General features: G+C 36.7%; 58 protein-coding genes, 1 other RNA gene and 1 riboswitch (2 of these 60 running past the window's edge). Of the genes, 44 read left to right on the top strand and 15 right to left on the bottom strand.

The features are described 5' to 3' along the window. The 4 genes from JKP73_RS00890 to JKP73_RS00875 form a co-directional block, all read left to right on the top strand. On the top strand, positions 1-596 hold the 3' portion of the coding sequence (locus JKP73_RS00890) for a fumarylacetoacetate hydrolase family protein (protein WP_021289039.1). Its footprint begins 331 nt before the window's first position; 596 of the gene's 927 nt are visible here — the last part of the coding sequence; its start codon lies beyond the left edge, outside the window; it ends in the stop codon at positions 594-596. Positions 597-826: 230 nt separating this feature from the next. Beyond that, positions 827-1,177, top strand: coding sequence for a DUF485 domain-containing protein (locus JKP73_RS00885; protein ID WP_021289038.1), 351 nt, complete (start codon positions 827-829; stop codon positions 1,175-1,177). Continuing rightward, a complete protein-coding gene (locus tag JKP73_RS00880; RefSeq protein WP_021289037.1) occupies positions 1,174-2,703 on the top strand; it encodes a solute symporter family protein in 1,530 nt (509 codons plus the stop codon). The genes JKP73_RS00885 and JKP73_RS00880 overlap by 4 nt, the downstream gene beginning before the upstream one ends. A 333-nt stretch (positions 2,704-3,036) precedes the next feature. After that, complete coding sequence (locus JKP73_RS00875) at positions 3,037-3,330, top strand: DUF2087 domain-containing protein (RefSeq protein ID WP_021289036.1); 294 nt, start codon at positions 3,037-3,039, stop codon at positions 3,328-3,330. A 253-nt stretch (positions 3,331-3,583) separates the two neighbouring features. Here the strand turns inward: JKP73_RS00875 and JKP73_RS00870 are convergent, their stop codons facing one another. After that, positions 3,584-3,973, bottom strand: coding sequence for a ribonuclease HI family protein (locus JKP73_RS00870; protein ID WP_021289035.1), 390 nt, complete (start codon positions 3,971-3,973; stop codon positions 3,584-3,586). Positions 3,974-4,123: 150 nt separating this feature from the next. Between JKP73_RS00870 and rpoN the strand changes: the two genes are divergently transcribed. The 9 genes from rpoN (at position 4,124) to JKP73_RS00825 (ending at position 14,214) form a co-directional block, all read left to right on the top strand. After that, positions 4,124-5,410 (top strand): RNA polymerase factor sigma-54, encoded by a 1,287-nt coding sequence (rpoN, locus tag JKP73_RS00865; RefSeq protein ID WP_021289034.1) that lies wholly within the window; start codon positions 4,124-4,126, stop codon positions 5,408-5,410. A 1-nt stretch (position 5,411) separates the two neighbouring features. After that, positions 5,412-5,660 carry a glutaredoxin family protein gene (locus JKP73_RS00860; protein WP_021289033.1) on the top strand — a complete coding sequence of 83 codons (249 nt, stop codon included), beginning with the start codon at positions 5,412-5,414 and terminating at the stop codon, positions 5,658-5,660. A 196-nt stretch (positions 5,661-5,856) separates the two neighbouring features. Beyond that, positions 5,857-6,879, top strand: a complete 1,023-nt coding sequence (locus tag JKP73_RS00855) for a sugar-binding transcriptional regulator (protein WP_021289032.1) — start codon at positions 5,857-5,859, stop codon at positions 6,877-6,879. 47 nt (positions 6,880-6,926) lie between these two features. Further along, complete coding sequence (gap, locus tag JKP73_RS00850) at positions 6,927-7,934, top strand: type I glyceraldehyde-3-phosphate dehydrogenase (RefSeq protein WP_021289031.1); 1,008 nt, start codon at positions 6,927-6,929, stop codon at positions 7,932-7,934. A 156-nt stretch (positions 7,935-8,090) separates the two neighbouring features. Then, entirely contained in the window at positions 8,091-9,272 is a 1,182-nt protein-coding gene (locus JKP73_RS00845) for a phosphoglycerate kinase (RefSeq protein ID WP_021289030.1), read from the top strand. 21 nt (positions 9,273-9,293) lie between these two features. Further along, entirely contained in the window at positions 9,294-10,052 is a 759-nt protein-coding gene (tpiA, locus tag JKP73_RS00840; protein ID WP_038243043.1) for a triose-phosphate isomerase, read from the top strand. After that, positions 10,049-11,584: a 2,3-bisphosphoglycerate-independent phosphoglycerate mutase gene (gpmI, locus tag JKP73_RS00835; RefSeq protein WP_021289028.1), complete on the top strand. Its 1,536-nt coding sequence runs from the start codon at positions 10,049-10,051 to the stop codon at positions 11,582-11,584. The genes tpiA and gpmI overlap by 4 nt, the downstream gene beginning before the upstream one ends. 26 nt (positions 11,585-11,610) lie before the next feature. Further along, positions 11,611-12,897, top strand: coding sequence for a phosphopyruvate hydratase (gene eno, locus JKP73_RS00830; RefSeq protein ID WP_021289027.1), 1,287 nt, complete (start codon positions 11,611-11,613; stop codon positions 12,895-12,897). 321 nt (positions 12,898-13,218) lie between these two features. Then, positions 13,219-14,214 (top strand): nucleoside hydrolase, encoded by a 996-nt coding sequence (locus JKP73_RS00825; protein WP_021289026.1) that lies wholly within the window; start codon positions 13,219-13,221, stop codon positions 14,212-14,214. A 36-nt stretch (positions 14,215-14,250) separates the two neighbouring features. Here JKP73_RS00825 and ptsP read toward each other — a convergent pair whose 3' ends face one another. Both ptsP and JKP73_RS00815 read right to left on the bottom strand, forming a co-directional pair. Further along, positions 14,251-15,963, bottom strand: a complete 1,713-nt coding sequence (gene ptsP / locus JKP73_RS00820) for a phosphoenolpyruvate--protein phosphotransferase (RefSeq protein WP_200410803.1) — start codon at positions 15,961-15,963, stop codon at positions 14,251-14,253. Positions 15,964-16,118: 155 nt separating this feature from the next. Next, positions 16,119-17,045, bottom strand: a complete 927-nt coding sequence (locus JKP73_RS00815; protein WP_234447032.1) for an alpha/beta fold hydrolase — start codon at positions 17,043-17,045, stop codon at positions 16,119-16,121. 247 nt (positions 17,046-17,292) lie between these two features. Here JKP73_RS00815 and secG point away from each other — a divergent pair, with 247 nt between their 5' ends. From secG to ssrA, 6 genes are all read left to right on the top strand, one after another. After that, on the top strand, positions 17,293-17,526 hold the full coding sequence (secG, locus tag JKP73_RS00810) for a preprotein translocase subunit SecG (RefSeq protein WP_021289023.1): 234 nt from the start codon (positions 17,293-17,295) through the stop codon (positions 17,524-17,526). 150 nt (positions 17,527-17,676) lie between these two features. Continuing rightward, entirely contained in the window at positions 17,677-18,423 is a 747-nt protein-coding gene (locus tag JKP73_RS00805) for an alpha/beta hydrolase (protein WP_021289022.1), read from the top strand. A 49-nt stretch (positions 18,424-18,472) separates the two neighbouring features. Next, positions 18,473-20,641, top strand: a complete 2,169-nt coding sequence (gene rnr / locus JKP73_RS00800; RefSeq protein WP_021289021.1) for a ribonuclease R — start codon at positions 18,473-18,475, stop codon at positions 20,639-20,641. 57 nt (positions 20,642-20,698) lie between these two features. Beyond that, positions 20,699-21,508: a zinc transporter ZupT gene (gene zupT / locus JKP73_RS00795; RefSeq protein ID WP_021289020.1), complete on the top strand. Its 810-nt coding sequence runs from the start codon at positions 20,699-20,701 to the stop codon at positions 21,506-21,508. A gap of 74 nt (positions 21,509-21,582) precedes the next feature. Further along, positions 21,583-22,047 (top strand): SsrA-binding protein SmpB, encoded by a 465-nt coding sequence (gene smpB / locus JKP73_RS00790; RefSeq protein ID WP_021289019.1) that lies wholly within the window; start codon positions 21,583-21,585, stop codon positions 22,045-22,047. 135 nt (positions 22,048-22,182) lie between these two features. Further along, positions 22,183-22,522: a transfer-messenger RNA gene (gene ssrA, locus JKP73_RS00785) on the top strand. Between the two features lie 685 nt (positions 22,523-23,207). Here the strand turns inward: ssrA and cyoE are convergent. The 3 genes from cyoE to JKP73_RS00775 form a co-directional block, all read right to left on the bottom strand. Next, the gene (cyoE, locus tag JKP73_RS00780) at positions 23,208-24,125 is read right to left on the bottom strand and encodes a heme o synthase (RefSeq protein WP_038243048.1); all 918 of its coding nucleotides are present in this window, start codon (positions 24,123-24,125) and stop codon (positions 23,208-23,210) included. 125 nt (positions 24,126-24,250) lie between these two features. Beyond that, positions 24,251-24,661 (bottom strand): CBO0543 family protein, encoded by a 411-nt coding sequence (locus tag JKP73_RS23595; protein WP_031334959.1) that lies wholly within the window; start codon positions 24,659-24,661, stop codon positions 24,251-24,253. Continuing rightward, positions 24,642-25,784, bottom strand: coding sequence for a DUF2515 family protein (locus JKP73_RS00775; protein ID WP_021289015.1), 1,143 nt, complete (start codon positions 25,782-25,784; stop codon positions 24,642-24,644). Before JKP73_RS00775 ends, JKP73_RS23595 begins: the two co-directional genes overlap by 20 nt. A gap of 82 nt (positions 25,785-25,866) precedes the next feature. Between JKP73_RS00775 and shc the strand changes: the two genes are divergently transcribed. From shc to JKP73_RS00760, 3 genes are all read left to right on the top strand, one after another. Beyond that, positions 25,867-27,753: a squalene--hopene cyclase gene (gene shc / locus JKP73_RS00770; protein WP_021289014.1), complete on the top strand. Its 1,887-nt coding sequence runs from the start codon at positions 25,867-25,869 to the stop codon at positions 27,751-27,753. A gap of 78 nt (positions 27,754-27,831) precedes the next feature. Then, complete coding sequence (locus tag JKP73_RS00765; RefSeq protein WP_038243051.1) at positions 27,832-28,068, top strand: YppG family protein; 237 nt, start codon at positions 27,832-27,834, stop codon at positions 28,066-28,068. A gap of 113 nt (positions 28,069-28,181) precedes the next feature. Continuing rightward, positions 28,182-28,619, top strand: a complete 438-nt coding sequence (locus JKP73_RS00760; protein WP_021289012.1) for a CBS domain-containing protein — start codon at positions 28,182-28,184, stop codon at positions 28,617-28,619. Positions 28,620-28,731: 112 nt separating this feature from the next. Here the strand turns inward: JKP73_RS00760 and trhA are convergent, their stop codons facing one another. Beyond that, positions 28,732-29,379 (bottom strand): PAQR family membrane homeostasis protein TrhA, encoded by a 648-nt coding sequence (trhA, locus tag JKP73_RS00755; protein ID WP_021289011.1) that lies wholly within the window; start codon positions 29,377-29,379, stop codon positions 28,732-28,734. Positions 29,380-29,526: 147 nt separating this feature from the next. On the opposite strand from trhA, the gene JKP73_RS00750 reads away from it, so the two are divergent. The 8 genes from JKP73_RS00750 (at position 29,527) to JKP73_RS00715 (ending at position 36,398) form a co-directional block, all read left to right on the top strand. Then, on the top strand, positions 29,527-30,102 hold the full coding sequence (locus tag JKP73_RS00750) for a DUF1836 domain-containing protein (protein WP_021289010.1): 576 nt from the start codon (positions 29,527-29,529) through the stop codon (positions 30,100-30,102). A gap of 27 nt (positions 30,103-30,129) precedes the next feature. After that, complete coding sequence (locus JKP73_RS00745; RefSeq protein ID WP_021289009.1) at positions 30,130-31,188, top strand: M42 family metallopeptidase; 1,059 nt, start codon at positions 30,130-30,132, stop codon at positions 31,186-31,188. A 21-nt stretch (positions 31,189-31,209) separates the two neighbouring features. Next, complete coding sequence (locus JKP73_RS00740) at positions 31,210-32,184, top strand: LLM class flavin-dependent oxidoreductase (RefSeq protein WP_200410802.1); 975 nt, start codon at positions 31,210-31,212, stop codon at positions 32,182-32,184. Positions 32,185-32,910: 726 nt separating this feature from the next. Further along, positions 32,911-33,267: a lmo0954 family membrane protein gene (locus tag JKP73_RS00735; protein ID WP_021289007.1), complete on the top strand. Its 357-nt coding sequence runs from the start codon at positions 32,911-32,913 to the stop codon at positions 33,265-33,267. 18 nt (positions 33,268-33,285) lie between these two features. After that, positions 33,286-33,918, top strand: a complete 633-nt coding sequence (locus JKP73_RS00730; RefSeq protein WP_021289006.1) for a PspA/IM30 family protein — start codon at positions 33,286-33,288, stop codon at positions 33,916-33,918. A gap of 89 nt (positions 33,919-34,007) precedes the next feature. Continuing rightward, complete coding sequence (liaF, locus tag JKP73_RS00725; RefSeq protein WP_021289005.1) at positions 34,008-34,739, top strand: cell wall-active antibiotics response protein LiaF; 732 nt, start codon at positions 34,008-34,010, stop codon at positions 34,737-34,739. Next, the gene (locus JKP73_RS00720; protein WP_021289004.1) at positions 34,736-35,776 is read left to right on the top strand and encodes a sensor histidine kinase; all 1,041 of its coding nucleotides are present in this window, start codon (positions 34,736-34,738) and stop codon (positions 35,774-35,776) included. The genes liaF and JKP73_RS00720 overlap by 4 nt, the downstream gene beginning before the upstream one ends. Continuing rightward, a complete protein-coding gene (locus JKP73_RS00715) occupies positions 35,769-36,398 on the top strand; it encodes a response regulator (RefSeq protein WP_021289003.1) in 630 nt (209 codons plus the stop codon). Before JKP73_RS00720 ends, JKP73_RS00715 begins: the two co-directional genes overlap by 8 nt. 36 nt (positions 36,399-36,434) lie before the next feature. Here the strand turns inward: JKP73_RS00715 and JKP73_RS00710 are convergent, their stop codons facing one another. Next, positions 36,435-37,490 (bottom strand): FUSC family protein, encoded by a 1,056-nt coding sequence (locus JKP73_RS00710; RefSeq protein ID WP_038243057.1) that lies wholly within the window; start codon positions 37,488-37,490, stop codon positions 36,435-36,437. A 174-nt stretch (positions 37,491-37,664) separates the two neighbouring features. Between JKP73_RS00710 and JKP73_RS00705 the strand changes: the two genes are divergently transcribed. The 5 genes from JKP73_RS00705 (at position 37,665) to JKP73_RS00685 (ending at position 42,585) form a co-directional block, all read left to right on the top strand. Then, positions 37,665-37,769 carry a hypothetical protein gene (locus JKP73_RS00705; RefSeq protein ID WP_021289001.1) on the top strand — a complete coding sequence of 35 codons (105 nt, stop codon included), beginning with the start codon at positions 37,665-37,667 and terminating at the stop codon, positions 37,767-37,769. 62 nt (positions 37,770-37,831) lie between these two features. Next, positions 37,832-39,109, top strand: a complete 1,278-nt coding sequence (gene aceA / locus JKP73_RS00700; protein ID WP_021289000.1) for an isocitrate lyase — start codon at positions 37,832-37,834, stop codon at positions 39,107-39,109. 320 nt (positions 39,110-39,429) lie between these two features. After that, entirely contained in the window at positions 39,430-40,653 is a 1,224-nt protein-coding gene (locus JKP73_RS00695; protein WP_200410801.1) for a C40 family peptidase, read from the top strand. Between the two features lie 201 nt (positions 40,654-40,854). Then, a complete protein-coding gene (locus JKP73_RS00690; protein WP_021288998.1) occupies positions 40,855-41,391 on the top strand; it encodes a TetR/AcrR family transcriptional regulator in 537 nt (178 codons plus the stop codon). Positions 41,392-41,469: 78 nt separating this feature from the next. Then, on the top strand, positions 41,470-42,585 hold the full coding sequence (locus JKP73_RS00685; protein WP_038243060.1) for an MFS transporter: 1,116 nt from the start codon (positions 41,470-41,472) through the stop codon (positions 42,583-42,585). Positions 42,586-42,665: 80 nt separating this feature from the next. On the opposite strand, the gene JKP73_RS00680 is transcribed toward JKP73_RS00685, so the two are convergent. Continuing rightward, positions 42,666-43,907, bottom strand: coding sequence for a Bcr/CflA family efflux MFS transporter (locus JKP73_RS00680; RefSeq protein ID WP_021288996.1), 1,242 nt, complete (start codon positions 43,905-43,907; stop codon positions 42,666-42,668). A gap of 302 nt (positions 43,908-44,209) precedes the next feature. On the opposite strand from JKP73_RS00680, the gene JKP73_RS00675 reads away from it, so the two are divergent. The 6 genes from JKP73_RS00675 (at position 44,210) to JKP73_RS00650 (ending at position 49,802) form a co-directional block, all read left to right on the top strand. Then, the gene (locus JKP73_RS00675; RefSeq protein ID WP_308436471.1) at positions 44,210-44,797 is read left to right on the top strand and encodes a nitroreductase family protein; all 588 of its coding nucleotides are present in this window, start codon (positions 44,210-44,212) and stop codon (positions 44,795-44,797) included. Between the two features lie 153 nt (positions 44,798-44,950). Further along, on the top strand, positions 44,951-46,465 hold the full coding sequence (locus JKP73_RS00670; RefSeq protein WP_021288994.1) for a BCCT family transporter: 1,515 nt from the start codon (positions 44,951-44,953) through the stop codon (positions 46,463-46,465). 231 nt (positions 46,466-46,696) lie between these two features. After that, positions 46,697-47,983 (top strand): hemolysin family protein, encoded by a 1,287-nt coding sequence (locus JKP73_RS00665; RefSeq protein ID WP_021288993.1) that lies wholly within the window; start codon positions 46,697-46,699, stop codon positions 47,981-47,983. A gap of 115 nt (positions 47,984-48,098) precedes the next feature. Further along, positions 48,099-48,200, top strand: a riboswitch (guanidine-I (ykkC/yxkD leader). A 90-nt stretch (positions 48,201-48,290) separates the two neighbouring features. Next, positions 48,291-48,626 (top strand): DMT family transporter, encoded by a 336-nt coding sequence (locus tag JKP73_RS00660; protein WP_021288992.1) that lies wholly within the window; start codon positions 48,291-48,293, stop codon positions 48,624-48,626. Positions 48,627-48,628: 2 nt separating this feature from the next. Next, complete coding sequence (locus tag JKP73_RS00655; RefSeq protein ID WP_021288991.1) at positions 48,629-48,943, top strand: DMT family transporter; 315 nt, start codon at positions 48,629-48,631, stop codon at positions 48,941-48,943. 76 nt (positions 48,944-49,019) lie between these two features. Further along, the gene (locus JKP73_RS00650; protein ID WP_021288990.1) at positions 49,020-49,802 is read left to right on the top strand and encodes a VLRF1 family aeRF1-type release factor; all 783 of its coding nucleotides are present in this window, start codon (positions 49,020-49,022) and stop codon (positions 49,800-49,802) included. Positions 49,803-49,857: 55 nt separating this feature from the next. Here the strand turns inward: JKP73_RS00650 and JKP73_RS00645 are convergent, their stop codons facing one another. From JKP73_RS00645 to JKP73_RS00620, 6 genes are all read right to left on the bottom strand, one after another. Further along, positions 49,858-50,202: a fluoride efflux transporter FluC gene (locus JKP73_RS00645; RefSeq protein WP_021288989.1), complete on the bottom strand. Its 345-nt coding sequence runs from the start codon at positions 50,200-50,202 to the stop codon at positions 49,858-49,860. Continuing rightward, positions 50,199-50,594 (bottom strand): fluoride efflux transporter CrcB, encoded by a 396-nt coding sequence (gene crcB / locus JKP73_RS00640; protein ID WP_051739042.1) that lies wholly within the window; start codon positions 50,592-50,594, stop codon positions 50,199-50,201. The genes JKP73_RS00645 and crcB overlap by 4 nt, the downstream gene beginning before the upstream one ends. Then, complete coding sequence (locus JKP73_RS00635) at positions 50,573-50,992, bottom strand: Fur family transcriptional regulator (protein ID WP_021288987.1); 420 nt, start codon at positions 50,990-50,992, stop codon at positions 50,573-50,575. The genes crcB and JKP73_RS00635 overlap by 22 nt, the downstream gene beginning before the upstream one ends. 17 nt (positions 50,993-51,009) lie before the next feature. Then, the gene (locus tag JKP73_RS00630) at positions 51,010-51,861 is read right to left on the bottom strand and encodes a metal ABC transporter permease (RefSeq protein WP_021288986.1); all 852 of its coding nucleotides are present in this window, start codon (positions 51,859-51,861) and stop codon (positions 51,010-51,012) included. A gap of 15 nt (positions 51,862-51,876) precedes the next feature. Beyond that, on the bottom strand, positions 51,877-52,632 hold the full coding sequence (locus JKP73_RS00625; protein WP_021288985.1) for a metal ABC transporter ATP-binding protein: 756 nt from the start codon (positions 52,630-52,632) through the stop codon (positions 51,877-51,879). A 74-nt stretch (positions 52,633-52,706) separates the two neighbouring features. Further along, on the bottom strand, positions 52,707-53,657 hold the full coding sequence (locus JKP73_RS00620; protein ID WP_160806586.1) for a metal ABC transporter solute-binding protein, Zn/Mn family: 951 nt from the start codon (positions 53,655-53,657) through the stop codon (positions 52,707-52,709). Between the two features lie 248 nt (positions 53,658-53,905). On the opposite strand from JKP73_RS00620, the gene JKP73_RS00615 reads away from it, so the two are divergent. The 3 genes from JKP73_RS00615 to JKP73_RS00605 all read left to right on the top strand — a co-directional run. Continuing rightward, a complete protein-coding gene (locus JKP73_RS00615; RefSeq protein ID WP_021288983.1) occupies positions 53,906-54,826 on the top strand; it encodes a proline dehydrogenase family protein in 921 nt (306 codons plus the stop codon). A 333-nt stretch (positions 54,827-55,159) separates the two neighbouring features. Then, positions 55,160-57,559: a 3-hydroxyacyl-CoA dehydrogenase/enoyl-CoA hydratase family protein gene (locus tag JKP73_RS00610; protein ID WP_038243084.1), complete on the top strand. Its 2,400-nt coding sequence runs from the start codon at positions 55,160-55,162 to the stop codon at positions 57,557-57,559. A gap of 19 nt (positions 57,560-57,578) precedes the next feature. Beyond that, on the top strand, positions 57,579-57,671 hold the 5' portion of the coding sequence (locus JKP73_RS00605) for an acetyl-CoA C-acetyltransferase (protein ID WP_021288981.1). Its footprint extends 1,083 nt past the window's final position; only the first 93 of its 1,176 coding nucleotides appear in the window; the start codon lies at positions 57,579-57,581; the stop codon falls past the right edge of the window.

Raw genomic sequence — 57,671 nt, 5'->3', positions numbered from 1 at the left:
CTGATCATGTAGAAGAAATGAAGGGAGATATTCCAGAGTTTCCTGTATTGTTTGCCAAGTACGATAATGCATTAATTGGACCAGAAGCTTATATTGAAAAGCCTGCGTTTACAAAAGAACTTGACTATGAAGTAGAACTCGCAGTGGTAATTGGAAAAGAGGCATCAAAAGTACTCAAGGATGAGGCATTTCAGTATATCGCTGGATATACCATTGGAAATGATACAACAGCTAGAGACCTACAAAAACGGACACCGCAATGGCTACAAGGAAAGACGTTAGATCGGTCTACACCTATTGGGCCATGTATAGTAACTACTGATGAAATAACAGATCCTGCGAACTTACAGATTAAATCATTTGTAAATGGTGAGGAACGACAATCATCGAATACAAGTAATCTCATATTCGATATCCCATTTCTTATCCAGTTTATATCAAGACTGATAACATTGAAACCAGGGGATATCATTATGACAGGTACTCCTAATGGAGTTGGCTTTGCTAGAAATCCTGCCCAGTTTCTCCAAGATGGGGATGTAGTAGGAGTTGAAGTTGAACAGATTGGACACATGGAAAATAAAGTAGTTGAATAATCTTTACGATGATAATAACAAAGGCCTTACCAGCATATATGTATGGAAGGCCTTATTTTATTGATAAGTTTATAAGCTATAAGAGTCCCTTGAAGGCATCCAACTATTTTACTAAATTCCGGTTTAATTTTTATAATTTATTGAATATTGTTTTAAATTAGTATACGATTTGGTTATTGAAAAATAAGCCTGCTATTTTAAGTAATAGCAGGAAAAAAGGAGGAAACAATATGAACGTTGGAAGCGATTACAAAGAATTGTCGTATCAAGAAACAAAACCTGATTATCAACAGGTGGCTGAAAGTGCTTCATTTAAGGACTTAATTACAAGACGAAAACGATTTATTATTCCCCTTACCATTTTCTTTTTAGTGTTTTATTTTCTACTTCCAGTTCTAACTTCTTATACTACCTTTTTGAATACTCCAGCGATAGGGGATATATCGTGGGCATGGTTGTTTGCTTTTGCGCAATTTATTATGACTTGGGTTTTCTGCATTATCTATGTGAAGAAATCAGCCCAGTTTGATCGTCAATCGGATGAAATTATTGAAGATCAATTAGGAGGAGAACGAGAATGAATGCGACCGTTATTACATTGTTTTTAGCAATTGTCCTTGCCACACTAGTTATCACATATTACGCTGCTAAAAAAACACAGACGACTGGTGATTTTTATACGGCAGGAGGAGGTTTAACTGGCTGGCAAAATGGACTTGCTATTGCAGGGGACTATTTATCAGCCGCTTCGTTTTTAGGTATTGCCGGAGCAATTGCACTTTATGGTTTCGATGGATTTTTTTATAGCATTGGTTTTTTAATTGCCTACTTAGTTGTAATGTTTTTAGTTGCAGAGCCATTACGGAATTTAGGGAAATACACACTCGCCGATATGATTAATGCACGATTCGATGCTAAAAAAGTAAGAGCGATCGCAGCTTTAAGTACAATTACGATTGTGATTTTTTACATGATTGCACAGCTTGTTGGAGCAGGTGCATTAATTCAGCTATTATTTGATATTGATTATTGGATAGCCGTATTAATTGTTGGAGTCATGATGACAATTTATGTATTATTTGGTGGAATGACAGCTACTAGCTGGGTACAAATAATAAAAGCAGTTTTATTGATGATTGGTACAGTAATCATAGCATTTATGGTATTGGCTAAGTTTAACTTTAATATTCTAGGTATGTTTAGTGAAATGAAAACCGTGACAAGCCATGGCGCTGATTACTTAAATCCTGGCTTAAAGTATAAAGTACCACTCGATACGATTTCATTAATGTTAGCCTTAGTGCTTGGAACAGCAGGATTGCCTCATATCTTGATGCGGTTTTTTACTGTGAAAAATGCAAAAACAGCAAGGAGTTCTGTTGTTACAGCTACGTGGGTTGTAGGGATATTTTATGTACTGACCATCTTCTTAGGGTTTGGAGCAGCTGCTTTTGTAGGAGAAGAGCTTATTACTGCAGCCAATCCAGCAGGGAATATGGCAGCACCATTATTAGCAGAGGCTCTTGGTGGTAATCTACTCATGTCGTTCGTTTCAGCAGTAGCATTTGCAACCATTCTTGCTGTTGTTGCAGGATTGGTTTTATCTGGTGCTTCTGCATTTGCGCATGACATATATGGCCAAATTATTAAAAAAGGAAAGGCCACAGATAAACAACAAATGATTGCTGCACGGTATGCTTCTTTAGGTGTCTCTGTTTTCTCAATTTTATGTGCTTTATTCGCCCAAACCATGAATGTTGCATTTTTGGTGTCGTTAGCGTTTTGTGTAGCCGCTAGTGCGAATCTACCTGTTATCCTTTATACCATTTATTGGAAACGGTTCAATACAACTGGTGCAATTACAGGCATGCTATTTGGTTTACTTTCCGCCATTATCTTGGTATCCATAAGTCCAAATGTATTTTCTCCTACAGAAGGAGCCGCCATATTAGTTGGTGAACCTATTTTTCCACTTACTAATCCAGCTTTAATATCTGTTCCTTTAGGATTTATTGGTGGATACTTGGGAACGGTATTTTCGAAGGAAGCGGATTTAAAACGATTTGCAGAGGTACAAGTAAAAGCAAATACAGGTTATCGAGAGTGAATAACAACGATCAATAATTTCACAAGGAGGAAATCATCCTTCAATGGATTAAGCCAAATTCTATAATAGATCGGTGATTTTATTATGACTTCAGAGGATGAGATATTTAGCTCTTAGTAATTATCGATTTATTCGCTAAACCAACTGAAATAGGCACTGCTCTTTGCGGACGCAGCAATGGCTAACCCGGGAAGTAAAAGCACTTCCACTGGGTGTAGCTTATGAGCTTATAATCCGTGTTGTTCCGCTGGAGTCAGGCCTATTTTCATTCGTTGTGATTAGGATAAAGATATATAGCGAGCATTTATACATTTTCACAAGGAGGGAAAAAGGTTGGATAAACGATATGTTGCAACTATGGAAGAACAAGAAAAGGTGTTACGTACGTTTTTTAAAAAGGGTGCAGATGGACCAATTGAAACATTTCCTAGTAAAGAAAAACGAAAGCTAATTATCTTACAACATATAATCACTCGATTTGATCAAACCAAAAATTATACAGAGAAAGAAGTAAATGATGTACTAAAAAGAATTTATCGTGATTTTGCGATAATTAGAAGATATCTAATTGATTATGGTTTTATGAAACGAAACAAAGATGGATCAAAATACTGGGTAAATGTTTAGGGTAGAGGCACCATATAGCCTGGATTAAAAGTCCGTGTAGAAGATAGGAGTGTCTACAAACTCTCTAAGAAGCTTTAAAAAAATGAATACCTTATTCTTATTATAATCCGTATCCAAGTAAATGTTCTAGGTAGAGGGCAAGTTCAATCTATGGTAGGTATTGTTTTCTGCTCACGGTGAAGGAAGCCGACGGATTAAATTGCAATTTAGGTTTATGCTAGAGGTGGGGACAGGAAGCGTAATTCATTGGGATTCAATGTAAATGAATTGCCTGTCGAGACAATTTATCCGCGTGAATATTTTGCTTTTCAGGAATCCATTTTATAAAGAAATAAGGGAAGTGCTCAGTTTCTGTAAGAATCACTTCTAATAAAGGCATATATTTTGGGTTTCTTGTAAAACGTTTTTCAATTGTCTCTACAACCAATTTGGAATCGGAACGAAACGATAATATTTCATCAGGGAATTGTTCTTTACATATTTCCAATGCTTTTATAACTGCAAAGAATTCAGCTTCATGATTGGAAAGAATGCCTAGTGGAATTGTATACTCAAAGGTTGATTTTCCTTGTTTCATATAAATACCAGCACCACTTTGCCCTGGATCTCCATTGGCTGCACCATCTGTGTATACTTCGATCATAGAAAATCTACCCCTTTTTTAGTCATTCTGAATAGTAAGTATAGCATAGTTTTATGAAGTAAAAAATTTCGCTGTATAAAATAGACTAGAAGGAAAAGCAAATTTGTGTCAAAATAAAAGAAACGGCAGTTGATTTGGGAGAGGGTATGTATGAAATTACAACTTGTTAATGAACAAGTTCTAAAATGGAAGATGAATCAATCCCTTATGCAGTCAATTCAAATTCTGCAATTCTCCAGTATAGAATTAATGGATTATATCAAAGAAGTTGAGAAAGAAAATCCATTAATTGACGAAATCCAATACCAGGATGATTTAACATATTATCATTCATCAGCTGATAATAATACAGCTGCTGGGGAAATTAATGCGAAGGAATTGAACATGTATGAACAACTAAAGAAGCAATTATTCATGCTGGATATTGCCGAGGAAATAAGGCCGTTGGTTTTATTTGGTATCGATTCATTAAATGAAAGCGGTTACCTAGAAGTCGAAATGGAGCTTTGGGCGGAGAAATGTCACTCCACTATAAATCATGTGGAACAGGCGCTTTTGCATATCCAATCATTAGAGCCTGCAGGGATTGGAGCGAGATCATTAAGCGAGTGTATTCGTTTGCAATTGGACACATCCATGCACGATCCACTTTTTTTAGAAGATCTGTTGGAAAATCATCTGGATTGGATTGCTCAAGAAGAGATTCCTACCATTTCATCTAGCTACCAGCTGCCAGAATCTTACATTAGCGAATTGCTTGAAGAAATCAAGAATTGCCATCCTAAACCCGGTCAGCTATTATCTACTAAACAGTCGAGCTACATTATTCCGGAGGCATCTATTTTCAAGGAAAGTGGTAAGTGGGTAGTTACATTCTTTTCATGGGGCTCTCCAACATTACAGCTAAATCAAGATTACAAGCAACTCATGGATAGGGAAAAGCAAACGGTAGATTATCTCAAGAATAAATGGAAACAAGTTGAAGATTTAAAAAAAGCAATTTCGTATCGGAGAAATACGTTAGAGCGCGTAATTCAATGTATTATGGAAAAACAATATCTTTTTTTTGAGAATGGCATCCATTTCCTTCAGCCATTAACATTAAAAGAAATTGCTGATTACCTGGATTTGCATATATCAACAATAAGCAGAGCCATTTCTAATAAATATGTGCAAACACCGAATGGTGTGTTGCCGTTAAATTTCTTCTTACAGACAGGTATTCAGCAGAAAAATGGTTCAAAGACTTCAACCTTTGTTATAAAACGTCTTATCACTGAATTTATTGATAATGAAAATAAACAAAAGCCCTTATCAGATAAAAAATTAATGGATAAACTATACCAAGAGCATGGAATTGAAATAGCACGGAGAACAATTATGAAGTACCGTAAACAATTAAATCTTCCATCCTCTGCTAAGCGAAAGGAAAATTAAGATGAGCCACGTAATATTTTATACAAAAGACCATTGTCCTTTATGTGATGACGCGAAGATGATGCTCGAACTTCTAATGAAAGAATACAAATTTGATATAGAAGAACGAAATATACACCATAATGAAAAATGGTTAGAAAACTATCACTTACGAATACCTTATGTGATTATCGGAGAACATACGATTGATGGTTCACAAATGAATTGGAACACATTAGAGCAAGCATTACAATCGAACGAGCTGGATTGAAATAAGATCAGATCTATGCTTATAATGAGCGTAGAACCCTTGTTAATATAGGGTTTTTGCTTATTATAGTCATTTTGGTTGTGAAATTTTTGATCTTTGCTATAATGAATTTGAAGGAAGGATTAATTTTTTTGATGCTTCCGGGACATAATATAACCATGTGGGACTATTTGTGTCCATGCGAAGGAGTCCTTTAATGAGAGAGTTAATTGAATTACAAAAGAAATTATTGCCAGATGTTTTAGAAATTATGCAGCAACGCTATGCTATTCTGCGTAGCATTGACTTACTTCAACCAATCGGCAGAAGGGGGCTAGCTGAAAACACAAATATTACCGAACGAAGTGTTCGTAGTGAAGTTGATTTTTTTCAGAAGCAGGATTTAATTCAAATTACTGCAAAAGGAATGTTTATCACAGAAGAGGGTAAAGTAATTTTAGAAAAATTAGCTTCATTTATGAGCGAAATTATGGGTTTGCGTGTTTTAGAACAGCAGCTTCAGGATAAATTATCAGTAAGGAGTGCTATTGTAGTACCTGGTAATAGTGATAGCCATGAATGGGTCAAACAAGAAATGGGAAAAGCAAGCGTAGCCTTTTTAAAAACCATCATAGGTGATAACAACACGATCGCAGTTACTGGTGGTACAACGATGGCTGCAGCTGCCAGAATGATGACGGCTTTAACAAACCAAGGCGATCCCTTATTTGTCCCGGCTCGTGGTGGAATAGGGGAAAAAGTAGAAAATCAAGCAAATACCATTGCTTCAGAAATGGCTCGCAAAGCCAATGGAGACTATCGACTACTTTATGTTCCAGATCCATTAAGTGAGTCAGCTTATCAGTCTATTATTCAAGAACCCTCTGTCAACGAAACATTGCAGCAAATAAAAAGTGCAACCATTGCAATGCATGGAGTTGGGGACGCACTAACCATGGCACAACGTAGAAAAACAACGGATGCTATCATTCAAAAGTTAAAAGACAACCATGCTGTAAGTGAAGCATTCGGTTATTACTTTGATGGAGAAGGAAATGTTGTACATAAGGTGCGTACAGTAGGAATTCAACTAGAAGATTTAGAGCGTATGCCTTATGTAATCACCATCGCTGGAGGGAAATCTAAAGCCCGGGCAATAGCATCCTATTTTAAACAAGGCAAGAGCGATCTGCTTATTACAGATGAAGCAGCCGCAGAACAGATTTTAAAGGGAAATTAATCTCTTTAAATATAAATAGTCAAAAACAAATTTTAGGAGGAATATACATGGCAGTAAAAGTAGGAATTAACGGTTTTGGTAGAATCGGACGTAATGTATTTCGTCAAGCTCTAAAAAATGATGAGGTGGAAGTAGTTGCAGTTAATGATTTAACAGATGCTAATATGTTAGCTCACCTTTTACAATATGATTCTGTTCACGGTCATCTTGAAGAAGAAGTGACGGTTAATGGTTCCAATATTGTAGTTGGTGGAAAAGAGATTAAAGTATTATCTGAACGTGACCCTGCTGACTTAGGTTGGGGAGATCTTGGCGTCGAAGTAGTAATTGAATCTACTGGCCGTTTTACAAATGGTGAAGATGCACAGAAACACATTGATGCAGGAGCGAAAAAAGTAATTATCTCTGCACCTGGTAAAAATGAAGACCTTACAATGGTTATGGGTGTTAACGACGATCAATATGACCCTGCTAAACACAACATTATTTCGAATGCATCTTGTACAACAAACTGTCTTGCACCATATGCTAAAGTATTACATGACAAATTCGGGATTAAACGTGGCTTAATGACAACGATCCACTCTTACACAAACGACCAACAAATCCTTGATTTGCCGCATAAAGACTATCGTCGTGCTCGTGCAGCAGCTCAAAATATCATTCCTACAACTACTGGGGCTGCTAAAGCAGTAGGTAAAGTATTACCGGAACTTAATGGGAAGCTAAACGGTGGAGCAGTACGTGTTCCTACTCCAGATGGTTCATTAGTAGATCTTGTAGCAGAATTAGATCAAAATGTAACAGCTGAAGATGTGAATGCAGCATTAAGAGAAGCTGCTGAAGGTGAATTGAAGGGAATTCTTGAATACAGTGAACTACCACTTGTATCAACAGATATTGTAGGTAACACACATTCTTCTATCGTAGATGGTTTATCTACAATGGTATTAGAAGATAATATGGTAAAAGTAATTTCATGGTATGATAATGAAATGGGATATTCTTCTCGTTGTGTGGACTTAGCTGCATTCTTGAAAAAACAAGGACTATAAGAATAGGAGTTGCGGAGGAGGAACCAAATCCTCCTCCGTTTCCATGTGTAAAAATAGCTCTGCTGAATTAAATGAATGATTAATGATCCCACCTGAGGGAATCCCTAATAAATGAGAGTAAATGGTACATATTCCTAAAATTGGGAGGTAGATAAAATGAACAAAAAAACATTGAAAGACCTTGATGTCAAAGGAAAAAAAGTATTTTGCCGTGTGGACTTTAACGTTCCGATGAGTGAAGGTAAAGTAACGGATGATACACGTATAAAAGCTGCACTTCCAACGATTGAATACCTTTCAAATCACGGGGCAATCACCATTTTAGCAAGTCACCTTGGTCGACCTAAAGGCGAAGTAGTTGAAGAGTTGCGTCTAGATCCAGTGGCAGAACGTTTAAGTGATTTAATTGAAAAAGAAGTAGTGAAGACGGATGCTGTATATGGTAATGAAGTCAATGAAGCTATTTCCCAAGTAAGTGAAGGCGATATTATTTTAATTGAAAATGTTCGCTTTGAAGCCGGTGAAGAAAAGAATGGTGAAGATCTTGTAAAAGCATTTGCTAATATGGCTGATTACTATGTGAATGATGCTTTTGGGGCTGCGCATCGTGCACATGCATCTACTACAGGAGTTGCTGAAAAATTACCAGCCGCTGCAGGATTTTTAATGGAAAAAGAAATTGAAGTACTCGGCAAGGCATTAGAAAACCCTGAACGCCCCTTTACAGCAATTATCGGTGGAGCAAAGGTAAAAGATAAAATTAATGTTATTGATCATTTACTTGATAAGGTAGATAATTTGATTATCGGTGGCGGACTAGCCTATACCTTTGTTAAAGCACAAGGATATGAAGTTGGAAAATCCTTGTTAGAAGAAGATAAGATTGAACTAGCGAAAGAATTCATGAAAAAAGCAGAGGATAAGGGAGTCAACTTCATACTTCCAGTAGATGTGATTGTTGCAGACGATTTTTCAGAAACTGCGAATACAAAAGAAGTTGGTATTGATCAAATTCCTGCTGATTGGGAAGCGCTAGATATTGGTACAGAGACAAGAAAGAAATACGCACAGGTAGTGGCAGATTCCAAGTTAATTATTTGGAACGGACCAATGGGCGTATTCGAAATGGAAGCATTTGCTAATGGAACAAAAGCTGTTGCGGATGCATTAGCAACAACAGAAGGTTACACTGTAATTGGTGGTGGAGATTCTGCTGCTGCAGTAGAAAAATTTGATTTAAGTGATAAAATGGATCACGTTTCCACAGGAGGAGGCGCCTCTTTAGAGTTTATGGAGGGGAAAGTACTACCTGGAGTCGAAGCATTAAGTGACAAATAATACGATAATGAGGTGAGACGGATGCGGAAGAAAGTAATCGCTGGAAATTGGAAAATGAATAAAATTGCCACCGAAGCAAATGAATTTGTTGATGAGGTCGCAGCGAAAGTACCTGAAGATAAACAAGTGGAGGCAATTGTTTGTGCTCCATTTCCATTTCTAGCAGCGATTGTGGATAAAACCAAAAATACAAACCTAAAAGTTGCTGCTCAGACGATGCATTATGAAGAAAGCGGAGCGTTCACTGGTGAAGTTAGCCCAACTATGCTTGAAGATTTAGGCGTTTCGCATGTCGTTCTTGGACACTCTGAGCGTAGAGAATATTATAACGAGACAGATGAAACGGTAAACAAGAAAACACATGCTGCGTTTAACCATCATTTGGTTCCAATTGTATGTGTTGGTGAAACTTTAGAACAGCGTGAAGCAAATGAAACAATGGATCATGTAGAGAACCAAGTTACAAAAGCATTAAAAGGTTTATCTAATCAACAAGTAGCAGATACAATCATTGCCTACGAACCGATTTGGGCAATTGGTACAGGTAAAACAGCTACAAGTGATGAGGCAAATGAAGTATGTGCTCATATTCGCCAAGTTATTGGAAAAATTACTTCACCAGAAACAGCAGAAAAAGTGGTTATTCAATACGGTGGAAGTGTAAAACCGGCTAATATTGAAGAATTGTTAGCTCAATCGGATATTGATGGAGCATTAGTAGGCGGAGCTAGCCTTAAATCAGATTCCTTCTTACAATTAGTGGAGGCAGGTACAAAATGAAACAAGATAAATTAGCAGCATTAATCATCTTAGATGGCTTTGCTATTCGAGACGAAGAAAAAGGGAATGCTGTCAAGCAAGCTCGCACCCCAAATTTTGACCGATATTGGAATACCTATGCGCATAACCAATTAACTGCATGTGGAGAAGCTGTTGGACTTCCAGAAGGCCAAATGGGCAACTCTGAAGTTGGTCATTTAAATATTGGAGCAGGGCGTATTGTTTATCAAAGTTTAACACGTGTGAATGTATCGATTAAAGAAGGAGACTTCTTTGAAAAAGAAGCGTTTAAGAAATCAATTGAGAATGCAAAGAAAAATAATAAAGCGCTGCATGTCTTTGGCTTACTATCAGATGGTGGTGTGCACAGTCATATCAATCATTTATTCGCATTATTAAAACTAGCAAAAGATAATGAACTGCAAAAAGTATATGTTCATGCATTTCTTGATGGACGAGATGTCGGTCCACAAACAGCAAAAACATATATTAAACAGACCCAAGAAAAAATGAACGACTATGGTGTTGGAGAATTTGCCACGATTTCTGGTAGGTATTATTCGATGGATCGTGACAAACGCTGGGATCGAGTGAAAAAAGCATATGATGCAATGGTTTACGGTGAAGGGCCAGCATATCAAGACCCAATCGATGTCGTTGATGACTCCTATGCGAATGAAATCTATGATGAATTCGTTATTCCTTCTGTTATTACAGATGAGACAGGTGAAGCAGTAGGGAAAGTACAGGATGGGGATTCCATTATCTTTTATAATTTCCGTCCAGATCGTGCCATCCAAATTTCACGTACGTTTGCTAACGAAGATTTTCGCGAATTTGACCGTGGTGAACATATACCAAAGAATTTAGATTTTGTGATGTTAACAAACTTTAGTGAAACCGTAGATGGTTATGTAGCATATGAGCCAGTGAACTTAGATAATACGATTGGAGAAGTGTTATCGCAACATGGTATGAAACAATTACGGATTGCTGAGACGGAGAAATATCCGCATGTAACATTCTTTATGAGTGGTGGACGTGAACAAGAATTCGAAGGAGAAAAACGAATTTTAATTGATTCACCAAAGGTAGCAACCTACGATTTACAACCAGAGATGAGTGCTTATGAAGTGACGGACGCGTTACTAAAAGAACTTGACACTGGGGAACAAAATGCGATTATCCTAAATTTTGCTAATCCAGATATGGTTGGACATTCAGGAAAACTTCAGCCGACTATTGATGCTATTGAAGCAGTGGATGAATGTCTTGGAAAAATCGTTGATAAAATTAAAGAACTTGGTGGGAATGCCATTATAACGGCCGATCATGGTAATTCCGATGAAGTAATTACTGTAGACGACAAACCGATGACCGCTCATACAACGAATCCAGTACCGGTAATTGTAACGAAACAAGATGTTACCTTACGGAATGGTGGGATTTTAGCAGATTTATCACCAACTTTACTGGATCTATTAGAGATTGAAAAACCGATAGAAATGACTGGCAATTCATTAATAAAATAAAACGAAAACTAAAGGAGAGAATAATTATGCCATACATTACTGATGTTTATGCACGTGAAGTATTAGATTCGCGCGGTAACCCTACCGTGGAAGTAGAAGTATTTACCGAATCTGGAGCATTTGGATCTGCACTTGTACCAAGTGGAGCTTCTACTGGTGAATATGAAGCGGTAGAATTACGAGATGGAGACAAAGATCGTTATCTAGGAAAAGGTGTTCAAAAAGCAGTTCAAAACGTAAATGAAGTGATTGCACCTGAACTACTGGGTATTGATGTTACTCGTCAAAATATCATTGATGCATTAATGATTGAATTAGATGGAACGGAAAATAAAGGGAAGCTTGGTGCCAATGCGATTCTTGGTGTTTCCATGGCAGTAGCGCATGCGGCATCTAGTTATTTAGAAGTGCCATTATACAACTATCTAGGTGGATTTAACGCGAAAACTTTGCCAACACCAATGATGAATATACTAAATGGCGGGGAACATGCTGATAACAACGTGGATATCCAAGAATTTATGATCATGCCAGTTGGTGCAGAATCTTTTAAGGAAGCGTTACGTACCGGTGCTGAAATCTTCCATTCATTGAAAAAAGTATTGAATTCAAAGGGCTATAATACAGCTGTAGGTGATGAAGGTGGTTTTGCACCAAATCTTGGTTCCAATGAAGAAGCCCTACAAACAATTGTTGAGGCAATTGAGGCAGCTGGGTATAAACCTGGGGAAGAAGTAAAGCTAGCTATGGATGTAGCAGCATCTGAAATATACGAAGATGGTAAATACAATTTGAAAGGTGAAGGAGTCGTTCGTACATCTGAAGAAATGGTTGATTGGTATGAAGATATGATTAATAAATACCCAATTATTTCAATTGAAGATGGCCTTGATGAAAATGATTGGGATGGTTTCAAAGTCTTAACAGATCGCCTTGGTGGACGTGTCCAACTTGTTGGAGATGACTTATTCGTAACCAATACGAATAAACTTTCTCAGGGTATAGAAAAAGGTATTGGAAACTCGATCTTAGTTAAAGTAAATCAAATCGGTACGTTAACTGAAACATTTGAAGCAATCGAAATGGCTAAACGTGCTGGTTATACTGCTGTTATTTCACATCGATCTGGTGAAACAGAAGATGCTACGATTGCGGATATTGCTGTTGCTACCAATGCAGGACAGATTAAGACCGGTGCACCATCTCGTACGGATCGCGTAGCTAAATACAATCAATTACTTCGCATTGAAGATGAGCTAGCAGGTATGGGAGAATACGCTGGTAAAACAGCATTCTATAATCTAAACAAATAATCTTATAATAAAACCTCTTGAAGGGTGATGCTTCAAGAGGTTTTTTATTGGTCTAAGAAATATAAAATTTTACAATTGTACTAACGAAATAAGTGAATTACCCATCGTCCGGCTTAAGCAATCAGCACAATAAGTCTGGCCATACCGCATAATGCGAAAATTCTTGTAAAGTCACTTTTGGTTTTTCTTATGATTGAAACAGGCCTAAGCCGTAGTAAAAAATTAGATTATGCTTTAAATATAGATAAAAGGTAATCATAGGACGAAAAGTGTTGGGAATATAATACAAAATGGGATGAAGCTGGATGATGGAGGGGTAGAATGGTTCAAAAAGTGCTTTTATTTGGTGATGTTGGTATAGATGATACCATTGCTTTAATTTACGCGTATCTCAACGATGATATAGAGATTGTTGGGATTGTGGCGGATTATGGGAATGTATCTAGAGATAATGCTATTGCTAATATCTTGTATATACGAAGTTTATTTCCTACACAGGAAGTGCAAGATATAAAAGTTATTGCTGGCGCGCATATCCCGATGACTGGGGAAGCTCCTGAATACGTACCAGAGATCCATGGCGAATATGGCCTTGGTCCAATTACTCCACCAAAAAAACATTTGAGCAATGGAATAAGTGAGAACTTCTTTGAAGTTGTCGAATTAATCAATAGGTATAAAGATGAATTGGTTATTGTAAATATTGGTCGATTAACCTCATTAGCAAGTTTATTTATTCTTTATAAATCACTCATGTCTTCCATTAAAGCATATTACATTATGGGAGGAGCTTTTTGGGTCCCTGGTAATATTACAGCAGTTTCTGAGGCGAATTTTCATGGTGATCCAGTTGCGGCGCAAGTTGTCTTAGAAAATGCAAAAAATGTAACGATAATCCCTTTAAATGTAACCAAATATGCTATCGCTACACCACAAATGGTTGATTTTATCGATCAAATGGGATCTGTACATATTGTTAAAGTACTATTGGATTATTATTATGATTTTTATAAAAAAAGAAATCCAACTATCCAGGGAAGCCCATTACATGATGTGTTAACGTTAATGGCTGTTTATAAACCAGGTATGTTAAGTTATCAAAAGTTGCCTATTCATATTGTGCAAGCTAAAAGCGGTATAGTTAGGGGACAGAGTATTGCCGATATTCGTCCATATGTTAATTTGGAAGATATGCAAACAGATGAAGCAGTGGGTGGAAAAATTCATCGCATTGCTTTTCAATTAGATTACCAGAAGTTCTATATCGATTTGATGTCAATCATGACAGGCGAAAGATTTGATGGATATGCGAAATAAATAACCCCTATAGTAATCAACTATAGGGGAAATATGTTATTGCGTTTTCTCTTTAATAAATTCGACTACTTCTTCAGCTGTTCCCATGGATAGAATCTGTTCTTTATAAGCAGTCATTTCCTCTTTAGAAAGGCGAAGAATTTGTGTACGGGCTGGTAAGATGGAAGTTGCACTCATACTGAATTCATCTAAACCAAGTCCTAATAATATCGGAATTGCAATGGAATCGCCTGCCATTTCACCACACATTCCGGCCCATTTTCCTTCTTGATGAGCAGCTTCAATCACATTGTGAATAAGATTTAGAATTGCCGGGTGATACGGTTGATAAAGATAAGATACTTGTTCATTCATCCTGTCCGCAGCCATTGTATATTGAATCAAGTCATTCGTCCCAATACTGAAGAAATCAACTTCTTTTGCAAACTGTTTGGCTGTAACAGCTGTAGAAGGAATTTCTACCATAATTCCAACCTCGATATTTTCAGAGACATCATAACCTTCTTTTTGTAAAGCTTCTTTCTCGTCTAATAAAAGTGCTTTCGCTTTACGGAATTCTTCAAGGGTTGCAATCATTGGGAACATCACTTTTAAATTACCGTATGCGCTAGCACGTAAAAGAGCCCTTAATTGTGGACGGAAGACATGTTCGTTTTCTAAGCAGAAACGAATAGCACGAAATCCAAGGAAAGGATTTAGTTCTTCTGGAAGATCTAAGTAATTTAATTCCTTATCTCCACCAATATCTAATGTGCGAACTACCACTGGTTTTCCTTCCATTTGTTCTAAGACAGATTTGTAAGCATCAAATTGCTCTTCTTCTGTTGGCAATTGACTTTTGCCCATGTATAAAAACTCTGTTCGGTAAAGTCCGATACCTTCACCACCATTGGCAAGTACACCGGCAACATCTTTAGGTGTTCCGATGTTAGCAGCTAACTCTACCTGTTCTCCATCTGAAGAAAATGTAGGTTCATCTTTTAATTTTGCCCATTCTTGTTTCTTTTCAGCAAATTCTTGTTGCTTCAGACGGTAACTTGCAATTTGATCCTCAGAAGGGTTGATAATGACATCACCTTCATTCCCGTCAACAATCAGGAGGTCTCCTTGTTTAATTATTTTAGTAACCTCTTTTGTACCAACAACAGCTGGTATTTCAAGAGATCTTGCCATAATTGCAGAGTGGGAAGTACGTCCTCCTATGTCTGTTGCAAACCCTTTTACAAAATCGCGATTTAATTGGGCCGTATCGGAAGGAGTTAGATCATTAGCAATTACAATTACTTCTTCATTAATTAGAGCAGGATCGGGGAAAGTAACCCCTAATAAATGAGCCATTACTCGTTTCGTTACATCATGGATATCGGCTGCTCGTTCCCTCATGTATGCATTATCCATGTTTTTGAACATATCAATAAACATATTAGCAGTTTCATCAAGTGCTGCTTCAGCCATGACATTTTCGGTAGTAATCTTATCTTTAATTGGATTAATGAGTTCAGGGTCGTTAAGAACTAACAAATGAGCTGAAAATATTTCCGCATGCTCATCACCAATCGCCTCTTTTGTATGGGCTTTAATTTTTTCTAATTCCTGCTTGGAAATTTCCAATGCTTTATTTAATCGTTCGATTTCCTCATTTGGGTTATCGATAGAGACTTTTTCAAATGATAAATCTGGGGTTTCAAGCTGATAAGCTTTCGCAATTGCAATTCCAGAAGATGCTGCAATTCCTTGAACATTCGACATAATCATTTCCAACCTTTCTACATTTCAATCACTTTCTATTTTAACCTGTCGACATTTTAGGTACAAGCAATCAGAGGCAATTTCTTAAAAGTTTGTCGAAAAAACTAGAAAAATAGCTTTTTTAAAAGGAATGTTAATTTTATCCAATACAACAACTAGGCTTCTTCTTTCTCTTTAATTGCCTCTAACCACTTTGTTAGTAAGTCAAATACTTCTTGTCTATTATCCTCATGTAATAATTCATGTCTTCCGTTTGCAAAGAACATGGTAGTTACATTCTCTAGACCAACTTTTTTATAGGTCGTAGCTGTTTTCCACACACCTCTTGTATAATTGCCAACTGGATCACGATCTCCACTTAAAATAAGAATTGGAAAATCAGGACGTATTTGTCGGTTCCGCTTTGTTTTCTGCATGGCAATTAACCCATTCATTAAATCATAAAAGAATCTACCGGTTGGAGTAAAGCCAGTATAAGGGTCTTTCATATAGTTTTTTATGGTACTTTCATTCCTGCTTAGCCATTCAAAACCAGTAGGCGAATGGGGTATTTTTTTATTATAGGTTCCAAAAACAAGCTTATTCATAAGGGGGGATTCTTTTCTACTTGGTAAAAAAGAAGCAAACCACTTGCCTGCTAAAGTCTTTACAAATGGAAAATAGCCGGTACCAGAAAGAATAGCTGCGTTAGCTAGGTGACTATTGGTTTGAAGATAGATACGTATTAAAAAAGAACCCATACTATGACCAATTAAGTACAGCGGAAGTTCAGGAAACGCTATTTTGATCCTTTTGGATAATTGGGTAAGATCATCCACTGTTTTCATAAAGCCATCTGAGTCTGCAAAGAATCCAAGTTGCCCTTGTCGTTCTCCTGTTTTACCATGGCCACGGTGATCATTTATGTATACAATAAATCCTTTTAAAGCTAAATGACTTGCAAATTCATCATATCTTTCACCGTGCTCCATCATACCATGTGCAATTTGAATAATTGCCTTTGGGTATAGATTCGGTTTCCATACCCTAGTAAATAGGCAAGTGCCATCCTTGGATGGATACCAAAATGATTCTTTTATCATTATCACAAGCTCCCATCAATTTAATATGCTTTTATTATAATTCGTTACACCTTTTCTAGGAATAGGAGATAGCAATTTTAAAAAGTGTCACATTAACCGCTGAGCATAGGAAAAAGCTTGCTATTTCAAAGTAAACTATGCTAAAGTTAATATAAGTTAACGTATGTTTTTTCTACTAACATACAAGCAGCGGAAGAATTCCAGATTTTTTGGTTTTGGTATAGGTTACAGGGGGTATCATACAAATATGCTAGGAATCGTAAACGTATTATTAGTGATTGATGGAATTATTATGATTGTACTTGTTTTATTGCAGTCTGGGAAAAGTGAAGGTCTGTCTGGTGCCATTTCTGGTGGTGCAGAGCAATTGTTTGGAAAACAGAAAGCAAGAGGGATTGATCTTGTCTTACACCGAGGAACAATTGTAACAGCAGTTATCTTTTTTGTACTAGCTTTCCTAAGCGCATATGTTTTACAATAAATAACGAAACCCTTATCGCTAATAGTGATAAGGGTTTTTATTATATAATGTGGGAGTAGTCTGCATTATCATTTAAAATAGGCTTTATGATTTAATTTTAGAATATGGGTAAAGTACTAAAGAAGAATGGCAGAAGGAGTTGCAGGAAGAATGAAAGTAAAACAACCACAACCTTTTACGTTTGAAGCAGGACCACGTGCGGTATTATTATTACATGGGTTTACTGGGCATTCAGCTGATGTTCGTATGTTAGGAAGATATTTAGAAAAAAGGGGTTACACGAGTCACGCCCCGATTTACCGTGGTCATGGATTACCACCAGAAGAACTAGTAAAAGCTACACCAAAAGAATGGTGGGCCGATGTCAAAGAAGCATATAATCATCTGAAGGAACTTGGTTATGAGGAAATAGCGGTGGCAGGGTTATCTTTAGGCGGGGTATTAAGCTTGAAATTAGCCTTCACGGAAAAAACAAAAGCAGTAGTAACCATGTGTTCTCCAATGTTTTTTGACAATGAGACACAACTTACAAAAGGCTTCCAAACTTTTTCTAAAGAATACAAACAATTAGAAGGGAAAGATGAAGCTGTTATTGAAAAAGAAGTAGAGGAATTACTTGAGCAATCAACGGAAGTATTCCAGCAATTAGGCAAATTTATTACAGAAGTAAAAAATGAAGTAGACACCATTTATACACCAGCAATGGTTGTTCAAGCAAGACAGGACGAAATGATTAATACAGATAGCGCCAATTATATTTATGAGAATGTAGAATCAGATCATAAGGCTTTGAACTGGTACGAAAATTCTGGACATGTAATCACCATGGATAAAGAGAAAGAGCAAGTGTTTGAAGATATTTATCAATTCCTTGAAACATTGGATTGGGAAGAATGATTATAATTATCAAAGAACGTGAACAATAAAAAGAAAGAAGGTGAAGAAAGTGAAAGAGAAAATACAAAATTATTTCAAAGAAAATGGAACCAAACCATTAGCTGTAGATGAATTAGAAGAAGTATTAGAAATTGAAGATGCAGTAGAATTTAAACAACTAGTTAAAGCACTAAATGAATTGGAAGAAGAAGGCGAACTTGTTCGGACACGAAAAAATCGTTTTGGACTGCCAGAAAAAATGAATTTAATTCGTGGTAGAATTCAGATGCACGCGAAAGGATTTGCATTTCTAATCCCTGATAATGAACAACAAGATGATGTGTATATTCATCATTCTGATCTTGCTTCTGCGATGAATAACGATAAAGTGTTAGTACGTATTGAGAAAAGAGATAAGGATGGGAATCGCCCTGAGGGGACCGTTATTCGTATATTAGAACGCGCAACGCTGCAAGTTGTTGGGACGTTTGAAGATAATCGTTCCTTTGGTTTTGTCATTGCGGATGATAAGCGGATTCCAAATGATATCTTTATCCCGAAAAGCATGACGAACGGTGCAGTAAGTGGACATAAAGTAATTGCCCATATTACAAAGTATCCTGAAGGTAGAAAAAGTGCTGAAGGAGAAATCATTCATATTCTTGGTCATAAGAATGATCCGGGAATTGATATCATATCGATCATTCATAAGCACGGAATTAAGGTTGACTTTCCAACTAAAGTATTGGACCAAGCAGCTAATACTCCAGAAACCATATCCGAAGATGAGATTAAGGAGAGAAGAGACCTTCGTGATGAAACCATTGTCACCATTGACGGAGCCGATGCCAAGGACTTGGATGATGCCGTTTCTGTAAAAAAATTAGAGAATGGAAACTATCGATTAGGTGTCTATATTGCGGATGTTAGTTACTACGTAGATGAAGGAAGTCCAATTGATCAAGAAGCACTAGAAAGAGGTACAAGTGTCTATCTCGTTGACCGTGTTATTCCAATGATTCCACATCGTTTATCCAACGGAATTTGTTCATTAAACCCACAGGTGGATCGTCTAACATTAGGTTGTGAAATGGAAATAGACCGTTCTGGAAATGTAGTGGATCATGAAATTTTCCAAAGCGTTATCCGTACGAATGAACGAATGACATATTCCGATGTCAACAAAATTTTAGTGGATAAGGATGAGGAGTTACGTAACCATTATAAAGAATTAGTACCTTTCTTTGAAGATATGGAGGCGCTAGCCGCCATATTACGGGGAAAACGAATGGGCCGAGGAGCGATTGACTTCGATTTCAAGGAAGCGAAGGTGCTAGTAGATGAGAACGGCAAACCGGAAGATGTGGTACTACGGGAACGTTCTGTTGCGGAGCGTCTTATTGAAGAATTTATGCTCGCAGCAAATGAAACAGTAGCTGAACACTTCCACTGGATGGATGTACCATTTATTCATCGAATTCACGAAGATCCGGATCCCGGGAAATTACAAACATTCTTTGAATTTCTAGCTGGTCTTGGTTATGTAGTGAAAGGGGCAAATAATGAGATCCATCCCCAAGCATTACAAAAAGTATTAGAAGAAGTACAAGGAAAACCAGAAGAAATGATTGTTTCCAAGTTAATGCTTCGTTCGATGCAGCAAGCAAAATATGATCCTCAAAGTATTGGTCATTTTGGACTTGCAACCGAATTCTATACGCATTTCACATCCCCAATTCGCAGGTATCCGGATTTAACTGTACATCGCCTTATTCGTACGTACTTGATTCAAAAAAATATGGATCAGAAAACATTGCAGAAATGGAAGGATGCAATGCCGGAAATTGCTAGACAAACATCGGAAGCAGAACGAAGAGCAGTAGATGCTGAACGTGAAACGGATGATTTGAAAAAAGCAGAATTTATGCAAAATAAGATTGGCGAAGAATATATTGGCGTGATTAGTTCCATTACCAATTTTGGTTTATTTGTTGAACTAGAGAATACGATTGAAGGGTTAATTCATGTAAGCTATTTAACCGATGATTATTATCACTATGATCAACGAAGTCAAGCCATGATTGGTGAGCGTACAGCGAATATGTACCGCATTGGAGATGAAGTGAAGGTAAAAGTAGCTGGTGTTAATACAGATGAACGTACGGTAGACTTTGAAATGGTTTATGCAGAAAAACCGAAAAAGAAGAAACGAATAAAAGCAAAGAAAGCAAAAAAATAGTGAAGAAGCCGCTGTTGCCATAATCGGTCAGCGGTTTTTAAGTCAAAGGAGCAGATCATGACACAGGAGGTAATCGTAGCATTCTTATTCACTTTATTCGCTGGCTTAGCTACAGGAATAGGGAGTTTATTAGCATTTTTTACGAAAACGACAAATACTAAATTCTTATCTTACGCATTAGGGTTTTCAGCTGGTGTTATGATCTATGTTTCCATGATCGATATTTTTGTCAAAGCCCAAGATGCCTTAATAACTGAACTTGGCGATGGATATGGGAACTGGGCCACGGTTGGATCTTTTTTTGTTGGAATCCTATTTATTCTTTTCATTGATCGTTTTATTCCTAAAAGTACTAACCCGCATGAATTGAAAAAAGTAGAAGATATGAAGCATCCCCAAGCAGTAATAAATGATCCTGATTTATTAAAAATGGGTGTTTTTACTGCATTAGCAATTGCAATTCATAATTTTCCTGAGGGTATTGCAACATTCATTTCAGCGTTGCAAGATCCTGCGCTTGGTTTAGCTATTGCTATAGCGATAGCAATACATAATGTTCCTGAAGGAATTGCCGTATCAGTACCCATTTATTATGCAACTAATAATAAACGGAAAGCTTTTCGCTTATCGTTTTTATCTGGACTGGCTGAACCCATTGGGGCAATTGTCGCGTTTCTTATTTTAATGCCGTTTTTAACAGACCTAATGTTTGGGATTATCTTTGCTATGGTGGCGGGGATCATGGTGTTTATCTCTTTAGACGAATTATTGCCAGCAGCTAAGAAATATGATGAGGCACACCTTTCTATTTATGGTGTTATTAGCGGCATGGCTGTAATGGCTTTAAGTTTATTATTATTAAATTAAGACGCAATTATAATTGGAATACGTTAGAATATTTGATAAAATAAGGGGCATGCAAGCAGTAGGAGGAAGTTCTTATGCCAAAAGGACAAGGAAATACAGTCGCACAAAATAAACGTGCTTCTCATGATTACTTTATTGAAGATACCTATGAAGCAGGTATCGTTCTGCAAGGTACTGAAATCAAGTCCATTCGAGCAGGTCGAGTAAACATTAAAGATTCCCATGCCCGAATTGATCGTGGAGAAGTTAAATTGATTAATCTGCACATAGCAGAATATGCACAAGGAAATCGATTCAATCACGACCCAACTCGTACAAGAAAACTATTATTACATCGGAAAGAAATTAATAAATTAATTGGATTAACACAACAACAGGGCTACGCACTTGTTCCATTGAAGATCTATATTAAAAATGGATATGCTAAAGTATTACTAGGTTTAGGAAAAGGGAAAAAGAAATACGATAAGCGCGAGGATCTGAAACGAAAGCAAATGAAGCGAGATGCTGATCGTGCGATTAAAGAACAGACGCGATAAAGCTAGCTGTAACCTTACTAGTAACTTGACTTTTTCGCCAAAAATGCTATAATAGGAATTGTCATTAGGAAGTTAAAACAATCATATAAATATGCTCATTCTTCCGAGCGTTACTCTTATTTTATATGGGGACGTTACGGATTCGACAGGGATAGATTGAGCTCAGGTTGCACGTCGAGGTTACGGCTCGTAAAACGTTATGCCTAAATATAACTGGCAAAGAAAACAATCAACCTGCTTTAGCAGCTGCGTAAGCTCTGCTAAGCGATCCTTCCTGCTATTGCCCGTGTAGCAGATTGAAGGGTCTCAAATGAAACGGGCTATACAATCATTCGCCGTCTGAGGATGGTTGTTGAAACGAATCAGACTAGCTTCTCTAAAGCCCGTCGGTAGGCTGCAGAGTAAGTAAATGATAATATACCGAATAAGCGTGTAGAAGCCTGAGTGGCGATATCTCTGGACGTGGGTTCGATTAGTAAATAGTCGCCTTTTACGGTAACGTAAAAGTGATAATTCGGCTTTATCGGTGAAACCTAAGTTGCTATATTGATTAGTAATAAGGCAATACCGAGTGGTGATTGAAGTAATTCAACAGCCATGTATCGACTTATAGGCTACCTTATAGGTAGTACTAGGATGTGAAATGCTGCTTGTAAAGTAAATCTAAATTTCACATAAGACGCCGAAGAACCTTTACAAGGGTTCAAGATATAGTCAGTGCCATGACGAAAGCATGGAGTGCATGTCCCACCGTCTCCACCAATACATAATTGGTGGTTTTTTATTGTTTATTAAATTTATTGTAGAAAGAATTCTTCTTCAAATAGTAATTTTTTTAAAAGCCGATGGAGTATATTTTCCATTTCTTGGAGTAACCAACTCATAGTTTTTAATATCCAATTCGCTCTTTTTCTTTTTTTGCTGATTCTTAGATAAGGATAGATAGCTTTTAAAGTATTAAATACTTCTATTTTCTTTTGAGTGGTTTCTGGTTAACGTAATTGTTCCTTCTCCTTCTATAATCCCAGCAGCTACCTCCCATTGTTCCATGTTATCTCTCCCTTTTTAGTTATATTATAGCAATAAGTTAGGATAAAGTTATATATAATTAGAGAAAAAAGAAAACCACCTTTCAGTCTTACCAAGGTGGTTTTAATACGTTATAAATCAAATATTGTCCCCATTAATGAATAGATAATAACTGTAGAGAATAGTACCGTCATATAAATAAGAGAGAATAGAAACATGGATTTTGCCCATTTCTCTGAGTCCATCTTATGGTACCCAAGGATACTAAGCGTTAGCCAGGATAGGCTTAAAAGAAGAGCGACTAATTGAAGTCCTAAACTTAAGGTACCTAGTAAGAAGCTGGTTGCTACCACAACAATTAAATAAATATTGGTTTGGATATACGTTCTACGTATTCCTTTAACTACTGGTAGCATAGGAACTCCTGCGGCTTGATATTCTTTGTGTTTGCGTATGGCAATGGCATAGAAATGAGGCATTTGCCAAATAATTGATATAATAAATAGACCAATAATAGCAGGGTGGGTGATATCAGGATAAATAGATGCCCAGCCAATGAGAGGTGGCATGGCGCCAGAGATACTCCCAATTTCTGTATTATATACTGTTCGACGTTTGCTCCACATCGTATAAGGTACGGTATAAAAGAACAACCCTAAAAATCCTAATAAACCTGCTAATGGCGTAGCTAGAGCCAACATGAAAATACCCAGTACAGCCATCGTAATGCCAAGTAGTAAAACATTTCTAGGTTTAATTCTGCCAGTAACGGTTGGTCTATTTTTTGTTCTTTCCATGATTTTATCAATATCTCGGTCATACAAATTATTTAATGCCCCAGCGGCTCCTATTACTAAACTTGTCCCAATAAGAGCGAATAAAATCTCGGGAAGTTTTTCAGTTAGACTATATTGATAGGTATAAATAGCTAAAAATAATCCAGCAAACATGGGGATTAAATTTGATTTTATAATCCCTGTCTTTACTGTCTGTGCGAGTGCGTTTACCAAGGTTTGTTTGGATTCGACTCGGTTATCGTTCTTCTGCATCTGACCATCTCTCTTTCTTACCCTTCCATTTTATCAAAAAAAGCTAGCAAAGCATTAAAAATGTCTTTTTTTCACATAATGGTCAAATAAATGGTAAATGCAGAGAAAAATAAGTAATTCTTTGTCTATTTTAATATCTTTTTAATCCTTGAGTATAACGTCCAGATGGCTATGAAGTAAACGAAGTAACCAGCGAAGCTATACAAATGACTCCAATTTGCAGCATGAACAAATAACCCATAATGTTCTGCAATATGCTCCATAATAAAAGCACTCAAACTACATATGAATATAAAAATTATTCTTGACAGTCCTCGGAACGAACGGATCATATAGACATAAAGAACAGTAGCTGTTGGAAGAATGAAGATAGTGAATAAAATATTTACTTGAAATACTTCTGGAAAAAGTCGTTCAGGGAAGGAATAAAGGCCTTTACCAACAAAAAACAGGTCTAAGTATGTACCAAGTATGCATGAAAATAAAGCAATCAAACAAGAAGCTATTATATTAGACTTATTTGAAAAAGATCGCATTTTTTGCGATGATTGCAAGTTCGATTTTTTCAAGTGCGTTACAATAATCATCATATATTTCCCCACCTATTTCTTTTTCCGATTTATCTAAATAATACAATACTTGATAATCATGGAACCAATCCTTCTTTTCTGCCTCTTTATGTTCTACATCTGCCCAAGCAAACTGTAATGGCGGGCTATAAATTCTTGTTTTTCCTTTTTTTAATCTACAGTTTTTTGTCCTTCGCTTGTAACTTGGTCCTGGAGCAGATTCATTCACTGGATGAAAGAGGTCCTTCCAATAATCTGATCTAGACCCAGTATGAGGGTGCTTAGCCGCCCATTGAATAATAGCTTGTAACCTTGCTTTACGTTGAAATAGTAAGTCGTATAATCGAATACCTATGTTAATTCGTTGATGAAGCTCGTCAAACTGATAGAGGGTGTCTCCAACAACACTTGGTCTCCCAGTTATTTCATTAAGCTTAGGGAAGATAATGTGATTAAAACGAAACGTATCATATAGTTTAAATTCAATCGTATGTAGTACCGTGTCCTGAAAATGTTTGTTTTGAATCACACGTTCTTCAAGGTAATTTTGTTCATTAATAATCATGGCGATGGCTAATTGCCTGCAATCTCGGTACTTCCAAAAATTATTCCAAATCACCTCCATGAAAATCGAGACATCTAAATAAGGAAGTAAGTAGAATAAGTTTTTTTGTTTTGCAAGACTTTGTTGATACAATAAGCATTGAGGGAAGACATCTTGAAAGATTAACCAGTTTCCACGTTCTAAAAATGAAAAAAAATTCTCTCGTTCTCTATTTGTCATTAACCTCGGCAATAGGTCGCCTTTTAAATCCGTCATATTCCAACCACCATTACGTGATACTAAATGGCCAAGCAATGCCCAGTGTATTTCTGGATGAGCACGATAAAATTCATAATACGCTTTCGTTCGAGTTATATTATTTTTATTGAATTTTGTTGTTTTTTTATCTATCTGTTCAATAATGTTGATTTCCCATGGAGTGAGATCTGATTTTGAAAATGAAGAAGGCAATTGTTTTGCTTTTTGTTTTAATTGTTTTTTCAGTTTCTGATTTATCTTGGGCCGTTTTTTAAAACAATTAATCATAAAGCACCTCCTTTTAAGGCATATGCTTCGAGCAATCGACATATGTTTTTTGCATAATGATTTGAAAAGGAGTACCTACTATATGGATAAACGAATTGGATCGAAAATCAATGAATTGGTGGATGAATTGAAAGAGAAGCAACGTCCTAATGGCTCATGGAATTATCCATTTGAGACTGGAGTATCAACGGATAGTTATATGATTATATTATTACGTTCGTTGGAAATCGATGACCATGATTTAATTTGGTCATTAGCTGAACGTATTGCTAACAAGCAGGGTCCGAATGGGGCGTGGAAGTTATATTATGATGAAGAAGGAGGAGGAAATCTAACAGCAACTGTGGAAGCCTACTATGCTTTACTGTATAGTGGGTTTTATTCGAGAAATGATAGGCATATGCGCTTGGCAAAGCGCTTTATTATGAATAAAGGCGGGCTCAGCCGTATTCACTTATTTACGAAAATCATGCTTGCATTAACTGGCCAGCTTCAATGGCCAAACCATATTCCAATACCAATTGAAGGTCTATTATTGCCTGCTTCTTTTCCAATTAATTTCTTTGACCTATCGATGTATGCACGCGCACATTTAACTCCAATTTTAATTATCGCTGATAAAAAAATACAAGTAACGACTCCTTTAACTCCAGACTTAACGGAATTAAGCATGAAAAGAACGGAGAATTGGGATGATGATTTTCGCAATTGGAACTCCATTTTCTCCTTGATTAAACAAGCTATAGCAAAATTAATCGGACTACCTCATGAATTACATAATTTGGCGTTAAGACAAGCTGAAACATATATGCTTCAACGTATTGAGCCAGATGGTACCTTTTATAGCTATTTTAGTTCAACGTTTCTGATGATATTTGCTTTGTTGGCAAGAGGGTATGCAAAAAATCATCCGGTTATTCAACGAGCTGTTGCAGGATTAAAAACTTTCATAATATCCATAAATAATCAACCACATATCCAATTTACTACGGCAACCGTTTGGAATACTTCCCTTATTAGTTATAGTCTCCAAGAGGCAGGATTATCTTCGTCATCAGAGACAATTCATAAAGCTGCACAATATATTCGGTCAAAACAGCACCACTTATATGGAGATTGGGCAATCCAATCGCCTCATGTATTACCTGGTGGGTGGGGGTTTTCAAATATCAACACAATCAATCCAGATAATGATGATACAACGGCAGCATTACGTGCTTTACGGACCAGTGTTCTTGATAAGAATACCAATCGCTTCATTTGGGATAGAGGAATCGAATGGCTTTTATCCATGCAGAATGGTAATGGTGGCTGGGGGGCATTTGAAAAGGACATAGATAGCCCATTTCTATCATGGCTCCCAGTGAAAGGAGCAGAATTAATTTTACTTGATCCTTCAACCCCAGACCTAACCGGAAGAACCTTGGAGTTTTTGGGATTGTACACGAAATTAAATCAATCTCATCCTTTTATGAAGCGAGCAGTCAATTGGTTAATTAAAAATCAGCAAAAAGATGGATCATGGTATGGAAGATGGGGCATTTGCTATATTTATGGAACGTGGGCAGCAATCACCGGATTAATAGCAGCTGGGGTTGACCGAGAACATTCATCCGTAAAAAAGGCAATTGATTGGCTGTATCAGATTCAAAATGAAGATGGTGGTTGGGGAGAATCATGTAAAAGTGATCAAGCAAAAACGTATATCCCATTACAAACAAGTACCAAGACACAAACCGCGTGGGCATTAGATACACTTATTGCTGCTGAGGATAAAGTAACAATAGAACTAAAGCAAGGCATTCACTTCTTATTGAAGGAGCAAGAAAATAAGGATAAGTGGACGAAAGAATATCCCAAAGGGCAAGCTTTGCCAGGTAATTTTTATATGCATTATCATAGCTATGAATATATTTTTCCACTTTTGGCATTCGCTCATTATAGAAAGAAATTTATTGAAGAAGCGTAATTATAGGATAAACATCCTTATCACTGTCAATCGATGCACATAAACTATAACAGAATTCGATGAAGAGGTGATATGCGTATGTTTCCAAATAGACCGAGAAGACCGATGAGACCAGAAACTCCTAGACGTCAGCCAGCTTGGATTGGGAGACCACCACAGCCTAGACAAAAACCTTCTACTACAGAAAACATTATTTCGCAATTTCGTGATCAGGATGGTCAATTCGATTTTAATAAAATGACAGAGGTTGCGTCGCAAATGGGAAAATTATATGGTCAAGTTAGTCCATTCATTACAACTTTCTTTAAAAAATAGACATATTTCGATTGGATCGTGTCACAAGTTCGTGACACGTTTTATTTTTATGTATTTTTGTAATAAAAATTGGATAAAAGAAGAATGCTATTGTTAAAAAGGAGGTTATAACGATGCAACAACAGTTACGTAATTTTATGACATCAAATGTGTATAAAGTGACCGATATGCAATCCGTTCAAGAAGCAGCTGCATTAATGAGTGAACATAATATCGGTTCACTTCCAGTTGTAGATCAGAATGGAACCATGGTAGGAATTATTACAGATCGCGATATTACGTTGCGAACCACTGCTCAAGGAGAAGCTGCCCAAACCCCTGTTTCGCAAGTAATGACAGCACAACAAGTAGTTCAGGGTACCCCGGAAATGGATGCCCATGAAGCTGCACAATTAATGGCCCAACAGCAAATTCGTAGGCTGCCAATTGTGGAAAATGGTCAAATTGTTGGGATGGTAGCATTAGGAGACTTGGCTGTCGACAACCAATTGGGAAATGAAGCAGGGCAAGCTTTGTCAAACATTTCTAATCCATCTGATCCACAGAAGTGAAACTTTCAAATGTGGTACGCTGACTTTTTTTAATGAGGGTCAGCGTATTTATTTGGAAGCAAAAAACATGCAGTAGCGAATGCTACTGCATGTTCTATCACTAATCCAACGTTTATAATACATAGCCATATACACAAATAAAATGAAAAAGGCTGCCGATTAAGATAAAGATATGGAAGATTTCGTGGAATCCCATATGCCTAAATGATAATACTTTCGGTTTAAGGCCATAGATAATGCCACCTACGGTATAAAAAATGCCGCCTAAAATGAGAAAAATCATACCAGCTGTATTAATAATCGGAGCTAGTGCTGAACTAAAGAATACGACAATCCAACCCATCCCAATATACAAGGCGGTAGAAAGCCATCGTGGCGAGTGAAACCAGACTAACTTAAATACAACTCCAAGTAAGGCTAAGGTACTTACAATTGCAAATAGTGTCCAACCTAGGGATCCTTTTAAGCTAATTAAACAGAACGGGGTATAGGTCCCAGCGATTAATACATAAATCATTGAGTGGTCAATTCGTCGTAAAAATGCGATAACCTTATCTCTTGCTATCACCATATGGTATGTAGCAGAAGCAGCATACAATAAGGTCATGCTAATTCCAAATATGATGACTGCAGTTATCGCTAAGAATGATTCGGTTGTAGCAGTTGCTTTGATCACTAATGCTAGTAGACCAAAAAATGATAATACTGCTCCAAATAGGTGGGTCAGTCCATTAATTGGTTCCCGGATATATACGCCCATGAAATCACACCTTCATCATGTTTTATGTAGTTTTCAAAACTATATAATAATCATATAGCTGTTTTAATATGTAGTCAAGATTTACTTGTTAATCTTAATCTCGTATAATAAAATAGATTTGAATAATAGCTAAAAGAGGTTAAATAAATGAAGGATATATATGAATACGTTGACAAAATGGAGCTAAATAAACAACTGAAGCTTGATGAAATTCCAGATTTGGATCTATATATGGATCAAGTTATTCAGCTATTTGAGAATAAATTTGGTATATTAAAACGAGATGAGGAAGAAAAAGTACTTACAAAAACGATGATCAACAACTATGCAAAAGGGAAGCTATTTTTTCCAATCGAAAACAAAAAATATTCAAAGAACCATTTAATGTTAATTGCCATGATTTATCAGATGAAAGGTGCGTTATCAATAAATGACGTCAGGATGACATTAGACGCTTTAAACAAGATGATAACAGAAGAAAACTTTGACTTAACAAAATTATACGAGAGCTATGTCGATATCGCTAATGATCGTATGCAACAATTGAAAGTTGAAATGAAGCAATTAACAACTGAAGTAGAGGACCATACATCTGCGTATGATAGCAAGCGTGCCGACTACCTTAAACAGTTGCTATTAGTTGCTTCTTTTGTCAATATGAGTAATTATTATCGTAGAGCAGCTGAGAAGATTGTGGACGCTATCGAAAGAAATGAAAAATAAAATGAAGAAAGGGGAAATAACATAACGATGTCTACATATCCAAATGTCACTGAAACGAAGCTAATGATTCAAGAGTTGGTAACTATTCCTAGCCCTTCAGGGTTTACCGATCGGGTTATTCGTTATGTAGAGGGATTACTTTATGATTGGAATATTGAGACAAAGCGTAATTTAAAGGGCGGATTAATTGCCACATTGCCAGGGAAAGATAATCGGGAACATCGTATGTTAACCGCTCATGTTGATACGTTAGGAGCGATGGTTAAAGAAATCAAAGATAACGGAAGATTGCGTCTTGACTTAATTGGTGGGTTTCAATTTAATTCTATTGAGGGAGAATACTGTACGATTCATACAGCAGACGGTAGGGGTTTTACAGGTACCATCTTAATGCATCAAACATCCGTACATGTTTATAAAGATGCTGGTAAAGCAGAACGAAATCAACAAAACATGGAAGTACGTATTGATGAGCGGGTAGCTTCTGCTGATGAAATTCGTGCATTAGGAATTGAAGTGGGGGACTTTGTATCGTTTGACCCGCGTGTTCAATTAACAGACCACGGATTTATAAAATCACGGCATTTAGATGATAAAGCGAGTGTAGCAATCCTATTGCAACTTATGAAGCGTGTAAAGGATGAGAATATCGAACTCCCTTATACAACACATTTTCTCATTTCCAATAATGAAGAAATTGGTTATGGTGGAAATTCGAATATCCCACCAGAAACGACGGAATATTTAGCAGTAGATATGGGAGCGATGGGCGATGGTCAATCTACCGATGAATATACAGTATCCATATGTGTTAAAGATGCTTCTGGGCCCTACCATTTTGGGCTGCGTAATCACTTAGTAAATCTCGCCAAGCAACATCATATTAGTTATAAATTAGATATATACCCGTATTATGGTTCAGACGCATCAGCTGCAATAAAAGCTGGTAATGATATTATTCATGGCTTGATTGGTCCCGGAATTGATTCTTCTCATGCTTTTGAGAGAACACATGAGGATTCATTAAAAAATACCGAATTGCTTTTATATCATTATTTGCTTTCAGAAACCATAACAGCTAAGTAATAATAAAGGTGTGTATAACTTATGAAACTTAGTATCTTAGATCAGGTCCCTCTATTAAACCATAGCTCATCGAAGCAGGCGATACAGGAAACTTTAGAACTTGCCGAGCTCGCTGATAGGCTTGGTTATTATCGCTATTGGGTAGCCGAACATCATGATATGCCAGGTTTAGCCTGCCCTGCACCTGATATGATATTGAGCATCATTGGGAGTAAGACAGAGAAGATTCGTATCGGGTCTGGTGCTGTTTTGCTCCCTCATTACCGAGCATTTCCAGTGGCTGAAAGATATAATTTATTAGCTACCATGTATCCAAATAGGATTGACTTAGGCATTGGAAGAGCACCAGGTGCATCTGCAGAGGCAGCAATTGCCTTATCGGGAAATTTTTTAGAAAATGTCCGGGACATGCCCAATTTATTGGATGAATTGTTAGCATTTCTAAATCAATCGTTCTTGAACAATCACATGTATTCCAAAGTTGCCCCAACGCCTGTTCCAACAACTCCTTCCATTCCTTGGTTACTTGGTACAAGTGAAAAAAGTGCAAAACTAGCTGCTGAAAAAGGGATGGCTTATGCATTTGGTCATTTTATGACAGATAAAGATGGTCCTGCCATCCTCCAATCATTTAAACAACAGAGCTCTGCTGATACCATTGTCGCTGTCTCTGTCATTTGTGCAGATACAAATGAACGAGCACAAGAACTTGCCCAAGCTGCCCTTTTATGGAAAATGCAACAGAATAATGGGGAAGAAAATGCTTTTGTTCCTACAGAAAATGAGGCGAAAAGCCATAACTATACAAACAATGAACAAGATTGGATACGAAAGCAAAAACAAAAAATGATAATCGGAGATCCATGTGATGTAAGGGTGGAGCTACATAACCTTGCAGTTACTTATCAAACAAATGAATTGATGATCATTACCATCACACCTGATTATCAATCAAGAAAAGCTTCGTATGAATTAATTGCAGAAGCTGTGTTATAAATTGTTATGGCAATGGATGTGCTGGTTTCTTATGTAGCTGATCCCATTAGTTAGAAGTTTCATTTCAATATCTGCCAGGAGTAACATGAATTTTCTATCTCTTATTTACATCACTAAGGACATTATTAAAATACGTATCATTCCTCGGTGAATAAAAGCGGTACTAGCTATGTGCTGCTTTTTTAGATTGCTTCAAATTCCTCACGGGATATTAAGTGACCGTATCGAATGAGAAAAGTAGAAGTAGAGCGTAGTTTTTTGCTGATTCAAAAGAATTGCATGCGTGTGTTATTGCCGCCTGCAAGGATAATAGAATATCGTGAATAAGCACTACTTAAGGCAGTATGCCAGAACATGAAAAAGACTCCTTCAACTATCCAAGTCGAGTTAGCTGAAAGGGAGTTTTTTTCTGTCTTAAGTAACTAGAACCCTCCCACTCCTGCGGAAGAACAACTAATCCGAGATCACTGCGCATCACTTCGCAAGGAAGTTCGGGGAGCTCGTACGCGAAAAGAGAAAGGTCTGAGTGTATAGCAAGAAACGTGGGGAAAATTAGCGGTTTTCACGACAAGCTGATATAGCGTTTATTATCCTCTGGATTTAGTTTCTCTCCTTCAGCAACAAAATCTACGTCTAAGGTACTAGTGCAAAATATGCCTAGCGTTCATTACACTTAATTCTATTACCTTGTATGATGAAATTAAGCTAAAGAAAGGAGGAAACACAGTGAAGAAATTTCTCTTATTTCTAGCAGGATTAACTGCTTTGATTATCTTATTAGCTAATCTTGGTCCAATGGTATTATTGGGACTCGGTATATGGTTGCTTTATGTGATTTTCAAGCAATTTATGAAAAGTGAGTCAACAGCTGGAAAAATTGGCTGGGTCATTTTGGGTTTAATTGTATTAAGCTTCACCATCTCCAATATGTTTGCATTGATCGGAGTTGCAGCAGCAATTGCTCTGTATCTCATTTATAAAAGCTGGAAGAAAGATGATCACAATTCCATAGTTGATGAAATGAAATATGATGACCCATTTACTAACTTTGAACGGCAATGGGCTGAAATAAACAAATCTTAATAAGGAGTGTAGATGACGATGACAAATATTTTTACTCGTATAAAGGATACGTTGTCGAGCGATCTTCATCATATGATGGATCAAAAAGAACAAAAAAATCCAATTGCAGCTTTAAACCATTATTTACGCCAAAGCGAGCAGGAAAAAGAGAAGGTTCGGAAGCTTGTTGAAAGACAATATAAGCTAAAAGATGAGTTTATTAAAGAACAGCAATTAGCACAAGATCTAGCAGACAAACGCCTAAAGCAAGCTGAAATAGCTGAGAAAGCAAACGAAGAACAGATGCATGAATTTGCCATGAAGGAGCATCAAGAGTATCAAGCTCGGGCAGATCGGATGAAGACATCACGTGATGAAGCTGCCGAAGAATTAGAGGCATTAGAAAAAAAATACGAAGATATGAAACATAAATTGAAAGACATGCATCTTCGAAGAATGGAATTAATGGGACGAGAAAATGTTGCTCGTGCAAACCATCAAATGAATCGAGTAGTGGAGCAAACATCAGATAAACCTTTCTCTAAGTTCGCTGAAATGGAAAAGTATATTGAAACGCTAGAATATAAAGTGAATAGTTCATACTATCGTAGTACCTTTGACAACAAAATTGCTAACTTGGAGAAAGAAATGAAGGAGAAAGAACAAGCATAAAATCCTTCGTCAATAAATAAAAAAATGATATACTATACAGGCGCAAGGGGTTGCGTCTGTTTTACATAATTACGAAGGGAGGTTACTTCATGTTTAGACAATTAACCACAGACACGCTAAACTGGATATTAATCATTGGAGTAATCCTCTTTATCATTGAACTTACCTTTTACCACGGTGGAATGTTAATTAATGCTTTATTCTTCTCCTTGTTGATTTATATTGGACGAAAAAAATATCATAGTCTTTTTGGAAAGGTTATTTTTTGGGTTGGTGTGGTAGGGATCGTGTTTGCCATCCTTAATATGCTGGCAATACGATTTTTAATTATTGCTGCAATTATTTTATTTCTTATTCACTACTCCAAGTCCAAAAAAGAATCAGCTTATCTTCACCCAAAGGAGTTTAAACAACGGGAGGAAACGAATGAAACTATTATAAGAAAACAGCCATTGTTTGATCATAAATTATTTGATGACCAGCGAACCGAAGAACCTTCTTATCAATGGAAAGATGTCAATATCCACGGTGCGTTTGGTGATCGTATTATTGACTTAAGCAATACCGTACTTCCAAATGATACAGCTATTATCTCTATACGACATATGGTTGGAAATATTGAAATCTATGTACCATATGACGTGGAGGTAAGCATTCACCATAGCTCCTTATTTGGGCGTGCATTGATTTTTGGACATTTTCATGAAAAGCTAATGAATAAAACATTATTGTATCAAACGGAGAACTATAATACGAAATTCCCTCGAGTAAAAGTCATTACCTCATTATTATCTGGCGATATTGAGGTGAAACGAGTATGAATCTGATTTTACGACATGTGTTTACTTCAGTAATGTTTAGTATTGCATTAACTATTGTTGTGACCGGTCTGACACTAGTAGCCTTTATCGATGACTGGTCACTTGTCTTTGAACAGCAAATCGGTGATATCTCGTTCCTCATCATCATATTTACCGTGGCGATTGGAGCTGGATTAATTATTGGCACGGTCACTGGTTTTTATTGGAGGCAGCGAATTCATCAAGTTGAAAGACAAATGGACGAAATTATTAAAGGGCAAAGAATAACGTTTCATATGGAAACATATAAAGATCTAGAAGCTATCCAACGATACTTGCATCAAATTCAAAATAAAATAAGATCGCAAACAGAACATGCGCAGCGATTAGCCTCGGAACGAACAAGAGAGCGAGAAAAGAGTTTGCAAGAAGTTGTAGCACAAGAAAGAAATCGCTTGGCACGGGAATTACATGATTCTGTCAGTCAGCAATTATTTGCTGCTTCTATGATGATGTCAGCAATTAATGATATGAATCCCCCTGAAGATGAAACAATGAAAAAACAGTTAGGTATGGTAGAAAATATGATTCATCAATCTCAGTTGGAAATGCGTGCGCTATTACTACACCTTCGTCCGGTTGCCTTAAAAGGGAAGTCATTGCAGGAAGGTGCTGAAGAATTACTCATTGAGTTAACGCAAAAAGTACCAATGGAAATTGATTGGAAAATTGAGGAATTCACTGTTGATAAAGGCGTAGAAGATCAACTATTTCGTATTCTTCAGGAAGCCGTTTCAAACACGTTACGACATGCAAAAGCAACAAAATTACATGTTATGTTGGTGGAACGAGATGAAAATGTTATTCTGCGAGCTGCCGATAATGGAATAGGTTTTGATATGGAGAAAATGAAAACAGGCTCATATGGATTGCAAAATATGCAAGAGCGAGCGTATGAAGTTGGTGGAAGTTACAAAGTTGTCAGTGTTCCTAATGAAGGGACACGGATTGAAGTAAAAGTTCCGAATTTGGGAAAGGAAGGTGAAAATAATGATTAATGTTCTCTTTGCTGACGATCATGAAATGGTGAGAATAGGCGTCACATCTTACTTATCAGCTCAACCAGATATTGAAGTCATAGCCGAAGCTGATGATGGTGGTCAAGCTGTAGAATTGGCACTTGAATTAAAACCCGATATTATCTTATTAGATCTTGTTATGCAGCAAATGGATGGCATTGAGGCAACAAAACAGATTATCGAGCAATGGCCGGAAGCAAAAATAATTATCGTGACAAGTTTCTTAGATGACGAAAAAGTATATCCTGCCCTTGAAGCTGGAGCTACCAGTTATATGTTGAAAACATCGAAAGCGGGGGAAATAGCAAAGGCTATCCGGGCAACGTATGAAGGACAAACGGTTTTGGAACCGGAAGTAACTGGAAAAATAATGAATCGCATGCGTACCCCTAAAGCGGAATTACATGAACAGCTAACGGTACGAGAAAAAGAAATCCTGCTACTTATAGCTCAAGGGAAAACGAACCAAGAAATTGCCGATCAATTATATATCTCATTAAAGACAGTAAAAGTACATGTTAGTAATATACTAGGAAAATTAGAAGTTCAGGATCGTACGCAAGCAGTTATTTATGCGTTTAAACATAGCTTAGTAAAATAGAAGTGGAAAACGAGCACATACTTATGTACTCGTTTTTTAGTTAGTCACTCTTTCTGGTCCGCAATGTTCAAAATATTTATCTACAAGTTGATAGATGGAAATAAGTTCATAAATAATTATTACTTCAGGAGGAAACGTTGTTGCTTCAACGTTAGGTTTGGTTCTGGATATTCCAGTTTCTTCCCAAAACATATCACTTAATTGTTTCAGATAAGCTTGATGTTTTTCGGATTCAATTTTTGATTTACTTGCCAATCCTTGAACTAGTTCGTTAACAGCTAATAATATTGTTTTCTTCTCTTTCGTACCCCACATGGTAAATTGGGAAGGCGTATTTAAAACATTATCCGTGTGATAGTGTATCAGTCTTAAACAAATTAACTGTTTTTCAATTTCTTTAAAGCGTTTCTTTTCATTTTCGCCAAGTGGGTGGTAGTTCGATTCCTCTTTTTGAAAACGGATCAGCGTTTCTGTTTGTTGGATTTTTTTATACACTTGATCGGCTGGGTTTATCGAAGTTAACACATCATCATGATTATTTACCTCAATAACCCTTTGAAACACCTGTTCAATTAAACGAGCCGTCTGTCTTCTCACACTTTCAATGTTTTGGGTAATATGCTCGGTATAATTAGGAGGTAAGACAAACATATTTACCCCAGTCGAAACCAATAAACCAATAGTGGTCGTACCTAATCGAATTAGAAAAGAAATAAAATAATTACTATGAATGACTTCAATCATTGCTACAGCTGTTAAGGTTGCAACTAATAATCCTGCATGAAGTTTTAAGCGGAAACAGGTGACTATTGTTAGTGTAGCAGCGAGTGCATAGGTTAAAGGTGAATTTCCAAATAAGAAAATAAATAGTACTGAATACGCTGAGCCAATAGCTGAAGCAGGAAAGCGAATCATCCCTTTTCGGATGGAATCGGCAACCGTTGGTTCAATTGTTACAATCGCAGTGATAACTGCAAATACCGCCGGGATTTCTAATATTGAGCAAATCCACGCTGTAAGAAAAACAGCTACTCCTGTTTTCACGACCCTGCTCCCAATAAAGTGAAATTTTTTTCGTTTCACGTTGGTCATCTCCTAGTTGAAGTAATCCTATGTGAACAATAATATCATGATCTATTCTCCACTAATAAAAAAATTTTTTCAACTATCTCCCTAAAAAAGGTTGCAATTTTTAGACTATTAGAATAAACTGTTTTATAACAATAAATAGTAAATTTTAACTGTTATATAAAAGGAGGTGCGCAAATGAATCATGAAAATGAAACAAGATGCCCTGAATGTGGAGAGAAAGTAAATAATAAAACGTATATCTTGGAATGCGATTACTGTCTGTCTAAAAAGGAAGATTAATTTTTTGACTAATCTGTTATATAACAAAAATATATGTAATATAACAAATGGGGAGGATTAATATGGAAGATCAACGAGTTAATATGCTAATCGAAAATTGGGAGAAAGACGAACGTTGGATAGGGGTAGAAAGGCCGTATCTCGCTAAAGATGTAATCCGTTTAAGGGGGAGTATGGATATAACCTATTCTTTGGCTGAACGAGGAGCAAATAAATTATGGGAGCTACTGCACACAGAAGATTATGTTCATGCATTAGGAGCTTTAACTGGAAATCAAGCGGTACAGCAGGTAAAAGCAGGTCTTAAAGCAATTTATTTAAGTGGTTGGCAAGTAGCAGCTGATGCGAATCTTTCCGGTCAAATGTACCCGGATCAAAGTTTATATCCTGCCAATAGCGTTCCGCATGTAGTGAAACGCATAAATCAGGCCTTACAACGAGCAGATCAAATCCATTACGCAGAAGGGGACCAGAATTTGGATTGGTTCGCTCCAATTGTCGCTGATGCTGAGGCAGGGTTTGGCGGACAACTAAATGTATTTGAATTAATGAAATCAATGATAGAGGCTGGCGCGGCAGCTGTTCATTTTGAAGATCAATTATCCTCGGAGAAGAAATGCGGACATTTAGGTGGAAAGGTGTTATTACCTACACAAACAGCTATTCGTAATTTAATTTCTGCTCGGTTTGCAGCTGATGTAATGGGCACACCCACCATTATAATTGCTCGAACCGATGCAAATGCTGCTAATTTAATTACGAGTGATATTGATGCATCTGACTCAACATTTATTACGGGAGAGCGAACAACAGAAGGATTTTATAAGACAAGAGCGGGAATTGATCAAGCGATTGCTCGTGGATTAGCATATGCTCCATATGCTGATCTTATATGGTGTGAAACAGCTGAACCAAATTATCAGGAGGCGAAGCAATTTGCTGAAGCAATTCATAAGAAATATCCAAATAAGTTATTAGCTTATAATTGTTCCCCATCTTTTAATTGGAAACAAAAACTTTCCGATCAAGAAATTGCGTCCTTTCAAGAAAAGCTAGGAGAGTTAGGGTACAAATTTCAATTTGTAACACTAGCAGGATTTCATGCATTAAACCATAGTATGTTTGAACTGGCTAGGAAATATAAGGAAGAGGGTATGAAGGCCTATGCTGCATTACAACAAGGTGAATTTACGAGTGAAAAATATGGCTACAGTGCTACTCGACATCAACGGGAAGTAGGAACAGGCTACTTTGATGAAGTTGCTCAAGTAATTGCTGGTGGAACAACCTCAACGGCAGCATTAAAAGGATCAACAGAAGAAGAACAATTTACCTCTTAGAATGATAGAATAATAGATATAATTGCGTTTATTCCTTTGTGGGGTGAACGCTTTTTATATGATTCGATACGATTTTTTTCGATCTTATTCATAGCGAAATGCCCAGATTCATATCCAATTACCAGGTAATATGTCGTATTTGAAATATAATTGTAACATTTTCATAATATGAGTGAAATTTTTACCTGTTATACTACTAATTGCCTAAATAAATAGAAATACATAAAAAATTAGTTTCACTTTACTGCTTAGCTACAACGGAAGAATAACACGATACATAGATAAATGATGGCAGACCGTGATTCAAGAAGTGGGGGAGAATGTTGAAAAAATCAGTTTTAACAGTATCGGCTGTAGCAGTCGTCGGGTTTAGTAGTGTATTTTTCCAAACCGAAGCAAACGCAGAATCTATCAATAACTTAAAGGACAAGCAATCTGAAATCCAAGATAACCGCGAGGAGATAAAAGCGGATCTATCCGATGCGGAATCTGAGATAGCAGATGTATTAATAGAATTAGAAGAATTAAATAAAGAAATAAGTCAAGTTAATCATGCCCTAACAGAAAACCAAAAAAAGATGGATGAGACGGAGGACAGCATTTCATCTAAACAAGCAGAAGTTGATAAATTAGAAAAAGAAATTAAACAACTTGAAGAAGCGATTGAGAAACGATTTGACATTTTAAAGGAACGAGCTGTTTCATATCAACAAAGTGGCGGTAATGTAAGTTATCTAGAAGTAATTTTTGGTTCCAAGAGTTTTGGTGACTTTATTAATCGTGTTTCTGCTGTAAATAAAATATCTGATTCGGATGTTGAATTAATGGAGAAACAGGAAGCGGATAAAAAGAAAGTAGAAGAAAAACAAAATAAGGTGCTCAATAGTCTTGAAGAATTGAAAGATATGAAAGCAGAATTAGAAGGCATCCAGGCAACCATTAAAGAACAAAAACAAGAAAATGAATCAAAAAAAGATACATTAAAATCAAAAAAACAAGATTTGGAAGCACTAAAAGATGAACTTCAAGTTAAGGATAGTAACTTAGCAACCCTTGAATCACAAGTACAAGAAAGTATTGCTGCAGCAGAACAACCAGTAGCTAGTTCAGATGGAGGGGAATTGCAAACACTAAGTAAAAAAAGCTCTCCTTCTAAAGCTGTTGTTTCTAATGGAGGCGGTGGCCTAAGTACGGTAATTAATGCAGGCTATCAATACCTAGGTGTTCCATATGTATGGGGAGGTAAAACGCCAAGTGGATTTGACTGTTCTGGATTTGTTTCATGGGCATTTGCACAGGGTGGTTATTCGATCCCATCTAGTACATCTGCTTTAGCAGGTACAGGTTCAAAGGTTTCCTATAGTAATATTCAACCTGGAGATATTGTGTTTTTTGACACATATAAGAAAAATGGACATGTCGGCATTTACATCGGAGGCGGTAAATTTATCGGTTCACAGAGTACACCGGGGTTATCGGTAGAAACAATGACGAGTGGTTATTGGAACGAAAAATTTAATGGACATGTACGCCGCATTAGATAATACAGAATAAAATCAGGTAGTTGAGATATACTCAACTACCTGATTTTTTATCCGAAATGTGAAAGGGAATTTTCCATTTTGTAAGCAGGAGTGATCACTTAGTACAATTAGCTTTATCCACATACACTTAATTATTGTAACGTACTTTTTGATATGATAAGATGATTTTATAGCGATCGTTCTATCTAAAGGTGGTGTATAATGAGTAAAAAAAAGCAAGATTTATTAGAACATGCTGAAAAATTATTTTATCAAAACGGTTTTCACGCGATTGGTCTTAAACGTATTGTTCATGATGCTGGAGTTGCTTTAATGACGTTATATAATCACTTTGACTCTAAAGAAGACCTAATTCTTGAAGTCCTTAAAAATCGAGAAAAGAGATATTTTTCACATCTAAACAGTATGGCTGAATGTAGAAATACAGAAGGTACGGTTTCAGTTGCATTACTGTTTGCTGAAGCACATATTGCATGGCTAAGCTCTTCTGGAACGAATGGTTGTATGTTTTTAAGAGCAAAGGAAGAGTACGCTTTAGAGAATGAAGAAATTGTTAATCAAGTCATTGCTCACAAAAAATCATTCATTTCTTTCTTGGTTAAACAAGGCTTTTCTCATGCTCACTCGATTCAGTTAGCAATGTTGTTTGAAGGGGCTACCTCACTTTCAGAAATACTCGATGTAAATGATATAGCGATTCAGTTTAGAAGTTTAATAAAAGATTCATTTAGAGAGTAAGCTGGAATGATGTCTAGCTTACTTATATATTCAATAAATATATAATGATCGTTCTATATAAATGGAGGGGGAGATCGTATGTGGAAGTTTGTACTACCTGGAATTGCAATGATTGGTGTCACTTATGCATTTGCACGTTTTAGTTTTGGTTTGTTTTTACCTCATATAACTGAATCATTAGACCTCACGGAAAGCAATGCTGGTTTTGTTGGTTCAACTGCTTATGCATCCTATACTTTGGCTTTATTGACAGCCTCATTATTCATTCAAAAATGGGGACAATTACGGGTAATTCAATTGGCTGGAATAAGTGCAATTCTAGGTTTATTAGGGATCGCCTTTTCTCCTAATTTTTATATATTAGCGTTAAGTACTTTTATTGCCGGTCTCGGGAGTGGCTGGTCTTCTCCAGCTTTTTCTCAAGTTGCTGCAACCTCATTAAGAGAAAAAGATAGAGATAGAGGCAACACTTGGATGAATAGTGGAACTAGTTTTGGACTTATCGTGTCTGGTCCAATAGCACTTCTGTTTACAGAACACTGGAGACTTTCATTTCTTCTTTTTGCACTTATGGCTATCGTCGTTTTTATTTGGAATACAATACGTATACCAACTCCAGCTTCTTTTCCAAGCCAAGATAAAACAGTAACGGGTTCTCGCTCGTTAAAACGAGCTAAATGGTTGATAATTGCTTCTATAATGGTAGGGGGAAGTTCTTCTGTTTTTTGGACTTTTTCAAGAAGCTACTTAACAGCTGTTTATCAAATGAGTGACTTTGAAAGTGTATTTTTTTGGATTTTAATGGGGGTATCAGGCATTATTGGAGGAGTTGCAGGAAGTTTCATAAATAAGATAGGTTTGTCTTTATCTTATCGTCTAACACTCTTAATAATGATGACTTCTCTTGTTATCATTACAATACCAAACCCTATAACGATTTATACTTCATCCATCTTTTTTGGCGTATCTTATATCGTTATGACGGGGATTTTAATTGTTTGGTCAACACGTATATTTACGTCCTTGCCATCCATCGGTGTTAGCTTATCCTTTTTATCGTTGGGAATAGGTCAGTCCATTGGTTCTTTTATTGCTGGAGGGACAATTGATGCTATTTCATATCCTTTTACTTTTGTTTTATTTTCTCTAATTGGATTGGTTGGGGTAATCGTTCCTACTAAAAATTCTAATTAATAATGGTTATGCAAGATAGAATCGACTAATTTAAGCTGATCCCCGCGCGATCCTAATAAAATTTGGGGATCAGCTTCTACTTAATCATCTAATTCAATCTTTGTATGTTCTTTTTTAACTAGCAAGAAGAAAGCTGTAAAGCCAATCAGGGAAGTAGTAAATAATATAGCTGCCATCGGAACAGCTGATGCTTCATTAATACCAGCAAGTGGTGAGAATATTGAACCGAGCAATAACGGTAGCATACCTAAGACGGCACTTGCGCTTCCTGCACGGTGTCCCTGCTTGGCCATTCCAAGGGTAAATGTACTTGTAATAACCATTCCGATTGTGATCATATATATAAAGATTAATATGACAATGGATGTTAGTGGTCCTTCAATTATTGCCATGACAAGCAGTATGGATGTTGCTGTTAACGCAATCGTGATGGCTGTCTGAAGTAGTTTTTTTTCTGGAATTATTCCACCAAAACGTCCGATAATAAAACTCCCTGTAATAATTGCCAGCCCATTTATGCCAAATAGTACGCTAAACGTTTGTGGGGATACCCCATAAATATCCTGATATACAAATGGTGTTCCCGATACATAAGCAAAGCTTCCTCCATGTACAAATCCAACGACCAGTGCATAGCCAATAAACGAACGATCCTTCAGTAAGCTTCCCATGGTTACAACAGTTGCACCAAGTGAACTTGGTATCCTTTTCTCTGGTGGTAGGGTCTCCTTTAATTTCATGGCGACAACAGCTACAATCAAGATGCCAATGAAACTTAAAAATAAAAAGATGCTTTGCCAGCTTCCAGACTCAAAAGAGAGAATTGCACCACCGGCCATAGGTGCGATCATTGGGGCAACAGCATTAATAACCATTAACAGTGCAAAGAATTTCGTTAGAGCTTTACCACTGAACACATCTCGTACGACAGCGCGTGAAAGAACAACTCCTGCCGAGGCGGTAAATCCTTGCAAAAAACGTACTGCGATTAATATCGCAATATTAGGTGCAAATGCGCAGAGAATAGATGTTAATGCAAACAGACTAGTAGCAATTAATAATGGCTTCTTTCTTCCCTGTGCATCACTAATTGGTCCAACAATTAATTGACCGACAGCAAGTCCGAGCAAACATGCAGTTAAACTGGTTTGCACCAATGTAGCGCTGGTATTTAAATCCTGTGCAATTCCAGGGAAACTAGGTAAATACATGTCGATATTGAGTGGTCCTAGAAATGCGAGCAGACCGAGTAGCAGTGCTAGTCCCACACGCGTTTTTCCCGTCGGATTGTGCAATACTGGTTCTTGTTGTTCAAGATACAAAAGTCATCACTCCTAACCATTATATTTTACGTGCTCAGTTATGTTTTGTTAAGTATTTATTAGATAAACAAGGTTAATAATCCGAAAACATCATCGTATCATAGCTGCTTCTCTTTTAACTCGTTCTATTTTCGGTACATTCCATCGATTTGTAACATCATCATCTAAAATAGAGAGAAGCTATCGTTTTGTCTATTAAAAAGCTTCAGCTGATTCTTCTATATGGAAGGTTTTGAAAAGTATGTTATTTCATTTATAATGAAAATTATACGTTTTTAAAAACTAAAAAGGAGGTTTTGTTGTTGAAGGACGCTATTCGAAAACCTGTATATGATATTGACCCGATCTATACAAAACGTTGGTCTCCAAGATCTTTCTTAAGCAGAGCAATACCAGATGATGATTTAAAAGGCTTATTTGAAGCAGCAAGATGGGCCCCATCTTCAGCAAATGTTCAGCCTTGGAGATTTGTTATTGCAAGAAATGAAGCGGATAAAGAAGCGTTCTTATCGTTTATTCACGATTCAAATACGATTTGGTGTAAGCACGCACCTGTTTTAGCTGCGGTGATCTCTAAAATGGATGAGCAAAAATTTGGCGGGCATAATCCTACACATGCGTTTGATATGGGTGCAGCTTGGGCTTGCTTAGCTTTGGAGGCAGCACGAAGAGAAATTATTACACATGCAATGGCTGGTTTTCATAAACAGAAAGCAAAAGCAGCATTGCGAATTCCGGATAATTTTGAAATACATGCCATTGTAGCTATCGGTTATCAAGGGGAAAAGGAATGGCTCTCTGAAGGGCTGCAGCAACGTGAAGTCCCGTCCAATAGAAATGAGGTGGATTCGTTTTTATTTGAGGGGGATTTTCACAATACTAATTTTTAAATACAGAACAACATACGATGAAGAAAAGAAGTCTTTACTTGTGATATTTTCAATATTGGCGAAAGGTTTATTGAATAGTAGTTGGGGTATATGTAAATGTACTCCTGGCACCTGAACAACGCGAGACATAAAAACCGATAGAAAGGATATGTTATGAAAAATAATAACTCGTTTAAGAACCCAGTGTTCTATGTATCTGCGTTTATTGTATTGCTTTTAGTAGTTATTGGCGCAACGACACCCAAAAAATTTGGGGAAGTGGCCAATACATTATTTAATTTCACGACGAATAATTTTGGCTGGTTTTATTTACTGGCAGTTTTTGTCTTTATTTTATTTCTAATCGCGATTTCATTTAGCAAATTTGGGAAAATGCGCTTAGGAGCAGCTGATTCTAAGCCTGAATATTCATTTTTCACCTGGATAGGGATGCTGTTCTCAGCAGGATTTGGTGCTGGTCTTGTTTTCTGGGGTGTAGCAGAACCAATGAGTCATTTCTTTAATACACCATTCCCTGAATTAGAATCGATGTCTGAAGAATCGGCGAGAGTTGCGATGGGATATGCATTCTTCCATTGGGGGATTAGCCAATGGTCCGTATTCGCAGTGGTTGGTCTAGTCATCGCTTATTTACAGTTTAAAAAGAAGGAAAGAGGTTTAATATCTACTTCCATCCAGCCGGTGGTCGGAAAGAATAGAGTATTGGGCGATACCATTGATTCGTTAGCTGTTATAGCAACGGTAATGGGAGTGGCAACTTCATTAGGCTTAGGTATTCTGCAGATGAATGGAGGGTTAAAATCTGTTTTTGATGTACCTACCTCTATTTGGGTACAAATAGGAATTGCTGCGGTAATGTTGATTACATATTTAATTTCTTCCAGTACAGGGTTGGATCGAGGAATAAAGTGGTTGAGTAATATTAATTTAGGACTTTGTTTATTATTATTAGTATTTGTATTTTTAGCTGGTCCGACTGTATTCATTTTAAATACATTTGTATTAGGCTTAGGTGATTATTTTACAAATTTTGTTCAATACAGTTTGCGTTTAACACCTTATTCTGGTGAATCATGGGTGAGGGATTGGACGATATTTTACTGGGCATGGTCTACAGCGTGGTCCCCATTCGTTGGTGCTTTTGTTGCACGAGTTTCTAGGGGAAGAAGTATTAGACAATATGTTGTTGGTGTATTAGTTGTTTCTCCGGCAATTGCTTGTTTATGGATTGCTGCATTTGGAGGAACAGCACTTTATAGCGATTTATTTAATGGTACATCCATTGCTGAAGCAGTCAATGCAGATGTTGCTGTAGCCTTATTTGAGACTTATCAGCATTTACCATTTACAACAATTTTATCGTTACTATCGATCTTCTTGATTTTTACATTCCTCGTCACATCTGCTGATTCAGCAACATACATTTTAGGATCGATGACATCTAGAGGAAGTCTAAACCCTGCACTACTTACTAAAATTGTATGGGGTGTATTAATTACAGCCATTGCTGTTGTATTGTTATTGGCTGGTGGTTTAGAGGCCTTACAAACAGCTTCACTTATTTCGGCACTTCCATTTACGGTTATTTTATTAATTATGATGATCTCCTTCTTACGGATGATCAATAAAGATTATCGGAAGACGAAAAAGGAAGAAGAAAATAAATAAATGAAAAGCAGGTAAGGGGCATTTTCCTTTACCTGTTTTTTGTAATAATAGACGTAATATAGGTAATAAGATAAAATGAATATAGAAAAAAGGCAGGTAGGTGATTCACATGGGAAGGCAATAGCATTCGCATATTTACTAATGGTAGGTGACTCACCTGCAGACGGATAATTTTATTTATCGACATACAGGAGGTGGATTCCTTGTATCCAAAGGATACAAGGATGCTAATTGGATATTGTTAATTTAGTTTTGGTTGCTATATTGATTTTGCTTACTGCATTCTTTGTAGCAACCGAATTTGCAATTGTAAAAGTTCGTGCAACACGTATTGACCATTTAATTGCGGAAGGTAATAAGCAAGCGGTCTATGCTAAGAAATTAATCGATAATTTGGACGCTTATTTATCTGCCTGTCAGCTAGGTATTACTGTAACGGCATTAGGACTGGGATGGCTAGGAGAACCTACTGTCGAAAGATTGTTACATCCAATATTTGATAGATTAGGACTAACTGAAACAGTATCTTCTATTCTATCATTTGGGATTGCGTTTGTTCTGATTACTTACCTGCATGTGGTGTTAGGTGAGTTAGCTCCAAAAACAATTGCTATTCAAAAGGCAGAGACTGTTACATTATATCTTGCTCGACCACTTATGCTATTTCATAAGTTGATGTATCCATTTATTTGGCTATTAAATGGTTCTGCACGCTTATTTATCCAATTGTTTGGGTTTAGACCCGTTAAAGAACATGAAATGGCACATTCAGAGGAAGAATTACGACTCATTTTATCCGAAAGCTATAAAAGCGGTGAAATTAATCAGTCAGAAATGACATATGTAACGAATATATTCGAATTTGATGAACGGATAGCAAAGGAAATCATGACGCCACGCACAGAAATGATCTGCTTTTTTAAGGAAGATAGTTATGAGGACAATATTCGGGTGGTTCAAGAAGGTCAGTTCACAAGATATCCAGTTGCCGATGAGGAAAAGGATCATATTGTTGGACTGGTAAATATTAAAGAGCTATTTACCAACTATATGGATAAGGCTAACCCCCAATCCATTGATACGTTTATCAGGCCTATTATCCATGTAGCAGAGTCAACACCAATTAGGCAAGTGTTATTAAAGATGCAAAAAGAACGTATTCATATGGCAATTGTTAATGATGAGTATGGAGGAACTGCTGGTCTCTTAACTGTTGAAGATATACTAGAAGAAATAGTTGGTGATATTCGGGATGAGTTTGACTTACATGAAAAACCAATGATAAAAAAAGTAGAAGAAAATGTGAACATTGTTTCTGGGAAACTGCAACTGGAGGAAGTAAATAATTTGCTTGATACAGAGTTAGGTGATGAAGAAATTGATACGATTGGGGGTTGGATATTTCTGAATAATCTGGATGCCAAAAAAGGTACGACAATCCACCATGAGAATTATCAATTTATCGTAGAAGAAATGGAAGGATACCAGATCAAAGAAGTAAAGATAGTCAAAGGATAGCTGATACCGCGTGTAACCAAAGTTATTTGAAAGTCAAATTAACCTAGGTTTAGCGATTGTTCTAAACTATAAATTGACAAGCATCGTATGTATGGATATACTAAAATGAATTCAAGAAATTATTTTCTAGGGTTCCGCAAGTAGTTTTTTTGCTTGGACTGGTCCGAGAGAAAATGCACGTGATTCGTGTACACGGAGGGACAAAAGCCCGGGAGGATATCGAAATTGGTTGATATCTTCTCGGGCTTTTTTTATGCCTGAAAGATTCTTGAAAGTTTGGAAAAGCTACTTATATGAGGTGATACAAATGAAAAAGGATTGGAATATTATCTTTTTAGCCGGACTGTTTGAGATAGGATGGGTTATTGGCTTAAAACACTCTAATGATTGGATAACTTGGCTGCTAACGATAGTAGCGATTTATATTAGTATGCATTTATTAATCATTGCATCTCGTAGACTGCCAATTGGTACTTCTTATGCTGTATTTACTGGTATCGGAACTACTGGGACAGTTATTCTTGAAATTGTTTTATTTAATGAAGCGTTTCAGATTGCAAAAATCGTACTCATACTGCTTTTGCTTTCTGGAGTGATTGGCTTAAAAATGATTACAACTGAAAAAGAAAGAAAAGAGGTGTAAGTATGGATTGGTTTTTCTTAATTGCAGCCGGGGTCAGTGAGGTTTTTGGCGTAATGGGGATTAATAAAGTAAACCAACAGCGAACAATCACCTCTTTTACTTGGTTAATTGGCGGATTCATTCTAAGTTTTGCCCTCTTAAGTATAGCCATGCAGACAATTCCAATGAGTACTGCTTATGCGGTTTGGACTGGTATTGGTACCGTAGGCAGTGCATTGGCAGGTATGTTTTTCTATAATGAATCAAAAGATTGGCGACGACTGTTATTTATTGCCATGATTCTTTGTGCGGCAATTGGACTGAAGCTGATCTCCTAAATATGTTTATCGTTCATAGTTATCGGATAAACAGTAATTAATAAACGCAATAATCTTAAAGGAGAGGCCGATAATAATGGATTTAGCTAAAGAATTAAAACAATTGGAAGCCATCCAACGAGATGGAGCGGATAAGGTTTTTACCATGTATTTAAATACAGACCCTTCCGACCCTGAACAACAAGGTGGAGAATGGAAAATCCAGTTTAAAAATGGGATGCGTAATTTTGAACAGTATTTGGAAGAGGCGAATAATAAAGAAGAGCTAAAAAGCTTTCAATTAGTAAAACAGAAGGTAGAAAAATTTGTTCGTGGCAATGAGCAAGAATTTCGTAGAGGCATTATTATTTTCGCAACAGCTGACGAAGAAGTTTGGTTTGCTGCACGAGTACAAATGCGTTTGGATACGGCTTTCTTTTGGCAAGAAACTCCAGTATTAGATCAGTTAAAAAGTCTTGAAGAAGCACATCCGAAGTCGGGTATTATTCTTGTTCAACAAAACCAGGTGAAGGTAATCGAATCTTATTTAAATGAAATTGAAGATAAGAAGTCCTACGAATTGGATATAGAAACCGACGATTGGCGTGAAAAAACAGCCATGGGCCCAGGTAATCCAACTGTTCAAAAAGATAACTTAAATGCAAGATTTAATGCAAATAAACACCGTTGGTATAAAAAAATCGCACCAAAAATAGATAAGCAAGCAAAGGATAATCAGTGGGATAAAATCTATGTGGTTGGCGAACCAGGACCAACTCAAGCATTTAAAGATCAAATGAATAAACCAATTAATGATGTCATTAATAAAAATATGCTTGATCATGAGGAAACAAAGGTATTAGAAGAAATATTTGGGTAATCATGACAAACAAGGACTGTCCCGTATTAAGGGACAGTCCTTGTTTGTCATCAAATTATAATAAATAAAGGATTAGCAGTACAGCGAATAGTGAGAAAAGGACAGAAGTACTAATATAAACCATGGCAAGTTTGAATTCTTTTTTTAATATTAATCGTAGTGATTCATTTCCAAACGTAGAAAATGTTGTATATGCGCCGCAAAATCCCACACCTAACAGAAGCCAACCTGCTCTAGGCAATACGCCATCCAGATAGTAGTGAAGGAGAACACCTAATAAGGCAGAGCCAGTTATATTTGCTGTCCATGTACCAATTAATCGTTTGTTGGCTAAAAGCGACAGTTGATAGCGTGTAATACTACCAATAATCCCCCCAACTGCAATAAGTAACCAATTCATCCTTGCTCCCTCACTTTTCTAAGCGAGGCAGTGTAACCAAGGAAACAACTTATTAATCCGCCGATGATGCTCATTAAACAATATGTCATTGCTGCTAATTCACTTGTACGCCAAAGTTCAATGGTCTCAATTGCGAAAGTAGAAAATGTTGTAAAAGAGCCAATTATGCCGATATTCATGGCTGCAAACAAGTCAGGGGAAAGTTTTTTTCTAATTGCATCTTGACTTAAAAAGAAACTGAGTAAAAAACATCCAATTAAATTCGCGCATAAAGTAGCAAAGGGAAATCCCTTTGCTGTTATGATTATAGATACACCATGTCTAGTTATTGCACCAATTGCACCACCTAAACCGATTAAAGCATAGGTTTTTAAGTTAGAGCCAATCTGCATCCTGGGCACCTGCCATAAATCTCGAATTTATGCCCTTCAATGGAATAACCTGCAAGTGAATGCTGTACTTCATCCATTGGACAAACTTCAATTTCCTTCGTTTTTCCACAATCCCTACATATGAAATGGTGGTGATGGTGATGAGTACAGTTCATACGGAAATGTTTTTCCCCATTTAATTCGGTGGTTTCCAAAATACCAACTTGATTATAAAGATGCAGATTTCGATAAACGGTATCAAAACTAATTCCTTCATAGCTCGCTTCTAAGTGTTGGATAAGATCTTTTGCAGTTCGATACCCATCAGCATTATCAAAAAATGTTAAAATTTCTTTTCGCTTACCTGTTGTTTTATATCCTTTTTGCTTCAAGAGTTCGATCGCTTCATTTATCTTCATTCAGCTTCCCTCACTTTTTATTTAACGGTTTTATTCCTTCTGTTATAGTTCTTTAACTTTTTGGCGACAATCGATAAGAGTAAAATAAGAATTGAAACCATAACAATGGTCCCGCCAGGAGGTATACTTAAATAATACCCAGAGATTAACCCTATAATAACAGCTAATTCACCAAATACAATAGATAAAACTAACATTTGCTTAAATCCTTTAGCTATTCGCATACTTGCAGCAACTGGCAATGTCATCAAGGCAGATACAAGAAGCACACCAACAATTCGAATCGATGCTGCAATTACAAGAGCAGTTAGTACAATAAATAATAAATGAATATATTTCGCGTGCAAGCCAGCAATTTTCGCATGTTCTTCATCAAAAGAAAGCGTGAATAGCTCTTTAAAAAATAACCCAATTATAATAATAATAAAAATCGAAATTCCCGCAATGGTGTAAAAATCATTTTGACTCACAGCTGAGACGGACCCAAATAAATAATTGAATAACTCGGTATTAAAACCATCCGCTAGTGAAATGAAAATGACACTTAATCCTACGCCTCCAGACAGGATAATGGGAATAGCTATTTCTTGATACGCTTTATAAAGTCCACGTAGCCTTTCAATAAGTATAGAACCTAGGACGGAAAAGGCCATGCCACTATAAAGTGGACTTAACATAATAGCAAATTTTTTCTCGAGTAAAAGTCCAAAGGCTATACCTGCTAGTGTAACATGAGATAAGGCATCTGCAATTAAAGATAATCTTCTAACCACAATAAATGTACCTAATAATGGTGCAATAATCCCGATTAATATTCCTGTGAAAAAAGTATTTCGTAAAAAGTCGTATTGTAAAAAATCTGCTAACATAAGGTTTCCTCCAACTTAATGATCATGTGTAACAATATTGACGTTATGTCCATGAATTCGTGACAAATCATTTGCAGTAAGTGCATGATATTCATCTGGTTTTCCATGAAAATGCAATTGCTTATTTAAACAAGCAATATCCGTAGCATGTTCTGTCATTGTTCCCGTATCATGTGACACCATTAGCATTGTAATGTTTTGTTCATGATTTAATTGATATAGTAATTCGTAAAAACGGTGTACATTTTCATGATCAACACCAACTGTCGGCTCATCGAGGATGAGAAATTGAGGATCACTTACTAATGCCCGTGCAATAAAAATACGTTGTTGTTGTCCACCGGATAAATTACCAATATTTTCATAGGTATATGCTTGCATACCGACCTGCTCGATAGCCTGCTGGATTTGTTCTTTATGATGTTTAGTAAAGAATTTGAAATAACCGACCTTTGCAGTCAATCCCATGGATACAACTTCAAATACAGTAGCAGGAAATCCTCGGTTAAATGTATTGGCTTTTTGAGAGACAAAGCCAATCTTATCCCATGCTGAGAATTTGTCTAATGGCTGGTCGAAAAGGGCAATTGACCCCGAATTTGGTTTAATTAATCCCAAAATAAGTTTAATAAGTGTTGTTTTACCACCACCATTTGGCCCAATTAAACCTAAAAACGAACCACTTGGTATCGAAAAATTTATGTTTTCTAACACCTGTTTATTTTCATAAGCAAAATTGATATTCTTCATAGATACTACGACGTCAGTCATGTCGTTAACTCCTTTCAATTACAAATGAAAGAAGCATCAATGGATTTGATGCTTTCTTTCTATAAGTCCCAGCTTTACTTTGTAATTTTATCAAGTACTTGTAAGTTTTGCTTCATTATTGAAAAATAATCTTCATTATTTGAAATATCTTTTTCTGTTAATACGGACAAGTTATGAATCGTTACTGCCTCCGCATGAATGTGATCTTGGATAATTTCAGACACTTGATTTGAACTGTTTTGTTCAAAAACAACATAATCTAATTGGAATTGATTTGCTTGGTCGATAATTTTAGTTAATTCTTTCTGCGATGGTTCACTACTTGAAGATAAACCATTAATGGAAATCTGCTCTAACCCATATCGTTCCTCCCAGTACCCGTAAGCAGCGTGAGAAACGAGGATATGTTTGTTTTCTTTTTTATTTAAGGTTTCTTTAAAGTCGTTATCTAAATTAGTCAGACGTTCTTCTAACTGATTAAAATTCTCTGTATATGCTTGTTGTTGATCGGGATTTAATTGAATAAGTTCTTCTTTCAGCATTTCAGCAAGTTCTACCATGCGTAATGGATCTAACCAAACATGTGGGTCATGATCACCGTGATTATGACCATCATGAGAATGGTCATGACTGCTTTCGTCTGCATGATTGTGCTCTTCATCATTAGAATGGAAGAGGGAATCCTGCTTCCCTAATTCGACTTGGGTTATATCCTCTGAGGAAAGGGCATCTGCTGCACTTTCTGCAAATCCTTCCATACCTGCTCCCATATAAATAAATGCATCACTTTTAGCGATAGCAGTAATATCTTTGGAAGTAGGCTCATACGTATGTGCATCAACGCCTGCTGGATAAACAGATTTCACATTTACTGTATCTCCGCCAATTTGTTCAATTAGGTATTGAATGGGATAAATGGAAGTATATATTGTTAAATCGGATTTTTTCTTTGTAGATGCTTCATTAGAGGAACACCCGGCTAGAATAAATCCGACGATAACTATTATAATTGCAAACTTTTTCACGATTATGTTCCTCCTTAGGTGAATGTCTTTTATTATATTATCGTAATCATTTCGAAATGTAAATAGGAACGATTACGATTTTATAAATATAGGTTGCTAGACTATCTACTACACAGGTATGTGAATGACTCATATAATGTGAATAAAAGAAAGTTTGTAAGTTTGAGAAAATAATAGCCATCATTTGTCTAATGATGGTAAACTAAGCTTAATCATGAATTATTGGAAGTTTCAAGGGGGGATTATGGTTGGATCAACTATTGCGAAACTTTTTCTTATTTTTATCAAATAATCGAACGTTAACCAAATTAGCAAAATCATATGGATTTAAGTTTGGGGCAGGAAGGTTTGTCGCTGGTGAAACGATAGAACAGGCTTCAACAAAAATTAAACAAATGAATGAAGATGGGTTTGCGGTTACGGTCGATCATTTAGGAGAATTTATTGATAATGAGGCGGAGGCAAAAGCGGCCGTGGAGGAATGTATTCATGCAATAAATGTTTTTGCTGAAGAGGGGTTAGATGCTGAATTATCTTTAAAATTAACTTCCATTGGATTAGATATTTCGCAAGAACTAGTAATGAACAATATGCGATTCATCCTAAATGCTGCAAAGAAACATGGCTTGATTGTGACCATCGATATGGAAGATTTTTCGCGAGCTGAGCAAACGTTACAGATTTTCAAGGAGCTTAGAAGTGAATATAAGAACGTTGGGACAGTTCTTCAAGCATATCTATATCGAGTAGAAGCAGATATTGAAGACTTAAATGCATATGACCCGTATCTTCGATTAGTAAAAGGAGCATATAAAGAATCAGAACAGGTTGCCTTTCCAAATAAACAAGATGTCGATGAAAATTACCGGAGGATTATTAAGCAGAATTTGCTCCAAGGAAATTATACAGCGATTGCAACCCATGATGAAGCCATTATCGATTTTGTGAAAAAATGTGAGAAAGAATTTCGTATTCCTAGAGAGCAATTTGAATTCCAAATGCTTTATGGGATACGTATTGATTTACAGAACGAACTAATTGCTGCAGGTTATAAGGTACGCGTATATGTGCCGTATGGAAAGGATTGGTTTGGTTACAATATGCGTAGACTGGCTGAACGACCGGCGAATGTGATGTTTGTATTAAGAGGAATCATCAAACAAAAGTAGGTAACCGAAGGCGGAAGTATATGTACACTCCACCACACGTTTTGTGATTATTGGATGATTCGTCTATGTATCGTAATTGCATGCCGTGTAGACAGATTATCTTTTGAGTGAATTCCGCATGGGTTCCATAGAATAGTAGATTTATTAATTTTGATTTTATACCTCTATTCCCAGTATTAAAGTCTTGTAAAGATCAACAAAATTATTTTCAATTATGGATTGCGAAAAGTCTGTAAATACTATATAGTAATAATTAAGTGGATAGGGAACTATCTTTTTATTTTCGCAGAAAAATGAATGAGTATTCATTCAAAATGGATTGGGGGATAAACTATGAAGCAATCAATCAAGCGTGCCGCTGTTTTAGGCTCTGGTGTTATGGGGTCTGGAATTGCTGCTCATTTAGCTAATCTTGGAATACCAACACTTATGCTTGATATTGCACCACAGCAATTAACCAAAGAAGAAGAAAAGAAAGGGTTATCCTTAGATGATCGAGTAGTTAGAAATCGTATAGCAGCACAAAGTAAGCAAGCACTAAAAAAGCAGAAGCCATCTCCAATTACAACCAAAAAGAGTCTTGATCTAATTGAAATTGGGAATATGGATGACGATATGGATAAACTAGTGGATGTAGACTGGATTATTGAAGTGGTGGTAGAGGACCTTGCCATTAAGAAAAAGGTATTTGCAGATGTAGATAAATATCGCAAGGAAGGTACATTTATTAGTTCCAATACTTCAGGAATTTCGATTGAAGCAATGGCTAGTGATTGTTCGGAGGATTTTCGAAAACATTTTTTGGGGACACACTTTTTTAACCCACCACGCTACTTAAAACTTTTAGAAATTATACCAACGAAGGATACAGATCCTGAAGTCGTAGCATTTATGAAAAGATTTGGTGAAAATGTTCTAGGTAAAGGTGTCGTTGAAACAAAGGATACTCCTAATTTTATTGCTAATCGTATCGGTACGTATGGATTGTTAGTAACGGTAAGAGAAATGTTAAATGGTGGTTATAGTATTGGGGAAGTTGATTCGGTAACTGGTCCAATGATAGGTCGAGCTAAAAGTGCAACTTTTCGTACATTAGACGTTGTCGGCTTAGATACATTTATCCATGTTGCCAACAATGTTTATGATCAAGTCGATGGGAAGGAGAAAGAAGTATTTGCCATTCCAGCATTTATTTCAAAAATGAAAGCAAATGGATGGCTAGGGGCAAAGACTGGTCAAGGATTTTTCTTGAAGAAAAAAGATAAAACAGGTAGTACGATTTATGAATTGAACCCTGAAACACTAGAATACGAGGATCGTAAAAAATTAAAAACAGCTGCAACAGAGATGGCCAACCAAGAAAAAGGCGCGCACCGAAAATTGAAAACGCTTATATCAAACGAAGGAGATCGCGCAGGAGACCTTGTATGGTCAATTCTAAAACCCGTGTGCATTTATGCAGCAGAACTTACAGGGGAAATTGCCGATGACATTGTTGCCATTGATAATGCGATGAAATGGGGATTTGGATGGGAAATGGGACCATTCGAAACGTGGGATGCAATCGGTTTACGTAAATCGGTTGAACGAATGGAAGTAGAAGGGGAAGTGATTCCAAGCTGGATTATCCATATGTTGGAAAAAGGGAACGAATCCTTTTATAAATCGGATAATGGAAATGTATATTATTACGATAATGAAACCTATAAACAAAAAACATTTAATAAGAAAGAGATAAATTTAAAGCAATTAAAAGAGATAAATGGGGTTATAAAAAAGAACGCGGGTGCTAGTTTGATAGATTTAGGAGACGGAGTTGCGGGATTAGAATTTCATTCCAAAAGCAATGCTATTGGTCTAGATATTATTCAAATGGTAAATGAAGCCATCGATGAAGTAGAAGAAAATTATCAAGGACTTGTGATTGGAAATCAAGGAAAGAATTTCTGTGTTGGCGCTAATCTAGGTATGATGCTAATGGAAGCACAAGATGATAATTTCTTTGAACTAGATATGGTTATTCGTCAATTTCAAAATATGGCCATGAGGATTAAATATTCCAATAAACCGATTGTGACTGCTCCGTTCAATATGGCAGTTGGTGGTGGTGCAGAAGTATCCTTGCCAGCAGCTTCCATTCAAGCTTCAGCAGAAACATATATGGGGCTTGTTGAATTTGGAGTTGGTTTAATACCCGGTGGTGGTGGTACGAAGGAGTTGTATTTAAAGCAGCTTCGTAATTTACCAAAGGGTATTCATTTTGACCTTAGCAAAGTTGCCAATGATGTGTTTGAAAAGATAGCGATGGCTACCGTTTCTACTTCTGCAGCTGAGGCACGTGAAAATGGATTTTTAGATCAAAGTGACAAGATTAGTGTAAATCCTGATCACTTACTTCATGATGCGAAAGAGAATGTCCTTGCATTGGCTAATGCAGGGTATCAAGCGCCAATGCGTGAAAAAATTCCAGTTGTTGGCGATGCTGGTTATGCAGCTATGTTACTTGGTTCGAAGTCATTGCAATTAAGTGGTTATGCTTCGGAACATGATCTTAAAATTGCTGAAAAATTAGCCTATGTATTGTCTGGGGGACGCATTACCAATAGTACAGAAATCGATGAGCAAGTCATGCTTGATTTAGAAAGAGAAGCCTTCTTAAGTTTAATTGGGGAACCAAAAACCCAACAACGTATGCAGCACATGTTATTAAAAGGGAAGCCGTTACGTAACTAAAAGCAAAGGGGGAAATGATGTGAAGGAAGCAGTAATTGTAGCAGGTGCAAGAACCCCTGTAGGAAAAGCGAATAAAGGATCGTTAGCTCATTCACGGCCAGATGATTTAGCA

Origin of the sequence: Virgibacillus salexigens (genome assembly GCF_014905415.1) — a bacterium.
GTDB classification, from domain to species: domain Bacteria; phylum Bacillota; class Bacilli; order Bacillales; family Amphibacillaceae; genus Virgibacillus; species Virgibacillus salexigens.
This window is presented reverse-complemented; position numbering and strand designations above follow the sequence as displayed.

Bases quoted from the DNA above. Each gene is read 5' to 3' on its own strand.
- JKP73_RS00885 (WP_021289038.1), top strand. From the start codon at position 827: ATGAACGTTGGAAGCGATTACAAAGAATTGTCGTATCAAGAAACAAAA.
- JKP73_RS00880 (WP_021289037.1), top strand. From the start codon at position 1,174: ATGAATGCGACCGTTATTACATTGTTTTTAGCAATTGTCCTTGCCACA.
- JKP73_RS00870 (WP_021289035.1), bottom strand. From the start codon at position 3,973: ATGATCGAAGTATACACAGATGGTGCAGCCAATGGAGATCCAGGGCAA.
- rpoN (WP_021289034.1), top strand. From the start codon at position 4,124: ATGAAATTACAACTTGTTAATGAACAAGTTCTAAAATGGAAGATGAAT.
- JKP73_RS00860 (WP_021289033.1), top strand. From the start codon at position 5,412: ATGAGCCACGTAATATTTTATACAAAAGACCATTGTCCTTTATGTGAT.
- JKP73_RS00855 (WP_021289032.1), top strand. From the start codon at position 5,857: ATGAGAGAGTTAATTGAATTACAAAAGAAATTATTGCCAGATGTTTTA.
- gap (WP_021289031.1), top strand. From the start codon at position 6,927: ATGGCAGTAAAAGTAGGAATTAACGGTTTTGGTAGAATCGGACGTAAT.
- JKP73_RS00845 (WP_021289030.1), top strand. From the start codon at position 8,091: ATGAACAAAAAAACATTGAAAGACCTTGATGTCAAAGGAAAAAAAGTA.
- tpiA (WP_038243043.1), top strand. From the start codon at position 9,294: ATGCGGAAGAAAGTAATCGCTGGAAATTGGAAAATGAATAAAATTGCC.
- gpmI (WP_021289028.1), top strand. From the start codon at position 10,049: ATGAAACAAGATAAATTAGCAGCATTAATCATCTTAGATGGCTTTGCT.
- eno (WP_021289027.1), top strand. From the start codon at position 11,611: ATGCCATACATTACTGATGTTTATGCACGTGAAGTATTAGATTCGCGC.
- JKP73_RS00825 (WP_021289026.1), top strand. From the start codon at position 13,219: ATGGTTCAAAAAGTGCTTTTATTTGGTGATGTTGGTATAGATGATACC.
- ptsP (WP_200410803.1), bottom strand. From the start codon at position 15,963: ATGTCGAATGTTCAAGGAATTGCAGCATCTTCTGGAATTGCAATTGCG.
- JKP73_RS00815 (WP_234447032.1), bottom strand. From the start codon at position 17,045: ATGATAAAAGAATCATTTTGGTATCCATCCAAGGATGGCACTTGCCTA.
- secG (WP_021289023.1), top strand. From the start codon at position 17,293: ATGCTAGGAATCGTAAACGTATTATTAGTGATTGATGGAATTATTATG.
- JKP73_RS00805 (WP_021289022.1), top strand. From the start codon at position 17,677: ATGAAAGTAAAACAACCACAACCTTTTACGTTTGAAGCAGGACCACGT.
- zupT (WP_021289020.1), top strand. From the start codon at position 20,699: ATGACACAGGAGGTAATCGTAGCATTCTTATTCACTTTATTCGCTGGC.
- smpB (WP_021289019.1), top strand. From the start codon at position 21,583: ATGCCAAAAGGACAAGGAAATACAGTCGCACAAAATAAACGTGCTTCT.
- cyoE (WP_038243048.1), bottom strand. From the start codon at position 24,125: ATGCAGAAGAACGATAACCGAGTCGAATCCAAACAAACCTTGGTAAAC.
- JKP73_RS23595 (WP_031334959.1), bottom strand. From the start codon at position 24,661: ATGCGATCTTTTTCAAATAAGTCTAATATAATAGCTTCTTGTTTGATT.
- JKP73_RS00775 (WP_021289015.1), bottom strand. From the start codon at position 25,784: ATGATTAATTGTTTTAAAAAACGGCCCAAGATAAATCAGAAACTGAAA.
- shc (WP_021289014.1), top strand. From the start codon at position 25,867: ATGGATAAACGAATTGGATCGAAAATCAATGAATTGGTGGATGAATTG.
- JKP73_RS00765 (WP_038243051.1), top strand. From the start codon at position 27,832: ATGTTTCCAAATAGACCGAGAAGACCGATGAGACCAGAAACTCCTAGA.
- JKP73_RS00760 (WP_021289012.1), top strand. From the start codon at position 28,182: ATGCAACAACAGTTACGTAATTTTATGACATCAAATGTGTATAAAGTG.
- trhA (WP_021289011.1), bottom strand. From the start codon at position 29,379: ATGGGCGTATATATCCGGGAACCAATTAATGGACTGACCCACCTATTT.
- JKP73_RS00750 (WP_021289010.1), top strand. From the start codon at position 29,527: ATGAAGGATATATATGAATACGTTGACAAAATGGAGCTAAATAAACAA.
- JKP73_RS00745 (WP_021289009.1), top strand. From the start codon at position 30,130: ATGTCTACATATCCAAATGTCACTGAAACGAAGCTAATGATTCAAGAG.
- JKP73_RS00740 (WP_200410802.1), top strand. From the start codon at position 31,210: ATGAAACTTAGTATCTTAGATCAGGTCCCTCTATTAAACCATAGCTCA.
- JKP73_RS00730 (WP_021289006.1), top strand. From the start codon at position 33,286: ATGACAAATATTTTTACTCGTATAAAGGATACGTTGTCGAGCGATCTT.
- liaF (WP_021289005.1), top strand. From the start codon at position 34,008: ATGTTTAGACAATTAACCACAGACACGCTAAACTGGATATTAATCATT.
- JKP73_RS00720 (WP_021289004.1), top strand. From the start codon at position 34,736: ATGAATCTGATTTTACGACATGTGTTTACTTCAGTAATGTTTAGTATT.
- JKP73_RS00715 (WP_021289003.1), top strand. From the start codon at position 35,769: ATGATTAATGTTCTCTTTGCTGACGATCATGAAATGGTGAGAATAGGC.
- JKP73_RS00710 (WP_038243057.1), bottom strand. From the start codon at position 37,490: ATGACCAACGTGAAACGAAAAAAATTTCACTTTATTGGGAGCAGGGTC.
- JKP73_RS00705 (WP_021289001.1), top strand. From the start codon at position 37,665: ATGAATCATGAAAATGAAACAAGATGCCCTGAATGTGGAGAGAAAGTA.
- aceA (WP_021289000.1), top strand. From the start codon at position 37,832: ATGGAAGATCAACGAGTTAATATGCTAATCGAAAATTGGGAGAAAGAC.
- JKP73_RS00695 (WP_200410801.1), top strand. From the start codon at position 39,430: ATGTTGAAAAAATCAGTTTTAACAGTATCGGCTGTAGCAGTCGTCGGG.
- JKP73_RS00690 (WP_021288998.1), top strand. From the start codon at position 40,855: ATGAGTAAAAAAAAGCAAGATTTATTAGAACATGCTGAAAAATTATTT.
- JKP73_RS00685 (WP_038243060.1), top strand. From the start codon at position 41,470: ATGTGGAAGTTTGTACTACCTGGAATTGCAATGATTGGTGTCACTTAT.
- JKP73_RS00670 (WP_021288994.1), top strand. From the start codon at position 44,951: ATGAAAAATAATAACTCGTTTAAGAACCCAGTGTTCTATGTATCTGCG.
- JKP73_RS00660 (WP_021288992.1), top strand. From the start codon at position 48,291: ATGAAAAAGGATTGGAATATTATCTTTTTAGCCGGACTGTTTGAGATA.
- JKP73_RS00655 (WP_021288991.1), top strand. From the start codon at position 48,629: ATGGATTGGTTTTTCTTAATTGCAGCCGGGGTCAGTGAGGTTTTTGGC.
- JKP73_RS00650 (WP_021288990.1), top strand. From the start codon at position 49,020: ATGGATTTAGCTAAAGAATTAAAACAATTGGAAGCCATCCAACGAGAT.
- JKP73_RS00645 (WP_021288989.1), bottom strand. From the start codon at position 50,202: ATGAATTGGTTACTTATTGCAGTTGGGGGGATTATTGGTAGTATTACA.
- crcB (WP_051739042.1), bottom strand. From the start codon at position 50,594: ATGCAGATTGGCTCTAACTTAAAAACCTATGCTTTAATCGGTTTAGGT.
- JKP73_RS00635 (WP_021288987.1), bottom strand. From the start codon at position 50,992: ATGAAGATAAATGAAGCGATCGAACTCTTGAAGCAAAAAGGATATAAA.
- JKP73_RS00630 (WP_021288986.1), bottom strand. From the start codon at position 51,861: ATGTTAGCAGATTTTTTACAATACGACTTTTTACGAAATACTTTTTTC.
- JKP73_RS00625 (WP_021288985.1), bottom strand. From the start codon at position 52,632: ATGACTGACGTCGTAGTATCTATGAAGAATATCAATTTTGCTTATGAA.
- JKP73_RS00610 (WP_038243084.1), top strand. From the start codon at position 55,160: ATGAAGCAATCAATCAAGCGTGCCGCTGTTTTAGGCTCTGGTGTTATG.